This is a genomic window from Kocuria kalidii, assembly GCF_044462225.1.
Classification (GTDB): domain Bacteria; phylum Actinomycetota; class Actinomycetes; order Actinomycetales; family Micrococcaceae; genus Kocuria; species Kocuria kalidii.
The window spans coordinates 54,838-100,256 of the sequence record NZ_JBISWJ010000078.1; the positions used below are offsets into that span (position 1 = coordinate 54,838).

General features: G+C 74.4%; 48 protein-coding genes (1 of these 48 running past the window's edge). 19 read left to right on the forward strand and 29 right to left on the reverse strand.

Features of this window, described 5'->3' with window-relative positions; translation table 11 throughout:
* From ACH9D3_RS11780 to ACH9D3_RS11790, 3 genes are all read left to right on the forward strand, one after another.
* Positions 1-706, forward strand: the 3' portion of a protein-coding gene (locus ACH9D3_RS11780) for an alpha/beta hydrolase (RefSeq protein ID WP_396399433.1). It extends 206 nt beyond the left edge of the window; 706 of the gene's 912 nt are visible here — the last part of the coding sequence; its start codon lies off the left edge, out of view; it ends in the stop codon at positions 704-706.
* 58 nt (positions 707-764) lie between these two features.
* Positions 765-1,889 carry an NAD(P)-binding domain-containing protein gene (locus ACH9D3_RS11785; RefSeq protein ID WP_396411059.1) on the forward strand — a complete coding sequence of 375 codons (1,125 nt, stop codon included), beginning with the start codon at positions 765-767 and terminating at the stop codon, positions 1,887-1,889.
* A gap of 118 nt (positions 1,890-2,007) precedes the next feature.
* Entirely contained in the window at positions 2,008-2,148 is a 141-nt protein-coding gene (locus ACH9D3_RS11790; RefSeq protein WP_396399431.1) for a hypothetical protein, read from the forward strand.
* A gap of 185 nt (positions 2,149-2,333) precedes the next feature.
* On the opposite strand, the gene ACH9D3_RS11795 is transcribed toward ACH9D3_RS11790, so the two are convergent.
* From ACH9D3_RS11795 to ACH9D3_RS11805, 3 genes are all read right to left on the reverse strand, one after another.
* The gene (locus ACH9D3_RS11795; protein WP_396399430.1) at positions 2,334-2,564 is read right to left on the reverse strand and encodes a hypothetical protein; all 231 of its coding nucleotides are present in this window, start codon (positions 2,562-2,564) and stop codon (positions 2,334-2,336) included.
* A gap of 133 nt (positions 2,565-2,697) precedes the next feature.
* The gene (locus ACH9D3_RS11800; RefSeq protein WP_396411060.1) at positions 2,698-3,015 is read right to left on the reverse strand and encodes a hypothetical protein; all 318 of its coding nucleotides are present in this window, start codon (positions 3,013-3,015) and stop codon (positions 2,698-2,700) included.
* Between the two features lie 72 nt (positions 3,016-3,087).
* On the reverse strand, positions 3,088-3,585 hold the full coding sequence (locus ACH9D3_RS11805; protein WP_396399428.1) for a hypothetical protein: 498 nt from the start codon (positions 3,583-3,585) through the stop codon (positions 3,088-3,090).
* Between the two features lie 270 nt (positions 3,586-3,855).
* On the opposite strand from ACH9D3_RS11805, the gene ACH9D3_RS11810 reads away from it, so the two are divergent.
* Positions 3,856-4,185: a hypothetical protein gene (locus ACH9D3_RS11810; RefSeq protein WP_396411061.1), complete on the forward strand. Its 330-nt coding sequence runs from the start codon at positions 3,856-3,858 to the stop codon at positions 4,183-4,185.
* A 106-nt stretch (positions 4,186-4,291) separates the two neighbouring features.
* Here ACH9D3_RS11810 and ACH9D3_RS11815 read toward each other — a convergent pair whose 3' ends face one another.
* Complete coding sequence (locus ACH9D3_RS11815; RefSeq protein WP_396399426.1) at positions 4,292-4,888, reverse strand: LysE/ArgO family amino acid transporter; 597 nt, start codon at positions 4,886-4,888, stop codon at positions 4,292-4,294.
* A 70-nt stretch (positions 4,889-4,958) separates the two neighbouring features.
* Between ACH9D3_RS11815 and ACH9D3_RS11820 the strand changes: the two genes are divergently transcribed.
* The gene (locus tag ACH9D3_RS11820; RefSeq protein WP_396411062.1) at positions 4,959-5,885 is read left to right on the forward strand and encodes an ArgP/LysG family DNA-binding transcriptional regulator; all 927 of its coding nucleotides are present in this window, start codon (positions 4,959-4,961) and stop codon (positions 5,883-5,885) included.
* Here ACH9D3_RS11820 and ACH9D3_RS11825 read toward each other — a convergent pair.
* The 8 genes from ACH9D3_RS11825 to ACH9D3_RS11860 all read right to left on the reverse strand — a co-directional run bounded on the left by ACH9D3_RS11825 (position 5,785) and on the right by ACH9D3_RS11860 (position 14,381).
* Complete coding sequence (locus ACH9D3_RS11825) at positions 5,785-6,606, reverse strand: PIG-L family deacetylase (protein ID WP_396411063.1); 822 nt, start codon at positions 6,604-6,606, stop codon at positions 5,785-5,787. The genes ACH9D3_RS11820 and ACH9D3_RS11825 overlap by 101 nt on opposite strands.
* Entirely contained in the window at positions 6,603-7,916 is a 1,314-nt protein-coding gene (locus tag ACH9D3_RS11830) for a glycosyltransferase (RefSeq protein WP_396411064.1), read from the reverse strand. The genes ACH9D3_RS11825 and ACH9D3_RS11830 overlap by 4 nt, the downstream gene beginning before the upstream one ends.
* Positions 7,913-9,490, reverse strand: coding sequence for a YcaO-like family protein (locus ACH9D3_RS11835; RefSeq protein ID WP_396411065.1), 1,578 nt, complete (start codon positions 9,488-9,490; stop codon positions 7,913-7,915). The genes ACH9D3_RS11830 and ACH9D3_RS11835 overlap by 4 nt, the downstream gene beginning before the upstream one ends.
* Positions 9,487-10,422, reverse strand: a complete 936-nt coding sequence (locus ACH9D3_RS11840; RefSeq protein WP_396411066.1) for an MBL fold metallo-hydrolase — start codon at positions 10,420-10,422, stop codon at positions 9,487-9,489. Before ACH9D3_RS11840 ends, ACH9D3_RS11835 begins: the two co-directional genes overlap by 4 nt.
* On the reverse strand, positions 10,419-11,474 hold the full coding sequence (locus ACH9D3_RS11845; protein ID WP_396411067.1) for a Gfo/Idh/MocA family protein: 1,056 nt from the start codon (positions 11,472-11,474) through the stop codon (positions 10,419-10,421). The genes ACH9D3_RS11840 and ACH9D3_RS11845 overlap by 4 nt, the downstream gene beginning before the upstream one ends.
* Positions 11,471-12,388, reverse strand: coding sequence for an HD domain-containing protein (locus tag ACH9D3_RS11850; protein WP_396399472.1), 918 nt, complete (start codon positions 12,386-12,388; stop codon positions 11,471-11,473). Before ACH9D3_RS11850 ends, ACH9D3_RS11845 begins: the two co-directional genes overlap by 4 nt.
* A 5-nt stretch (positions 12,389-12,393) precedes the next feature.
* Entirely contained in the window at positions 12,394-13,305 is a 912-nt protein-coding gene (locus tag ACH9D3_RS11855; RefSeq protein WP_396411068.1) for a TIM barrel protein, read from the reverse strand.
* A 206-nt stretch (positions 13,306-13,511) separates the two neighbouring features.
* Positions 13,512-14,381: a GmrSD restriction endonuclease domain-containing protein gene (locus ACH9D3_RS11860; RefSeq protein ID WP_396411069.1), complete on the reverse strand. Its 870-nt coding sequence runs from the start codon at positions 14,379-14,381 to the stop codon at positions 13,512-13,514.
* 94 nt (positions 14,382-14,475) lie between these two features.
* Here ACH9D3_RS11860 and ACH9D3_RS11865 point away from each other — a divergent pair, with 94 nt between their 5' ends.
* The gene (locus tag ACH9D3_RS11865; protein ID WP_396411070.1) at positions 14,476-15,183 is read left to right on the forward strand and encodes a Pr6Pr family membrane protein; all 708 of its coding nucleotides are present in this window, start codon (positions 14,476-14,478) and stop codon (positions 15,181-15,183) included.
* A 73-nt stretch (positions 15,184-15,256) separates the two neighbouring features.
* On the opposite strand, the gene ACH9D3_RS11870 is transcribed toward ACH9D3_RS11865, so the two are convergent.
* Positions 15,257-17,512 (reverse strand): esterase-like activity of phytase family protein, encoded by a 2,256-nt coding sequence (locus tag ACH9D3_RS11870; RefSeq protein ID WP_396411071.1) that lies wholly within the window; start codon positions 17,510-17,512, stop codon positions 15,257-15,259.
* Between the two features lie 174 nt (positions 17,513-17,686).
* Positions 17,687-18,436 (reverse strand): peptidase, encoded by a 750-nt coding sequence (locus tag ACH9D3_RS11875; protein WP_396411072.1) that lies wholly within the window; start codon positions 18,434-18,436, stop codon positions 17,687-17,689.
* A gap of 254 nt (positions 18,437-18,690) precedes the next feature.
* Here ACH9D3_RS11875 and ACH9D3_RS11880 point away from each other — a divergent pair, with 254 nt between their 5' ends.
* Both ACH9D3_RS11880 and ACH9D3_RS11885 read left to right on the forward strand, forming a co-directional pair.
* Complete coding sequence (locus ACH9D3_RS11880; protein ID WP_396411073.1) at positions 18,691-19,386, forward strand: dienelactone hydrolase family protein; 696 nt, start codon at positions 18,691-18,693, stop codon at positions 19,384-19,386.
* Positions 19,387-19,649: 263 nt separating this feature from the next.
* Entirely contained in the window at positions 19,650-20,279 is a 630-nt protein-coding gene (locus ACH9D3_RS11885; RefSeq protein WP_396411074.1) for a maleylpyruvate isomerase family mycothiol-dependent enzyme, read from the forward strand.
* A gap of 54 nt (positions 20,280-20,333) precedes the next feature.
* Here ACH9D3_RS11885 and ACH9D3_RS11890 read toward each other — a convergent pair whose 3' ends face one another.
* Entirely contained in the window at positions 20,334-20,498 is a 165-nt protein-coding gene (locus tag ACH9D3_RS11890) for a hypothetical protein (protein WP_396399412.1), read from the reverse strand.
* Between the two features lie 291 nt (positions 20,499-20,789).
* Positions 20,790-21,620: a hypothetical protein gene (locus tag ACH9D3_RS11895; RefSeq protein WP_396411075.1), complete on the reverse strand. Its 831-nt coding sequence runs from the start codon at positions 21,618-21,620 to the stop codon at positions 20,790-20,792.
* 423 nt (positions 21,621-22,043) lie between these two features.
* Between ACH9D3_RS11895 and rox the strand changes: the two genes are divergently transcribed.
* The gene (gene rox, locus ACH9D3_RS11900) at positions 22,044-23,471 is read left to right on the forward strand and encodes a rifampin monooxygenase (protein ID WP_396411076.1); all 1,428 of its coding nucleotides are present in this window, start codon (positions 22,044-22,046) and stop codon (positions 23,469-23,471) included.
* 42 nt (positions 23,472-23,513) lie between these two features.
* Here the strand turns inward: rox and ACH9D3_RS11905 are convergent, their stop codons facing one another.
* Entirely contained in the window at positions 23,514-24,104 is a 591-nt protein-coding gene (locus tag ACH9D3_RS11905; RefSeq protein WP_396411077.1) for a GNAT family N-acetyltransferase, read from the reverse strand.
* Between the two features lie 307 nt (positions 24,105-24,411).
* Here ACH9D3_RS11905 and ACH9D3_RS11910 point away from each other — a divergent pair, with 307 nt between their 5' ends.
* The 4 genes from ACH9D3_RS11910 (at position 24,412) to ACH9D3_RS11925 (ending at position 28,092) form a co-directional block, all read left to right on the forward strand.
* Positions 24,412-25,029: a TetR family transcriptional regulator gene (locus ACH9D3_RS11910; RefSeq protein WP_396411078.1), complete on the forward strand. Its 618-nt coding sequence runs from the start codon at positions 24,412-24,414 to the stop codon at positions 25,027-25,029.
* Positions 25,030-25,054: 25 nt separating this feature from the next.
* Positions 25,055-25,783 carry a VC0807 family protein gene (locus ACH9D3_RS11915; protein ID WP_396411079.1) on the forward strand — a complete coding sequence of 243 codons (729 nt, stop codon included), beginning with the start codon at positions 25,055-25,057 and terminating at the stop codon, positions 25,781-25,783.
* A gap of 114 nt (positions 25,784-25,897) precedes the next feature.
* Positions 25,898-26,935 carry a DUF2332 domain-containing protein gene (locus tag ACH9D3_RS11920; RefSeq protein ID WP_396411080.1) on the forward strand — a complete coding sequence of 346 codons (1,038 nt, stop codon included), beginning with the start codon at positions 25,898-25,900 and terminating at the stop codon, positions 26,933-26,935.
* 125 nt (positions 26,936-27,060) lie between these two features.
* Positions 27,061-28,092, forward strand: a complete 1,032-nt coding sequence (locus ACH9D3_RS11925) for an FAD-dependent oxidoreductase (RefSeq protein ID WP_396411081.1) — start codon at positions 27,061-27,063, stop codon at positions 28,090-28,092.
* A gap of 89 nt (positions 28,093-28,181) precedes the next feature.
* On the opposite strand, the gene ACH9D3_RS11930 is transcribed toward ACH9D3_RS11925, so the two are convergent.
* The 7 genes from ACH9D3_RS11930 to ACH9D3_RS11960 form a co-directional block, all read right to left on the reverse strand.
* A complete protein-coding gene (locus tag ACH9D3_RS11930) occupies positions 28,182-29,279 on the reverse strand; it encodes a VIT1/CCC1 transporter family protein (protein ID WP_396411082.1) in 1,098 nt (365 codons plus the stop codon).
* 285 nt (positions 29,280-29,564) lie between these two features.
* Positions 29,565-30,071 carry an SRPBCC family protein gene (locus ACH9D3_RS11935; protein ID WP_396411083.1) on the reverse strand — a complete coding sequence of 169 codons (507 nt, stop codon included), beginning with the start codon at positions 30,069-30,071 and terminating at the stop codon, positions 29,565-29,567.
* Positions 30,072-30,297: 226 nt separating this feature from the next.
* Entirely contained in the window at positions 30,298-30,726 is a 429-nt protein-coding gene (locus tag ACH9D3_RS11940) for a DUF1801 domain-containing protein (RefSeq protein ID WP_396399402.1), read from the reverse strand.
* Between the two features lie 180 nt (positions 30,727-30,906).
* Positions 30,907-32,586, reverse strand: a complete 1,680-nt coding sequence (locus ACH9D3_RS11945; RefSeq protein ID WP_396411084.1) for a sensor histidine kinase — start codon at positions 32,584-32,586, stop codon at positions 30,907-30,909.
* Entirely contained in the window at positions 32,583-34,028 is a 1,446-nt protein-coding gene (locus ACH9D3_RS11950; protein ID WP_396399400.1) for a glycosyltransferase family 2 protein, read from the reverse strand. The genes ACH9D3_RS11945 and ACH9D3_RS11950 overlap by 4 nt, the downstream gene beginning before the upstream one ends.
* A complete protein-coding gene (locus tag ACH9D3_RS11955; RefSeq protein ID WP_396411085.1) occupies positions 34,028-35,107 on the reverse strand; it encodes a HEAT repeat domain-containing protein in 1,080 nt (359 codons plus the stop codon). The genes ACH9D3_RS11950 and ACH9D3_RS11955 overlap by 1 nt, the downstream gene beginning before the upstream one ends.
* A 13-nt stretch (positions 35,108-35,120) precedes the next feature.
* Positions 35,121-35,504, reverse strand: coding sequence for a response regulator transcription factor (locus tag ACH9D3_RS11960; protein WP_396399398.1), 384 nt, complete (start codon positions 35,502-35,504; stop codon positions 35,121-35,123).
* A 179-nt stretch (positions 35,505-35,683) separates the two neighbouring features.
* Here ACH9D3_RS11960 and ACH9D3_RS11965 point away from each other — a divergent pair, with 179 nt between their 5' ends.
* Positions 35,684-35,839 carry a hypothetical protein gene (locus ACH9D3_RS11965; protein ID WP_396411086.1) on the forward strand — a complete coding sequence of 52 codons (156 nt, stop codon included), beginning with the start codon at positions 35,684-35,686 and terminating at the stop codon, positions 35,837-35,839.
* A gap of 95 nt (positions 35,840-35,934) precedes the next feature.
* Positions 35,935-36,456 carry a hypothetical protein gene (locus ACH9D3_RS11970; protein ID WP_396411087.1) on the forward strand — a complete coding sequence of 174 codons (522 nt, stop codon included), beginning with the start codon at positions 35,935-35,937 and terminating at the stop codon, positions 36,454-36,456.
* A 13-nt stretch (positions 36,457-36,469) separates the two neighbouring features.
* On the opposite strand, the gene ACH9D3_RS11975 is transcribed toward ACH9D3_RS11970, so the two are convergent.
* Positions 36,470-37,645, reverse strand: coding sequence for a thermonuclease family protein (locus ACH9D3_RS11975; protein ID WP_396411088.1), 1,176 nt, complete (start codon positions 37,643-37,645; stop codon positions 36,470-36,472).
* A 235-nt stretch (positions 37,646-37,880) separates the two neighbouring features.
* Between ACH9D3_RS11975 and ACH9D3_RS11980 the strand changes: the two genes are divergently transcribed.
* Positions 37,881-38,789: an NERD domain-containing protein gene (locus tag ACH9D3_RS11980; protein ID WP_396411089.1), complete on the forward strand. Its 909-nt coding sequence runs from the start codon at positions 37,881-37,883 to the stop codon at positions 38,787-38,789.
* A gap of 84 nt (positions 38,790-38,873) precedes the next feature.
* Here the strand turns inward: ACH9D3_RS11980 and ACH9D3_RS11985 are convergent, their stop codons facing one another.
* Both ACH9D3_RS11985 and ACH9D3_RS11990 read right to left on the reverse strand, forming a co-directional pair.
* Positions 38,874-39,908, reverse strand: coding sequence for a CNNM domain-containing protein (locus ACH9D3_RS11985; protein WP_396399393.1), 1,035 nt, complete (start codon positions 39,906-39,908; stop codon positions 38,874-38,876).
* The gene (locus ACH9D3_RS11990; protein WP_396411090.1) at positions 39,905-41,335 is read right to left on the reverse strand and encodes a CNNM domain-containing protein; all 1,431 of its coding nucleotides are present in this window, start codon (positions 41,333-41,335) and stop codon (positions 39,905-39,907) included. The genes ACH9D3_RS11985 and ACH9D3_RS11990 overlap by 4 nt, the downstream gene beginning before the upstream one ends.
* 479 nt (positions 41,336-41,814) lie before the next feature.
* On the opposite strand from ACH9D3_RS11990, the gene ACH9D3_RS11995 reads away from it, so the two are divergent.
* Positions 41,815-42,300 (forward strand): GNAT family N-acetyltransferase, encoded by a 486-nt coding sequence (locus ACH9D3_RS11995; RefSeq protein ID WP_396411091.1) that lies wholly within the window; start codon positions 41,815-41,817, stop codon positions 42,298-42,300.
* 88 nt (positions 42,301-42,388) lie between these two features.
* On the opposite strand, the gene ACH9D3_RS12000 is transcribed toward ACH9D3_RS11995, so the two are convergent.
* On the reverse strand, positions 42,389-42,625 hold the full coding sequence (locus ACH9D3_RS12000; RefSeq protein ID WP_396411092.1) for a hypothetical protein: 237 nt from the start codon (positions 42,623-42,625) through the stop codon (positions 42,389-42,391).
* A 318-nt stretch (positions 42,626-42,943) separates the two neighbouring features.
* Positions 42,944-43,894, reverse strand: coding sequence for a helix-turn-helix domain-containing protein (locus tag ACH9D3_RS12005; RefSeq protein ID WP_396411093.1), 951 nt, complete (start codon positions 43,892-43,894; stop codon positions 42,944-42,946).
* A gap of 133 nt (positions 43,895-44,027) precedes the next feature.
* Between ACH9D3_RS12005 and ACH9D3_RS12010 the strand changes: the two genes are divergently transcribed.
* Both ACH9D3_RS12010 and ACH9D3_RS12015 read left to right on the forward strand, forming a co-directional pair.
* Positions 44,028-44,810: an NAD(P)H-binding protein gene (locus ACH9D3_RS12010; RefSeq protein ID WP_396411094.1), complete on the forward strand. Its 783-nt coding sequence runs from the start codon at positions 44,028-44,030 to the stop codon at positions 44,808-44,810.
* Between the two features lie 279 nt (positions 44,811-45,089).
* Positions 45,090-45,308: a toxin gene (locus ACH9D3_RS12015; RefSeq protein ID WP_396411095.1), complete on the forward strand. Its 219-nt coding sequence runs from the start codon at positions 45,090-45,092 to the stop codon at positions 45,306-45,308.
* The last annotated feature ends 111 nt before the right edge of the window (positions 45,309-45,419 follow it).

Here is a 45,419-nt window from a genome sequence, read left to right on the forward strand (position 1 = left end):
ATCCCACCTGATCTACCTGCACGGCGGGGCCTTCGTGAACCCGCTGCTGCCCGCGCACTGGTGGATCGTCCGGGAGCTCGTCAAGGACACCGGGACCACGGTCACGGTCCCGCTGTACCGGCTGGCCCCGGAGGGCCACGTGGACGAGGGCTACGCGTTCCTCGCCGCGGCCTGGGCCGACCTCGTGGCCCGGCCCGCCGCGGAGCGGATCGTGGTCGCGGGGGACTCCGCCGGCGGGTGCCTGGCGATCGGGCTGGCCATGCGCCTGCGGGACGCCGGGCAGCGGATGCCCGACCACGTGGTGGGCTTCTCCCCGGCGGTGGACGTCTCCGCCACGCACCCGGCCGTGCGGGAGATCGACCCGCACGACCCCATGCTGAGCACCGACGAGGTGGTGCCCATGGCCGCGGCCTGGGCGCGGGACCGCGAGCTCACCGACCCGCTGGTCAGCCCGCTCTACGGGGACGTGGCCGGGCTCCCGCCCGTGCACGTGGTCCAGGGCGGCAAGGACATCCTGGCCGCCGACGCCCTGGCCTTCGCCCGGGACCTGGCGCGGGCGGGCAACGCGGGGAGGCTGCTCTACGAGCCCGGCGCCTTCCACGTCTACGTGGGCGCCTGGTGGACGCCGGAGGCCCAGCGGGCCGTCCGGCACGTGCGCTCCCTGCTCCGGGCGGGCGTCCCCGCGGCGGAACGGGCCCCGGAATAGTCCTGCCCCCACCGCAGTTCCATCATTGGTGATACATCAACCAATGGAGGGTGCCGGCATGGAGGTCGTGGTCGTCGGGGCGGGACAGGCGGGACTGTCCGCGGCTCACCACCTGCGGCGCCGGGGACTGGTCCCCGAGGAGGACTTCGTGGTCCTCGACGCCAATCCCGGTCCCGGGGGAGCGTGGCGGCACCGCTGGCCCTCGCTCACCCTCGGGGGCGCCCACGGGATCCACGACCTGCCCGGGCTGCCCCTGGGAGCGCCGGATCCGGCCGAGCCGGCCTCCGCCGTCGTGTCCCGCTACTACGGCGAGTACGAGCGCCGCTTCCAGCTGCCGGTGCACCGTCCCGTGGCGGTGCGCCGGGTGGAGGCGGAGTCCGACGACGGTCCGCTCGAGGTGGTCACGGACACCGGCACCTGGCGGACGCAGCTGGTGATCAACGGCACCGGCACCTGGGACCGCCCGTACTGGCCGTACTACCCCGGGCGTGAGTCCTTCCGGGGGCGGCAGCTGCACACCCACGACTTCCGGTCCGCGTCGGTCTTCCGCGGCCGGCACGTGGTGGTCGTGGGCGGCGGCACCTCCGCCGTGCAGTTCCTGCTCCAGCTCGCCGAGGCCGGGGCCGGCACCACGTGGGTCACCCGCCGGCCCCCGCAGTTCACGGACCGGGAGTTCGATCCGGACTGGGGGCGGGACGTGGAGCGCCGGGTCGGCGAGCGGACCCGGGCGGGGCTGCCGCCGGCCAGCGTCGTCTCGGCCACCGGCCTGCCCCTGACCGCGCAGTACCGGGCCGGGATCGAGGCCGGGATCCTCGTCTCGGCCGGCCCGCTGCGGGCGGTGACGCCCGAGGGCGTCGTGCTCGCCGACGGCCGGGACGTCCGGGCGGACGCGATCCTCTGGGCCACCGGGTTCCGGCCCGCCCTGGACCACCTGGCCCCCCTGGGGCTGCGCGAACCGGGCGGCGGCATCCGGACGGACGGGGTGCGGGTGCTCCGGGAGCCGCGGGTGCTGCTGGTCGGCTACGGCGCCTCGGCCTCGACCCTCGGCGCCACCCGCGCGGGGCGGGCGGCCGCCCGCGAGGCCGTGCGGCTGCTCTCCACCGGGCACCGGCAGCGCGCCGACGGCGGACGCGGGCGGGGCACCGCCCTCACCGCACCGCAGGCCACGGCGGCCGGTGGCTGAGCGCGTCGTCGTCCCGCCGTAGTCTGGGGGCAGCACGCCATCGCGGCCCATGCCGCTCCCACGCACGCCGTTCCCACGCACGCCATCCCCACGCACACCATCTCCGAAGGAGCACTCCATGAGCGAGCAGCCGACATCCAGCCCCGACCCCATCGAGGACGCCGCCTCCAACGAGGACGCCGACATGACCACCGAGATGACCCCGGTCCCGCACGAGCACGGGGACCCCAAGAACGAGGACTCCGACCCGCAGGACTGAGCTCCTCCCGGCCACCGTCCCGCCGGGGCCCAGCGGGCGTCGGCCGCGGCGGGGCCGTGCCGGCCCAGGAGCTGCCGTCCGACCACGTCGGTGCGCGCACGAGCCCCGGCGCACCGGTGCGCCGGGGCTCGTGCGCGGGAGACGGCAGTTCCGCTCCGCGACCGGTGCCGGGGTGGACGGCCCGGTCAGCCGGCCTCCCGCTGCAGGCGCTCGGCGAGCATCTTCTTGCCCTGCTCACCTGCCTTGCGGTTGTTCTTCTGGATCTTGCGGAACCACTGCGCCAGCTCGTCGTCGCCGGCGGCCTCGGCATCCTGGATGTACGTCTCCATCTTCCAGACGTTGTGCAGGGACGCTTCGAGGGCCCACACCAGGTTGTAGTTGGGATCCTTCACGGGGCTCTGGGGCTCGTCGGCCATGGTGACCTGCCTTCCTCGTCGTCGTCGGAGCTGCTGTGACCCGTGACGCGCCGCAGCAGCATGGCCCTCTCCACGCTAGGACCGCTCCCGGGGCAGGACAACGGGTGCGCGGTTCATGACACGGGCGGCCGGGTCAGGCGGCTGTTCCGAGGGGCGACGCGCGCAGCCTGGCCAGGGCCGGCGCGTGCTCGGTCAGCTCCTGGAGGTAGCCCAGGTCGTCGAGGTCGTCCAGCGCGGCGTCGAGCTCCTCCCGGGTCAGCTGGGCGTTCTCGGCGACGGCCTCGAGCGCGGGAGCCTCCTCGGCGGTGACGTGCTCGGCCAGGGCGTCGAGCACGACCACGGCGTCGACGCCGACGTGCTCGTCGTGGATGGCTTCGGCGAGCAGCCGCTCGGCGGCGTAGACGGCGGCGGCGGACATGCGGGGCACCAGGGTGTGCAGCGTGGACATCACGGGCGGAACGCTACCCGGGGTCCATAAGAATCCGCTGAGACCGGGCGCACGGCGTCCGCCTCCCCGGGCCGGTCACCGGGAGATCGGCAGCGTCTCGTCACGGCGCTCGCCGCGGGCCCGGCGCCGCGCGCGGACACTGCGGCCGAGCACGACCAGCAGCACGCCGACGACGACGGGCGCGACCGCCCACGGCTGCTCCAGCCACGCCCAGACCACGGCCATGCCCACGGTGCCGTAGACGACGCCCCAGATGAGGGTGCCCACGAGCATCGCGGGGATCCAGCGGCGCAGGGGCATGCCCGTGACGGCGGTGGTGAGGATGACGGCGGTCTGCAGGCCCACGGTCAGGAAGCAGGCCGGGACGGCCAGGACGCCCCAGCGGTTCACCAGCCTCTGGGCCCGCCGGTAGACGGCGGTGCCCATGAGCCCGCGGACCCGGTCGGAGCGCCGGCTCCCGGTGGTCGTGGCGGCGCGGCCCAGGCCGAAGACGAGCGTGGTCCGCACGATGGCCACGGCCCAGAAGAACAGAATCCCGGCACCGAGGGGGAGGGTCTCCAGCCAGGCCTGCACCCGTCCAGTCTAGGGACGGGTCCTGACATGCACTGACGACAGGTTGTCACCGTGCGCCGGTCCGGGTACGTCCCCGCCGTGGTGCGCCGTCGAGGGACCGAGCCCGGGCGGGGGATCTGCGCCGGTCCTGCTGCCCCACCGTCCTGCTGCCCCACCGTCCTGCTGCCCCACCGTCCTGCTGTCCCGCCGCCCCGCTGACCTGCGGCGCCCGGGGTACTCTCGCCGTACGCCCGGTCTCCCCCCAGCCCGGGCCCCGACCGAGGAGGACGCATGAGCGTGGAGATCGACGAGTGCGGGACCGTGACCGCCGGCGGGCGCCCCGTGGACTACGCGACCGCCTACGCCTGGTGCGTGGACTCGCCCGAGACGATCACCGAGCTGGTCCAGGACACGAAGGCCTTCGCCACGGTCATCGCCGCGGCCGAGCACGCCGGCCCCGAGGAGCAGGCCGAGGCCGTCCGGCAGGCCTTCGCCGCAGGGGTGCCCCGGCGGCCGGGAGCCACCTGGACCGGGGCGGCGCCGCCGGAGCCGGGGGTCGGGGAGCGGGTCCCGCCGGACGGCGACCCCGGTGCGGCGGGGTCCGGCCCGGAGCGCTGCTAGGAACGTCGGTGCGGACGCGGCCCGGCCGCGGCCCGGCCGGGTCCTCGCCGCCTGGCCCGCAGAGATCCCCGGGGCGGGCACCGGGACGCCGCGTCCGGCGGTGGGATCAGCCCAGGACCAGCTTGAGGGCCAGGGCGAGCATCACCACGCCGATCACCAGGTCCACCGCCCGCCAGGTGCGCGGGCTGTCCAGGACCCCGGAGAGGACCCGGGCGCCGTAGCCCAGGGCCGAGAACCACACGACGCTGCCCAGCACGGCCCCCGCGGCGAAGACCCACCGGGTGTCCGGGCCGTGCTGGTTGGCGAGGCTGCCCAGCAGCACCACGGTGTCGAGGTAGACGTGGGGATTCAGGAAGGTCAGCGCGAGGGTGGTGGCGATCACCGACCCCCGTGAGCGCGGGGCCTCGGCGGCCAGGGACGACGGTCTCAGCGCCGACGCGAAGGACCGGACGGCCCACCACGCCAGATAGGCGGCACCGCCCCACCGCAGCACGTCCAGGGCCCCCGGGAACCGGGACACCAGTGCCCCGATCCCGGCGGTGCCACCGAGGATCAGCACCGCGTCGCTGACCGTGCACAGGGCCACGACCACGCCCACGTGCTCCCGGCGGATGCCCTGGCGCAGCACGAACGCGTTCTGCGCCCCGATGGCGATGATCAGTGCCAGGCCGCTGACCAGGCCGGTGCCCCAGATGCTCCACATGGGCTCGACGCTAGCCAGCTCGAGGGATGCAGACAAACGAATGATCTGCCGGGTGCATTAGGTTTGCTTCATGAACTTCGAGCACCTGCGCGCCCTGACCGCGATCGTCGACGAGGGCACCTTCGAGGCCGCGGCGGATGCGCTGGGGATCAGCCCCTCGGCCGTCAGCCAGCGGATCAAGGCCCTGGAAACCTCCGTGGGGCAGGTCGTGGTGCGCCGCGGCGCACCGTGCACGCCGACCGCGGCCGGGGCCGTGCTGCTGCGCACGGCCCGCCAGGTGCAGCTTCTCGAGACGGAGGCCCGGCACTCCCTGGGCGGCGGCGCCTCGACCCGCACGGTGACACCGGTGGCCGTCAACGCGGACTCCCTGGCCACCTGGTTCGTGCCCGTCCTGCGCGAGGCCGCCGAATGGGCGGACACCACCCTGGACCTGCACGTGGAGGACCAGGACCACAGCAGCCGGCTCCTGCGCCACGGCGACGTCCTGGGCGCCGTGACCGCCGACCCGGCACCCGTCAACGGGTGCCGGGTCGAGCGGCTGGGCTCCATGCGCTACCTCCCCGTGGCCGCCCCCGGGCTGCGCCGCCGCTTCAGCACCGGTGCCGGCGTCGACTGGGCGGGCATGCCCGTGCTCCGGTTCAACGCCAAGGACGACCTGCAGCACCAGGCCCTGCGCGCCCGCGGGGTGGAGCGGTTCCCGCCCACGCACACGATCCCGTCCGCCGAGGGCTTCCTCGCCGCCGTGCGCGCCGGCCTCGGCTGGGGCATGCTCCCGGAGCTGCAGCTGGGGACGGACCTCCTCGACGGCTCCCTGGACCTGCTCGAGGACCACGCGCACCACGACGTCGCGCTGTACTGGCAGACCTGGACGCTGGACTCGGAGCGGCTGCACCGCATCACCGGGTGCCTCCGCCGGGCCGGCCGGCAGCACCTGCGCGACGCACCACCGGAGGGCCGGGCCGCCGCGCCGGCACCGTCCGCTCCGGATCGCCGCTGAACCGTTCGGACCTCGACCGCAGGGCGGCCGCCATGGCCGTCACGTCCCCGAACTGGAAGCCGAGCTGGCTCGGGTAGGACGCGCAGGCGGCGAGCTTGGCCCGCGTCTCCGCGGCGGTCGCCGGGCGCTCGTGGGCACCCCCGGCGCCGGAGGGCAGGCGCAGCGCGTAGGGGAGGTCGTCCCAGCGCAACACGGGCGGCCCGTGCCGGCGCGAGACCAGCTCGAGGGCGTCCCGGACGTGCCGGTGGTCCACGTGGTCCCCCAGCCCGGCGGGGCCGAGCACGAGGTCCGGCGCCGGTGTCCCCGGACCCGCCAGCTCCTGCGCCAGGGCGGCGGCCACGGACTCCGGGGTGCCCTCGTCACCGGCCACCACGGGACCGAACAGCGCCGCGGCGTCGGCGTACCCGCGGTGCGGGGCCTCCGCGAGACCCAGGTGCACGGCCCGCACCCCGAGGGCCGCCATCGCCGCCTCGTCCTCGGCCCGGCGCAGGGCCATGTAGTCGACGTCGGGGCCGAACCCCTTGTCGGTCTGGCAGGCCAGGGCGAACCCCTCGGGCCCGGGCACGCTCGCGGTGAAGACGGTGGCCACCCGCACCTGCGCGCCCCGCGCCGCCAGACCGGCCAGGAGGGCCCCGGCCGAGAAGGCGGCGTCGTCCAGGTGCGGGGAGACGGCCAGCACCACGGGGGGCCCGGCGTCCCGTGCCGTCCCGGGCCCGCTCACAGCAGGTGCGGGGCGGCCAGGTAGGGGCAGTCCGCCCGCTCGGCCGGCTCCACCCCCCGGCCGCCCGAGGTCGGTCGCTCCGCGGTGGGCAGCCGGGTCCAGGAGGAGTCCCCGGGCGCTCCCACGACCCGGTCGTACACGTCCTCGATCCGCTCGGTCAGGGCGGGCCAGGACCACTTCTCGCGGACCTCGGCGAGGGCCTGGGCGGCCAGCGCACGGGCCAGGGCCGGGTCGTCGAGCACCCGGCGCAGCGTCGCCGCCAGGCCGTCGACGTCCCCCACCTCGTGCAGCAGGCCGTTCTGCCCGTCCCGCACGCAGTCGACCACGCCCACCGTGCGCGTGGTGACCACGGGCAGCCCGGCGGCCATCGCCTCCAGGATGGTGTTGGAGAACCCCTCGGACTGGGTGGGCGAGACGAACACGTCGCCCCGGCGGTAGACCTCCGGGGCCCCGGCGTAGGGGGTGTAGCCCGTCTGCTCCACCGCGTCCTGCAGTCCCAGCTGCCCGACCAGTTCCGAGACGGCGTCCACGTCGGGGCCGATGCCCGAGACCAGCAGCCGCACGGCGCGCCCCTCCCGGCGGAGCACGGCCAGGGCGTGCAGCAGGTCCAGCACGCCCTTGCGCCGGTCCACCCGGCCGTGGAACAGCAGGGTCGTGACCCCGTCGCCGTCCCGGTCGAGCGCGCCCGCGAGCCGGTCGTCCGAGCCGGGGGTGAACGCGCGGGTGTCGGTGGCCCCGCCGATGAGGGTGCACCGCTCCGGCAGCGTCCCGTGGTGCTCGGTGACCTCCTGCGCGAAGGTCTCCGAGCCGATCAGCACGGCGTCGGCGCGGTCCAGCACGGTGCGGATGCCCACGGAGTGCTCGGCGCAGCACAGCCCCACCCAGTGCCCGTCCCCGCCCTGCACGCTGATGACGCAGGGCAGGCCCAGCAGGGTCGCGGCCTGCAGGGCCGCCATGCCGGTGGGCCAGGCGTACTGGGCGTGCACGACGTCGAACGGCTCCTCCGCGTGCAGCCGCAGCACGGCGTCGCGCATGGCGGCGATGTCCTGCTCGAAGTCCGCGGGCAGACCGTCGGCGACCCGCTGCTCGCCCAGCGACTCGAGACCCACGACCTGCACCCCCGCCGGCACGCGCTCCGCCGGGGGCGGGCCGCCGCCGTAGACCGCGCTGCCGGCGGCGTCGCCGCGGTACTGCGAGACCAGTGCCACCTCGTGGCCGTCGGCGCGCAGCTGCGCGATGAGGTTCTCCGCGTACACGCTCATCCCGGACACCGCCGGCCAGTAGCGCCGGCTCAGGAAGCAGATCCTCACGCGGACCACCCCTTCGCCCGGGCGACGGCCGCCGCGTGCAGCGCGGGCTCGCGGTAGAGCGGGTACAGGTCCTCGCCCACCACCCGGTCGATGGCGGCCCGGTCCAGCCAGGCCGGTCCGCCCAGGCGCTCCTGCGCCTCGGCGGTGAGGTGCACGGGCACGGCCGTGCCCGGCACGCCCGGCTCCCCGGCCGCCCCGAGCCCCACGATGCCGTGCAGCCCGGTCCGGCCGTCGCCGCGGGCCAGCAGGTCCGCGACGCCGCGCTCGCCCACGCGCCCGTAGCTCATGATCTCGACCTCGAGGCCCGGGACGATGACGCGCACGGCGGCCACCTCCGCGCCGGGCTCGGAGCAGTCCAGCACGAGGACCTCCAGGCCCTCCGCCGCCAGGGCGTCCACGAGGTGGGCGCGCAGCGCCGCCTGCTCGTCGGTCCCCGCCGGCGCCTGCCAGGTCGGCAGGTCGGTGAACGGGACGCCGGAGCGGCGGGCCAGGACGGTCGGCCCGAGCAGACCGCGCAGCTCGTCGCTGCCCATCTCGAGCCAGCGCAGCATGCCCCGCAGCGCCCGGGGCTCCTCGCGGGCCGGGTCGGCCGCGTAGCGCTCCAGGTAGCCGTCCGGGGTGATGGCGCGCACCGCCTCGAGGGAGCCGTGCGTGAAGGCCTTGCGCGAGCGGGCGGCCACGAACTCCAGTAGGGCCTTGCGCAGCGCGACCTCGCGGTCGGGGTGGGCGGCCTCGCCGGCGGCCGTGACCATCACGGGCTGCAGCGGGTTCTCGTCGGTGCCCACCACGAACAGCCCGACGACGCCGAGGCCGACGTCGGCGAGCTTCACCATGACGTCCACCCCCTCCGCGCGCAGCGCCGCGAGCGTCCGGCGGGTGACCGGGTCGGCGACGTCGCGGTCGTCCGGGCCGAGGTCCACGACCACGCCGGTGTCCATGGCGCGGAACCGGGTGCCGTTGCCGTTGCGCTGCAGCAGCTCGCCGAGACCGTGGGCGATCGCCCGGTCCAGGGTGTCCCCGGCCCCCATGCCGTTGCCCATCCGGGTGACCAGCCGCTCCTCGGGCGGGTCGTCGACCATCCCCGGGGGAACCAGGTGCCGGTCCCGCAGCACCATGTCCGCAGGCACCCACACCGTGCCTCCGGTGGACAGCCGCTGCACGGGCATCCAGTTCAGCGGGGTCTCGGGGGAGTAGCGGCTGCCGGCGTCCAGGCAGAGCGTGGGCGGGTCGACGACCGCGTCCGCGCCCTCGGCCGCCCGCAGGCCCGCGTAGGAGTCGCGGCGGAAGGGCAGCCCGACGACGTGCCGGGAGTGCAGCCCGATCTCGGCCGCCTCCCCCCAGCTGGAGCGGCGGGCGTCGGCGTCCGTGCCGCCGTAGCCGTGGCCGCCCGCGAGCCCGGCGCCGTGGGAGGCGAGCGTCCACCAGGAGGGCACGCCGATCGTGTCCATGCGGTGGGTCGGGAACTCGACGGTCGCGCCGTCCCCGGCGGCGCGCCGGTAGTCGTCCGTCACGCGGTGGTCGTCCCCGGTGCTGACCGGGTGCTCGACGACGAGCGGGTGTGCGGCGGCCCTCATGCGAGCACCGTCGTGGCGGGCCGCAGCTCGTCCATGGGCACCGGGGCCGCCGAGGGCGGCCGGGACAGCATGTGGTCGATCAGGGCGACCACGTGCGCGGTGGTCACCCCGGCGGCGAACTCGAAGGGGCTGAAGACGGTGTCGAAGGACAGCGCCCCGACGATCTCGCGCATGTGGCTCAGCTCCCGCCGGGACAGCGGGATCTGGGCGTGGAACGCCTTGTGGGCGCTCAGCGCCCGCGCGCTGCCGTCGGGGTGCAGGTCGATCTTCAGGGAGTCCCCGCAGAAGAGCAGGCCGCGCCCGGCGTCGTGCAGCACGCTGTGCCCGGGGAAGTGCCCGCCGGTGCGGTGCAGGGTGACGTCCTTGGCCAGCAGCAGCGTCTCGTCGGCCGGGTAGGTCACGCGGAACGCCTTGGTCCAGGGCAGGTCGTCCACCCCGACCGCCAGCACGGGCGGGTCGAGCTCGTCCTGCAGCTGCCACAGCGCGCCAAAGCCGTGCACGTGGCTCGAGGCGAGGGCGGAGAGTCCGCCGCGGCGGCGCAGCTCGGCCAGGGCGTCCTGGCTGTACCAGCCGGTGGCCTCGAAGCCCAGCAGCCCGGAGTCCGTCTCGAGGACCCAGCCGTGGCTGCCGAGGCCGATGTCCGGGTCGGTGTAGAACTCGGTGACGCCCGGCACGGCCTCGCGCCAGGACGTGGTGACCAGCCGGTCCACCTCGGCGGCCGTGCGGAACGTGAAGCCGTCCCGGGGGAGCTCGTTGCGCACGTCGGCGCAGACGGGGCACAGGGGCGGCGGGGTGGCGGCGAACCAGCGCTGCCAGTGGCCGCAGTTGTCGCAGGAGTAGGCCACGTGGGCGGGGTTCGCGCGGGTGGGCAGGACGGCCAGCTCGGCGTCGCGCCGGTCCCGGGCCTCGTGGGCGGAGTGCGGGTCGGTCATCGGAGAAGCTCCTCGAAGTCGTCGGACGTGGTCACGGGCAGGGCGTCGTGCATGAGACCCAGCAGGCGCAGGTCCCGGTCCATGGGGTAGGGCCACGCGGTGCGGCCGGGGTCGGTGAGGGCCGCCTCCACGGCCTGCACCTGGGCGGTGAAGGGCGAGAGCCCGGTGTCGAAGGGCACCGGGGCGGATGTGCCGTCGGCGGCGTCGATCAGCTCGAGCCGCCCGCCGGCGTCCTGGCCCATCGTGTTCGTGGCCACGAGCTGGGCCCGCGTGCCGACGATCTCCAGCCGCCGCCGGGGAAGGGTGTCGGCGGTGTTGTAGGAGTTGTGGATGCTCACGAGCACGCCGGAGGCGGTCGTGCCGACGAGCACGGAGCCGTCGTCCACGGGGTAGTCCTGGACCCGCTGCTGCTGGAGCGTGGTGGCCCGGACGAGGTCCTCCCCGAGCAGGGCGCCGACGAGGTCGATGCCGTGCGGGGCCAGGTCCACGTAGGCGCCGCCGCCGGCCCGGGCGGGGTCGGCACGCCAGTTGTCGTGCCCGGGGTGGTTCTCGGGCACCCAGTCCGGCGGCAGCCAGCACCCGTAGACGATGCGCACGGCCGTCACCGTGCCCAGCGCCCCCGAGGCCACCAGCCGGGCGGCGGTCCGGTGGGCGGGGTGGAACCGCTGGTCGTAGGCCGTGGCGGCGAAGATCCCCGCCGCGGCGCACGCGGCGACGAGCTCCCGGGCGTCGGAGAGCGACGCCGCCAGGGGCTTCTCGCACAGCACCGCCAGCCCGGCGGCCGCGGCGTCCTCCACCACGGGGCGGTGGGCGTGGTTGGGGGTGGCCACGTAGACGACCTGCGCCCCCGGCACCGCGGCCGCCCCGGCCACGTCCCGGCAGGCCCGGGCCCCGGGGAACCGGGCGGCCAGCCGCTCGGCGGCCGCGAGGTCCCGGTCCACGACGGCGACCACCCGGCTGCCGGGCGAGGCCGCGATGGCGGGCGCCATGTGGTCGCTGGCCACCCAGCCGGCCCCGGCGACGACCCAGCCCACGGGCTGCGGCGCGCTCACCGGATCCCCAGTCCCGCGTCGGCGAGCACGCCGAGCTGGTAGGTCTGGACCGTGCCGGGGTGCACGATGTCGAGGTCCTCCAGCGCCTGGGACGCCGTGAACGCCGCGGCCCGCGCGTGGTGGTGCACCTGCAGGACCCGGTCGAGGACGTCGGCGGCGTTGAACACCCGGCCCACCGGGGTCTCCGCCGTCTCGCGCTGCGGCAGCAGGGTGCGCAGCCGCCCGGCGAGCTCCTCGGGGAGCTGCTCCAGCGAGCGCCGCTCCAGGGCGTCCAGGATGCGCAGGTAGTGCTCGCCGAGCAGCACCTCGCCGGCGTACCCGGCGTCGGGCAGGTCCCCGTTGGGCAGGTGGTGGGCCATGGCCACCACGAACGCGTCCCCGCGGGACACGCCGTGGCGGGGGGCGAGCAGGGCGGAGTAGACCGCCGTGACGAAGCAGTGGTCCCCGTGGCTCTCGGGGGGCTCCACGATGATCCGGGGGGTGCTGGGGTGCGTGGCACCCGCCCGCGGCTGGTCCACGAGCGCCAGCACGAACGGCGGCACCCGGTCCCGGTCCGCCGCGGCGTCGTCCTCGGCGTCCACGAGCTGCGGCAGGACGGCGCGCAGGTCGCCGGTGTCGCCGAGCTCCGGGCCGCCGACCGCCAGGGCGGCGTCGAACGCCCGCTCCAGGACCTCCAGGGACTCGGCCCGGTCGAGGCCGGCCCGGCGCAGCACGGAGCCGTCGACGCCGGCGAGCCGGGTGGCGACCAGGGCCCGGGCGGTCTCCTCGAGGGCGATCCGCTCGAACTCCTCGCCCTGCACCAGGCGGCGCCAGCCGCGCACGAAGGCCCGGTCCGCGAGCGAGCCGGGGCCGCGGGCGTCGCGCAGCCGCTTCAGGTCACCGAGCTGGCGCAGCAGCGTGGTCCCCGCGCCCACCCCGCTCAACGGCGGGCCCCCGCGCGGTCGAGACCGCCGAGGGAGGGGAGGTGGTCCAGGAGGAACCGGCGGCTGTCCGGGACGGAGTGCTCGTGCACGTCGTCGTGGTCGTAGAGCTCCACGCTGACCCACCCGGTGAACTCCTCCTCGTGCAGGACCCGGCCGACCGCGCCGAAGTCGATGTCCCCGTCACCGGGGACCAGGTGGGCGTGGACGCGCCCGGCGATGTCCTCGACCTGCAGGTGGCGGGTGACGGGCAGGTGGTGCCGCAGGGACGCCAGCGCGTCCTCCTCGACCACCACGGTGTGCCCGAGGTCCTGGCTCAGCCACAGGGAGTCGGAGCCGGCACGCTCGATGATGCCTGCGACCTGGGCGTTCGTCTCGGCGAGGAAACCGGGTTCGGGCTCGATGCCCAGCACGGTGGAGCCCGGGGCCGCGCCGGCCGCCCGCAGCTCGCGCTCCAGCACGTCCAGGAGCTCGGCCACGGAGCGGTCCAGCACGCGCAGGGCCTCCTCCGGGTCCGCGCCGGGAGTGAGCCGGCCGGTCGAGAAGACCACGATCGGCACGCCGATCCGCACGCCGATGCGCACGGCGCGGCGCAGCAGGTCCATCCGGCGCTCGCGGGCGGCCGGGTCGGCGTCCACGAGGGCGGGCTCGAACGGGCGCTCGCTCAGCAGCAGCGGGTCCCCGGTGGCCAGGCTGCACGCCACCAGGCCGGTCTCGTCCAGCACGGCGCGCAGCTCGGCGGCGTCGGCGTCGGTGAAGCTCCACGGATCCACGTGCTGACGGTTGAGGGACAGCTCGATGCCGGCGTAGCCGGAGTCGGCGAGGAGCCGGACGGCGGCCGGCAGGGACAACGAGCGCAGCCCGTTGGCGTTGTAGGCGAGGCCTGGGCTGTGGGCGGTCGGACGGGACATGGCGGCTCCTGACGGGGTGGCGGACGGCGGACGGACCCGCGGCGGGTTCCGCCCCGCGCGCAGGACGGAGCTGTCCCCCGGGGCGGACGACGGGGTGGTCCATGACGAGCACGGTGCGATCCGTCCGTCAGCTGCCCCCCACGGGGAACCCTAAGCCCCAAGTCGGACAACTGCTTGTGGTGTCCAGCACCGTCGTCGGAGCCCTGCTACCCCTCGCAGGCCAGACCCTCGACCCCACCGCGGTCCAGCGCCGGGCGGTAGCCGGGGTGGTCCGAGCGCAGGGGAGCCGCGCCGGCCGCGCGCACGGCGGCACAGTCCGCGTAGTGGACCCCCGCCGCCGGCGAGCGGTCCGTGCCGGACGGTCCCGCGGTGTCCCGCGCGGGAGGAACGTCGCCGGGCACGCCCTGTCCCGGGCACCCGGCCAGCACGTCCGCCATGGCGTCCCGCTCGGGGGCCGTCACGGAGAGCCCGTAGCGGGCCTTGACCGCGATCTGGGTGGCCACGTACTCGCAGCGGAAGGACTCGTGCGGCGGCAGCCACCCGGCCGCGTCCGAGGCGGACTTCTCCCCGTTGGTCGGCCCGTCCACGGCCCGCAGGTTCAAGGGGTCGTTGGCCAGGGAGGCGCGGTCCTCCCGGCCGAGCCGGTCGGCGCCGGAGTCCCACGCGTTCCGCAGCGCCACCACGTGGTCGATCTGCACGTCGGCGGAGGTCAGCGGTCCGCGCTCGAACGCGACGGTCAGCCCCGTGTAGGGGTCCTCGAGGGTCCCGGAGAGGACCGTGCACCCGTCGCCGGCGACGACGACACCGGTCAGGTCCCGGGCCAGGACGTCGTTGCGGGCGTCGCAGCCGTTGCCGTCCGGATCGGCCCACTCCCCGAACTGCGCGAGCCGGTCGTAGTCCTCGCCGGCGCCGGCGTCCTCGACGGGCAGGTCGGCGAGCGCCCGTGCGGCGGGGGACGCGCCCTCCCGGGCCTGCGGGGTGCACCCGGTCAGGGCGGCCAGGACGACCACGAGCGGGACGAGCACCGCCCGCCGGGCGCCAGCCCGTCGTGCCTGCGGTGCCCCGGTCCTGCGCACGGTGTGGCCTCCGCCCCGGACGGTGGTGGTGGATGGAGGCCTATTCTCGCAGGTCGGCGGGGCAGGGTAGATTGCGGCACCGGAGGAGGCGGACATGAGACGGTTCTTCGCCGCGGCCCGCGTGCTGACGGGACTGGCCCTGGTCGTGGCCGTGGCCGGGCGGCTGCAGGCCTATCTGCGGTTCTGGGTCGAGCGCGGGGACCAGCACCTCGCGGTCGACGTCGCCAACTTCTTCAGCTACTTCACGATCCAGACCTCGCTGTTCCACGCCGTGGTGTTCGCGCTCGGGGCGTGGTTCCTGCTGGCCCGGCGGGGCGCCGAGCCGCGGTGGCTCGGGGTCCTGCGCGCCGCGGCCACGACGTACACGGTCACCACCGGCGTGGTCTACAACGCCCTTCTGCGCGGGCTGCCGCAGGAGGCCGCCCTGGAGCAGCCGTGGGCCAACGAGGTGCTGCACACGATCGTCCCGGTCTACGCGCTGCTGGACTGGCTGCTGGCCCCGGGACGGAGCCCGGTGCGGTGGCGCACGGTCGGGGGGATCGTGGTCTACCCGGTGCTGTGGGCGGCCTGCACGCTGGTACGGGCCCCGTTCGTGCTGGACGAGGGCACCGGCAACCCCTGGTGGTACCCCTATCCGTTCCTGGACCCGCACGAGTCGGCGGGCGGCTACGGGACCGTGGCGGTCTGGGTCGCGGCGATCGCGGTGCTGATCACCGCGATGGCCTCGCTCCTCGTCGGGTTCTCCCGGCGCGGAGCGAGACCTCCCGACGACGACGATGACCTGGGCGGCCCCAGCGACTGACGGGTCCCTGCGGGCAGGACGGCCTGCACGGGCAGCCGGACAGTTCCCCGGACGCCGTCGTCGGGACGTGCCGTCAGGGCAGGTCCGCCACGGCCGCGACCGCGAGATCCGGGTGGTCGGCGAAGAGCCCGTCCATGCCGGCCTCCACGAACACCTCGATCTCGCCGGCCAGGTCGCCGAACGCCCGCGGATCGATGCCCGAGCGGTGCTCCGCCGGCAGGAAGAAGTTCTCCGCCCGGAAGGTCCAGCCGTGGACCTCCAGGCCCGCGGCGTGGGCGTCGGCGATGACGGGCGTCGGCGCGCCGAGGGTGCCGTCGGCCTCCCGCGGGATCATGACGTCCTTGCAGGCGCCGAGGACGTCGGCGTAGGACGCGATCTCCGCCAGGCCCTCGGCCGTCGTGAGGTCGGCGTACGTGCGCGGATCGCCGGCCGCGGCCAGGTCGAAGGGTGCGCCCGAGCAGTTCACGAGCTGGGCCAGGTCCACGTCGGTCATGCCGTCGAGCTCGCGCAGGCCGGCGGTCTCGAAGCTCTGGAGCACGACCGGGTCCTCCGCGTCGCCGTAGCCGTTGGCCTCGAGCACCTCGACGACCTTCTCCTCCAGGGAGAGCCCGATCGAGTCGAAGTACGTGGGGTGCTTGAGCTCGGGCGCGATCCCCACGGGCTCGCCGTCGCACGTGCGCGAGCGCCGGGCGAGGTCCACGACCTCCTCGAAGGTCGGGACCGGGTAGAGGCCGTCGAAGGCGGCGCTGCCCGGCCGCAGCAGCGGGATGCGCTCCTCCGCGCGCAGGGTGCGCAGCTCGGCCAGCGTGAAGTCCTCGGTGAACCAGCCGGTGACCTCGACGCCGTCGACCACCTTCGTGGTGCGCCGCTCGGCGAACTCCGGGCGGTCCTCGACGTCCGTGGTCCCGCCGATCTCGTTCTCGTGCCGGGCCACGAGCTCCCCGTCCTGGGTGGGGACGAGGTCGGGCTCGATGTAGTCCGCGCACTGGGTCACGGCCAGCTGGTAGGAGGCCAGCGTGTGCTCGGGCCGGTAGCCCGAGGCGCCGCGGTGACCGATCACCTCGGTGCCGGTCCCGGCCCCGGGCTCGAGGCGCTCGCGGCCCAGCACGATGAGCTCGGTGTCGTCCGGGGTGCCGGGGAGGCGGGCGTCGTTGCCCGGGTAGTTGTTGTCGTTGCCGACCAGCAGGCGGCCGTCGCGCAGCTGCAGGACCACCTCGACCGACTGCTGGGGGAAGGAGAAGTCCGCGCCCACGCCGTAGGCGTCGGGGGAGGACTCCGTGCCGATGCCGGCCGGGTTGTCGATGGCCCGCAGATCGGCGACCAGCTCCTTCTCGAGGTGCCCCGAGTCGTCCGTGCGGCGCAGGTCGACGGCGTAGACGCGCTTGGTGACCGCCGCGGCGCCGTCGAGGTCGTCGCGCTCGAGGACCAGCAGCCGGTGCTGCTCCGTCAGGAAGGCGTCGCCCACGAGGTTGGCGTCGGTGTCCGTCTCGTAGTCCCACGTGCGGCCGGTGTACTCCCGCTCCTTCGTGTCGAACTCCAGGACCAGCCGGCGGCGCGGGTCGTCGCCGGCGAGGGCGCCCTCCAGGACCGGGTAGAGGTAGCGGCCGTCCTTCGAGCCCGCCAGGGCCTCGAAGCCCTTGCTGGCGCCGACGGCGGGCCGCTCCCCGTCCTCGAGGTAGGGGCTCTGCGGCGACTCGAGCGTGCCCTCGCCGCCCTCGCGGACGTCGGCCAGCGGGACGGGCTCCTCGAGCACCACGCCCTGGGCGTCCACGTGCAGCAGGAAGGGGCCGAACTCCTCGCCGATCCAGAAGGTGCCGTCCGGCTGGCGGACCACGGACTCGACGTCGAAGTCGCTGCCGGTCAGCAGCCGTTCGTCGGTGTCCTCGTGGACCACCGGGAAGGGGATCCGGTGGTGCGGATCGCGCAGCGACACGACGTCCTGGATCTCGATCTCCCCGGCCCCGCCCTCGGCGGTCTCCCACTGCGGGGCGATGCGGTAGAGCCGCAGCAGGAAGTCGGCGGAGTTCTCCCGGGTGCCGAAGCCGTTGTCCGGCATGGCCCAGAAGGTGCCGTCGCCGTGGTCGACCACGGCGGAGAAGCCGGGGATCACCTGGCCGCCGAAGGGGCCGGTGCGGCCGTTCGCCGGTGTCGCGTCCGCTCCGGACGGCGGGCCCTCGGCGAGGTGGTCGGCGGAGAGGGTCGCGCGCTGCTCGAGCACGGGCGCGGTCGCGGGTCCGCGGCCCGGACCGTCGTCGTGGGCCGCCGCCCCCGGGGTCGTCGTGAAGAACATGGCCGCGGCCAGCGCGGCGGCTGCTGGGACTCTGCGCATGCGCCGAGCGTAGGTCCGGGTCGTGGCCGCCCGGTGGCGCCCGGGGAACATGACGGCGAACGACGATGCCCCGGACGTTCACCGATGCCGCTGTGACCTGCGGCTCCGGGCCGCGGCAGAGACTCGGCGGGGCGCTCGCGGGGTGACCGGGGGTGCGCACCGGGCCCGTCCGGATCACAGCCGCGGCACGCACTCCCCGGCGCCCAGCCTGGCCAGACCCGCCCGGTCGCCCGCGGCGAGGACCGTCGTCCCGCCCGCCGGGTGCATCAGCTGCGCGGGGTCGTCCACGTGGGAGAGCCCCACCACGTGCGCCAGTTCGTGGACGACGGTCGCGCGGACGTGGGCCGCTCCGCCCGGGCGATCCAGCACCTGCGCCAGGCCGGGGGCGTCGAGGGCGACCTGGCCGGTGACGTAGACGAACGGCTGACCGGGCGCCTGCCGGGCCGTGCTGCCGCCGAGGCCCACGACGTCCCCGGCCAGCCCCGGCACCTCGGTCTCGTCGGACCACGTGATCAGCACGGGCGCCCACTGCCGGCCGTACCGCTCCGGCTGGTAGGGCGCACGCCGGTCCGCGGGGGCCTCCGTCGTCGTTCCGGCGGGCACGAACTGCAGTCCGGTGGCCGCGGAGATCTCGGCGACCGCCTCCTCGACGAGCTGCCGGCCGCCCGGCGGGGCACCGTCCGGGCGCACGACGTAGCGCACCGTCCGGCACGGGTCGTAGGCGACCATCGGCTGGCCGGGATCGGGGGAGTCCGTGAAGCGGTAGCCGCCCGCGTCCGCGACCTCCGGGGGCGCGCCGAGCGGGGCCGGCGCGGCTCCGACCCCGGGCGGTGGTGCCGACGCGTTCGGCAGATAGGGGCGGACGGCCGGCAGCGCGTGGTCCTGGAGGAGCCCGGGGGCGATCCAGAGCAGGAGCAGCAGCACGGCACCCGCGGCCGGCGTCGCCCGCCACGTCCTGCTGCGCCGTCGGGGAGACGCTCTCCGATGCGGGCCGGCGGCACCGGGCTGGGGCATGGTTCCTGGCTTCTGTGCTGGATCGGGCGGTCCTGCGGACCGTCGAGACGTGTATGAAAGCAAACACAACTGATCACCGATCATCCCCTCTGCGGCGGGGAGCCGCTGTCCACACTCCTGCCTACACTGGCCCGACGCACGCCGAACCGTGGAGGAGCACCGCAGTGGAGACCACCCCGCACCAGAACGTCACCTTCCCCTCGGCCGGGGGACAGGCCCACGGCTACCTGGCGCTGCCGGCCGCCGGCCGCGGCCCCGGGGTGATCGTCGTCCAGGAGTGGTGGGGGCTGACCGACCACATCCGGGACGTGGCCGACCGGCTCGCCGACGCGGGCTTCGTGGCACTGGCCCCGGACCTCTACGGCGGGTCCATCACCCACGACGGCGAGGAGGCCGCGGAGATGATGTCCCGGCTGCCCGAGGACGAGGGCGTCCGCCTGCTCGCCGGGTCCGTCGACGTCCTGCTGGACCACGAGGCGGTCACCAGCTCCACGGTCGGGGCAATCGGCTTCTGCATGGGCGGCGGGTTCGTCCTCGCCCTGGCCGCCGCCCAGGGCGAGCGGGTCGGCGCCGCCGTACCCTTCTACGGGGTGGGCCAGGGCGTCCCGGAGGCCTTCCACGGGGTGCATGCGGCAGTGCAGGGCCACTACGGCCGGGAGGACTCGTCCTATCCGGTGGAGCAGGCCGAGGCCCTCGAGGGGCAGCTCCGCCGCGAGTCCGTCGCGCCGGTGGTGGAGTTCCACTACTACGACGCCCCGCACGCCTTCCACAACGACCAGAACCCGCCGAACCACCGGCCCGACGCCGCGGCCACGGCCTGGGAGCGCGCGGTCGCCTTCCTGCGGGAGCACGTCCGCTAGCCCACGGCGGGCCCCGGCGCAGCTCCGACCGCGGCCGACGTCCTGCCCGAGGAGACGCCCGAGGGGTGGGTGCGGCTCACGCCTCGGCTGCAGATCACGGCGGGCTGATCCGCCGCCGCCGACCACCCGGGCGTTCCCAGGACGCGCTCGGCTGAGTAGCGTTCGAGCATGGCACCGGACCGCGACGCAAGCATTTCCGCCAGCCCTGTCAGCTCCGTCGACCCGGTCGGCTCCGGCGGCGACGTCGGCGAGCGGGGATCAGCATGAGCGAAATCTGGTCCGTGGTCCACGCCGAGCGCCGGGCGCTGATCCGGGACCTCGAGGACCTGCCGGCGCAGCAGTGGGCCACCCCCTCGCTGTGCCCCGGCTGGGACGTCCACGACGTCCTGGCCCACCTCGTCGACGACGCGAGGACCACGCGCCTGGGCTTCCTCGGCCGCCTCGCGGCCTCCGGCTTCGACTTCGACCGCTGCAACGACCGGGGGATCGCGCGGGAGCGCCGGGCGGATCCGGGCGGCACGCTGGCCGCGTTCCGGGCGGTGAGCGGACGCACCACGAGCGCTCCGGCACCGCGGGCCGCCCGGCTGGTGGAGGTCTTCGTGCACGGGGAGGACATCCGGCGCCCGCTCTCCGTCCGCCGCGCCTGTCCGGCCGCCCACGTGGCCGAGGCCCTGCGGTACCAGCTGCGGACCGGTGGAAGACTCGGCGGGGGCAGGGAGCGCGGGGCGGGGCTGCGCCTCGTGGCGACCGATGCCGACCTGGCCGTCGGCACGGGCCCGGAGGTGCACGGCCCCGTCCTCGCGCTCCTGCTGGCGGTCTCCGGGCGCCCGGTGGGCTCCGACGAGCTCACGGGACCCGGTGCCGCGGTCCTCGCTCGCCGCCGGACCGGGTGAGGACTGCGCCGTTCCGCGGGGAAGCCCCATCCGTGGCGCAGGACCGCCGCCGGATCAGTGCTGCCGCAGCGGGCGTGCCACGACCCCGGTGGAGACCGCGAAGTACGCGGCCGCCGCGAACAGCAGCGTGGCCCATCCGTAGGCCTGGGATCCGAGGGCCAGGACCGCGCCGTTGGCGACGAACAGCACGAGGGCCGCGACCGTCAGCCACTGCGCCACCTGATTTCCGTGAACTTCTCGAACCCCTGCCACTGCTGTCCCCTTCGTCGTTCCGCACCCGTCTGCGACCACAGCCGGACGAGCCCCAAGTTAGGTGTCGTGCGGGGCATATGTCTGGGGACTTAAGTCCAGACCTCGGATCGTGCGCGCCGACATCGCCCCTGGTCAGGGCCGGCGGGCGAACATGACGAAAGATTGCTCGGGGTGCACGCACCGCCCGGCGCGGACATGCGACGGGGCGGAGCCGTGGAACCCACGACTCCGCCCCGTCCCGCGGGTGCGTGCTCCCGCCTAGGGTGCGGCGGGGACCGCTCCGGCGTCGGCGCCGGACAGACCCGGCTGGACCGCCGCGCCGGCACCCTGCTGGCCGGTGTCCGTGCCGGTCTGGCCGCTGTCCACCTGCTGACCGCCCGTGTCCGGGAGCTGCTCGCCGGACGTGGTGCCGTCCCCGGTCACCGCCCCGTCCCCGGGAGCGACCTCACCGGGAGCGACCTCACCGGGGAGCACGGCGGTCTCGTCGGCCGTGTCCGTCCCGTCCGCGGGGGCGATCTCACCGGTGTCCGCGGCCGGGTCCTCGGCCGGGGCGGGGGTGGTGGCGCTGCGCTGGGACACCGACTCGCTGCCGGTCACGGTGCGCTGGATCGTGCCCGTGCCGCCGGAGAGCTCGGTGCCGGTCAGTGCCTGGATGCCGAAGATCGCCGCGACCGCCAGGCCGAGGACGGCGCCGGTGCTGACCAGGACGGGCTTGAGGCGGAGCCGCAGGGCGCCCCGGGGGCTGCCCTCGGCCACGGGCGAGCTGCCCTCCGACGCGGAGGCGTCCAGGCCCGGACGCGCGAAGACGCGCTGGGCCACGGTGCTGTGCACCTTCTGCAGGCCGCGGCGGCTCTTCTCGAGCGACGCCGAGTAGAGCACGATGGCGACACCGGAGACGATGCTGGTCAGGGCCGCGCCGAGCACGGTGCCGACCACGCTGAGGTGGCCACCGAGCACGGACATGGTCGCGGCGGTGGCGGCGCCGGCGAGGAGGCCGGGGACGTTCAGGGCCGGGCTCTTCTTCTCGGGCTGCCCGTCGGCCTGGGCCTGGTCGTCGGGTGCCGGGGTCTCGCTGCGTGGTTTTTCCAAGGTCATGCTGTCCTGCTTCGGTTGCGGGGAAGGGGGGGAGCCGATCCCCGCGACGTTGCCCGGGCCAGCCCTCCCCATTATCCGGACGGACCGGGGAATGTGCAGGCCGAGTGGGCACTCTCACACCCCGCGGTCCCGCGCGGCGCAATGCTGCGTCAAGGTGCCGGTCGTCGGCCGACCCGGCTCCGAAGGGGTGGCGTCGCGCGAAGGGCGCGGCGAACGGCTCGGTGCGGGCGAAAGGGGAGCTGCCGTCCCCCTGCCACTTTCACGGTACAGCGCACCGGGGGTCTTGTGGCAAGACCCGGGTCGTGCCGCAGAATTCCCAGCCAGAGCCGAGACCTGCGCAGTCGGGGCGGCGCGACATCGACGGCCCCGAGGCACTTCCTGCCGAGCCGGAGGGCGTCCTGGCCGAAGGGGGATCCCATGATCGACGTGATCGTTGCCGGGGGCGGACCGAGCGGCATGATGCTGGCCGGCGAGCTGCGGCTGCACGGTGTGCACGTGCTGGTGCTGGAGAAGGAGACGACGCCGGCCGAGTACGTCCGCGGGCTCGGCCTGCACGTGCGCAGCGTCGAGGTCCTGGACCAGCGAGGTCTGCTGGGGCGGTTCCTCGCGCACGGCCGGAAGTACCCGCTCGGCGGTGTCTTCGCCGGCATCGACAAGCCCGCCCCCGACCGGCTCGACACCGCGCACCCCTACGTCCTCGGCATACCGCAGACCGTCACCGATCGCCTGCTGGCCGAGCGCGCCGAGGAGCTCGGCGCCGAGCTGCGGCGTGGGTGCGAGCTGGTCGGGCTGGACCAGGACGACCACGGGGTGACCGCCGAGCTGGCCGACGGCACGCGGCTGCGCTCGCGCTACCTCGTCGGGTGCGACGGCGGCCGCAGCACCGTGCGCGGACTGCTCGGCGTCGGCTTCCCCGGGGAGCCCTCCCGGGTCGACACGCTGCTGGGCGAGATGGAGGTGGACGTCCCGCCGGAGACGGTGGCCGCCGTGGTGGCCGACGTCCGCGAGACCCAGAAGCGGTTCGGCGCCGGGCCTCTCGGGGACGGGCGGTACCGCGTCCTCGTGCCCGCCGAGGGGGTGGCCGAGGACCGCACGGTCCCGCCGACCCTCGAGGAGTTCAGGCAGCAGCTGCGGTCGATCGCCGGCACCGACTTCGGCGTGCACTCGCCGCGCTGGCTCTCCCGCTTCGGCGACGCCACCAGGCAGGCCGAGCGCTACCGGACCGGCCGGGTGCTGCTGGCCGGCGACGCGGCGCACATCCATCCGCCGGTCGGTGGGCAGGGCCTCAACCTCGGCATCCAGGACGCGTTCAACCTCGGCTGGAAACTGGCCGCCGAGGTCCGGGGCTGGGCGCCGGAGCCGCTGCTGGACAGCTACCACACCGAACGGCACCCCGTGGCCGCCGACGTGCTGAACAGCACCCGCGCCCAGATGGAGCTGCTGTCCACCGAGCCGGGTCCCCGGTCCGTCCGGCGGCTCCTGTCGGAGCTGATGGACCTCGAGGAGGTGCACCGGTTCCTGATCGAGAAGACCACCGCGATCGGGATCCGCTACGACGTCGGCGAGGGGCACGAGCTGCTCGGCCGACGGCTGCGGGACGTTCGGCTACGGCGGCGGCGCCTCTACGAGCTGATGCACGGCGGCCGTGGGCTGCTGCTCGACCAGACCGGCCGGCTCTCCGTGGAGGGGTGGACGGGCCGGGTCGACCACGTCGTCGACACCAGTGAGGAGCTGGACGTGCCCGCGGCGCTGCTGCGGCCGGACGGCCACGTGACCTGGGTCGGCGAGGACCAGCAGGACCTGCTCCGCCACCTGCCCCGGTGGTTCGGCGCCGCGACCGGCTGAGGACCGGTCGTGGGAGACCGCGTCGCCGTGGAGACGGCCCGATCAGGGCAGGGTCCGCCGCATGAGGACGCGCGGGAACCGGTTGAGCGTCGAGGCGGTGTCGGCGGCCCAGATGAAGCCGGCCCGGTCGAACATGGCGCGGGTGCCGACGTAGGCCATCGTGGTGTCGACCTTCCGGTCCCCGTTGTCGACGGGGTAGCCCTCGATCGCCGGTGCGCCGTGGCTGCGGGCGTGCTCGACGGCGCCCTCGAGCAGGGCCCGGGCCACGCCGCGGCCCCGGTGGCCGCCGCGGACCCGGAAGCACCACACGCTCCAGACCGGGAGGTCGTCGACGTGGGGGATCGTTCTCCCGTGGGTGAAGGCGTGCAGCTCGGCGCGCGGGGCGACGCCGCACCAGCCGACCACGGTCTCGTCGTCGTAGGCGAGGACGCCCGGCGGGATCGGCCCGGCGCAGAGCTCCTGGACCACCCGGGGCCTCTCCCGGGCGGTGAGCGCGCGGTGCTCCTTGGACGGGAGCCGGTAGGTGAGGCACCAGCAGACCGCCGAGTCGGGGTTCCGGGGTCCCAGGACCGTGGCGACGTCGTCGAACCGCTCGCTCGTCGCCGGCCGGATCGTGAACGGAGTGCGCGTCATGGTCGTCCCTCGGTGTCGGCCGGCGCGGTGCCGGCCGTGCCTCTCACCCTAGGGAGATCCCGCCGTGCCGACCACCCTCCTGCCGGAGCGGTCGACGGCCCGGCCCGCACGGGAGAGCTGCCCGACGCCACGGGCGCGCACGGGCCCGAGGACCGCTCCGTCGCCGAGGTCGCCCGGATCGTGGGGCCGGCGATCGAGCGCCCGCCGTCCGCCGTCCAGCCGGCCGGGACCGCGGACACCGCCGTCGTTGCCCGATCGAGACCGATGAGGTCTGGCGCCGATTGACCGCTCGGACGAGAATTTGACCATGCGGTCAACCAGGGAGCCGGACGGGGCGGGGACGTTCACGGAGCGGGCCCGCCGGGAGCAGATCCTGGCGTGCGCCGTCGAGGCGATCGCGGAACTGGGCTACGGCCGGGCGTCGCTGGCGGAGATCGCCCGCCGGGCGGGGGTCAGCAAGGGCGTGGTCTCCTACTACTTCCCCGGCAAGGACCGCCTGCTGGAGCAGGTCGTGGCCGACGTCTACGCCCGCGCCGGTGCGGCCGTCGCCGAGGCGACAACCGGGCGCACCGGGACCGCGGCCCTGCGGGGGTACCTCGAGGCCAACCTGGGCTTCCTGGCCGGCCACCCGGCCGGCATCCGGGCCGTCACCGAGATCGTGATGAACCTGCGCGGCTCCGACGGCGCCCCGCGGTTCACCCCGACGGAGGCGGACCCGGTGCTCGCCCACCTGGAGCAGCTGCTGCGGGACGGCCAGCGGGCCGGGGAGTTCCGCGACTTCGACGCGCGCAGCATGGCCGTGCTGCTGCGCGGGGCGATCGACACCGCCTCCGGGCGGCTCGTCACCGACCCGGGGTTCGACCTGGCCGCCTACACCCGCGAGCTCGTCGGCACGGCCGAGCTCGCCACCCGGAGAACGCCCTGAGGGCACCGTCGCCGAGGAGGACGCCATGAGCACTGCACGACCCCCGACTCCCGACGGCGGGACCGACGGCGCCACCGCGACCCGGTGCGGCGGCGTGGCCGGGTGGCTGGGCGTGGACCTGGTGCTGCCGTTCGTCCTCTACTACGGCTCCCGCCTGGCCGGGGCGGACGCGTGGACGGCCCTGATGCTCGGGGCGGCCGGGCCCCTGGTGCGCGTGGTGGTCACGGCCGTGCGGGCCCGGCGGCTGGAGCGGCTGGGCCTGTTCACGCTCACCGTGCTGGGAGCGGGCACCGTCGTCGGACTCCTCAGCCCCGACCCGCGCCTGCTGCTGGCGCGGGAGAGCTGGCTGACGGCCCTGGTCGGTGCGTGGATCCTGGCGTCCCTGCTGGGGGAGAAGCCGGTGCTCTACGAGGCCACGATGCGCCTGATGCCCCCGGCCGCCGCCGCGGGCTGGCGCCGCGACTGGGAGACCAGCCCGGGCTTCCGCCGCCTGCTGCGCCGGATGACCGCCGCCTTCGGCGCGGCGTTCCTGCTCGACGCCGCGGCCCGGGTGGTGATGGCCTGGACGCTGCCCGTCGACGTGGTGCCCGGAGCCAGCGTCGGGCTGCTCGTGCTGCTGCTCGTGCTCGTCGTCCAGGTGTCCAAGGCGTGGGGCCGCCGCCACCTGGGTCCCCCGCCGGCCGGCTCCGGGGAAGCAGCAGCACCTCCGGAACCGGCCACCCGGCCAGGGTCCGAGCCGTCCCCGGACACCTGACCCGCCCGACCCCGAGCGGTCGAGCGCTTCCTCCTCTCGACTAAGATCACAGCGATGCCAGGACCGACCGCAGGAGGCGCCGGACCCACAGGAAGGGCCCGCACACTCGCCGAGGTGTACAGACGCTTCGGCGAGGTCGACGCCGCCGGACACTCGCCCCTGTACGAGCGCGTCGCCGTCGCCCTGAGCGAGTCCGACGAGGCCCTGCGTGCCATCGCGACGGCACCGGCGCACCAGCGGCACCCCGCGGTGGTCCTCGCCGCGCTGCACGACCTCGCCCTCGCCGGACGCGCCCCGGAGCTCGCCGCGGCCTGTGCCGCAGCGGACGGTCACGCTGCCGCCGGCGCGGCGATCGACACGCTGCTGCGGATGCCCGACGCGGTCGCGGCCGTCGCCGGGCGCCGGCGGCCACGGACCGACGAGACCGGACGCGGCGCCGTGCTGTACCCGGCTCTCGCCGAGGCGGCGCACCGGACGGGCGCGGATGCGGTGGGGCTGATCGACGTGGCCTGTCCGGCCGGGTTCAACCTCACCGTCGACCGTGTGGGCATCACGTACAGCAACGGACAGTTCCTGGGCGATCCGTCCTCTCCCGTGCAGGTGGCGTCGTCGCTCGTGGGAGACCGGCCGGTCCCGGGGCGGAGGGTGCCCGAGGTCGTCGCCCGCGTCGGCGTCGACCGCGAGCCGCTCGACGTCACCGACGCGGACGACGCCCGCTGGCTGCGCGCCTGCCTCTGGCCGGACCGGCCGGAGCGGGCCGCACGGCTCGACGCCGAGATCGCGCTGGCGGCGACGGCCCGTCCGGTGCTGCTCCAGGGCGACGCCGTCGAGGTGCTGCCCGAGGCCGTCGCGCACGTGCCCGAAGGGGCACTGCCCGTCGTCACCACGACGTGGGCGCTGTCGCGCCTCCCGCTCGAGGGCCGCCTGCGCTTCCTGCACCGCCTCGACGAAGCGGCGGCCAGCCGGCCCGTGGCGTGGGTGTCGGTGGAGGGGGTCGGCGTCGCGCCCGCGGTCCCGACGCTCGGTGATCGCCGCGCCTCCGGCCACAGCATCATCGGGCTGGCGGTGTTCGACGGGGCGTCCCTGCACGCCGAGGCCCTGGGCCGCTGCTGGTCGCGGGGCCGCCTGCTGGCGTGGCTGGCAGATCCCTGATGTCCTGCCGGACGGATCCGTCGACCGAGGTCTCCGGAAGCCGGCCGAGAAGCAACGACAGCCGCAGCGGCCGTCCGTCCCGGGCGCGGGTCCGGGACGGGGAACCGCCGACCGAAGGAGGCGCCGTGCGTGGAACGGCCGTCGTCGTCGGGGCCGGCATCGCCGGTCTCGCCACCGCCCGTGGCCTGCTCCGCACCGGGTGGACCGTCCACGTGCTCGAGCGCTCGCCGGACCTGCCGAGCACCGGGACCGCACTGGGCATGTGGCCCGAGGCGATGCGCGCCCTGGACCGGCTGGGTGCGGGCGAGCACGTCCGTGCCGCCTCGGTCGAGCAGCGGGGAGGGCGGCTCCTCCGGCCGGACGGCACCGAGATCGCCCGCATCGGCCCGGGGCGCACCGCCAGGCTGGTCCCACGGCCCGCGCTCCTGGCGGCGCTCGCCGAGGGCCTTCCGCCGGACGTCGTCGCGTGGAGCCACCCGGTCACCGACCGCCGCACCCTGTCCGGGGCCGACCTCGTCGTCGCCGCCGACGGCGTCCACAGCCCCACCCGTGCCGCGCTCTTCGGCGTCGGTCCGCGGCCGCTGGGCACCGTCGCCCTCCGCGGCACCGTCCCGGGGCCGGCGGCCGGGGTCACGGAGACGTGGGGGCCGGGACGGCTCTTCGGCATCACCCCGCACGACGCCGAGCACACCAACTGGTTCGCGAGCGTCCGCGCCGACGTGCTCGACGCGGCGGCGTCCGGAGGCGGCGGCGACCCCCAGATCCTCCGCCGGCTCTACGGGGACTGGCACCCGGCCGTGCGGCGCGTCCTGGACGCCCTCGGGGACAGCCCGGTCGACCGGCGCATCCTGCTCGACGTGCCCCCGCTGCCCTCCTACGTCCGGGGACGGACCGTGCTCCTCGGCGACGCCGCGCACGGCATGGCACCCAATCTCGGCCGGGGCGCCTGCGACGCCCTCCTCGACGCCACGGCCCTCGTCGGCGCACTGACCGCGGCCCCCGACGTGCCCGCCGCCCTGCACCGGTACGACGCCGCCCGCCGCCGGCCGACCGTCCGCACGGTGCGCGCGGCACGCCTGGCGAACAGCGTGAGCACCGCGCGGCACCTGCTGCCCGTGCGCAACGCGGTCGTCGCCGCGGCCGCACGTCTGAGCTGACCGGGACGCGAGCGGCCGCCGCCGCTCCGGAGCCCACGGCGCACCGTGGTCCCGCGGGCGGGCCGCGGCGGCCGCGCCCCGGCGGGGGCTCACGCGATGCCGGTGCCGAAGAGCAGACCCAGGGCGTAGGTGGCCCCCGCGGCGCCGTAGCCGATGGCCAGCTGCCGCAGCGCCATCCGCAGCGGGGACCCGCCGGAGAGCAGCGCGACCACGGCTCCGGTGGACAGCAGCGCCAGACCGACGACGGCGGCCGAGACGACCACGGCGAGCGTCCCGCCCAGTCCGAGGAGGTAGGGCAGCACGGGGAGGATCGCCCCGGAGGCGAAGAAGCAGAAGCTGGCCGCGGCCGCGCCCAGACCGGTGCCGACGGCCTCGTGCTCGTCGCCCTCGGCCACCGGCACCGGGCCGGTGTCCTCGGCACGGGGAGTGCGCAGGACGCGGGCGGCCTTGGCCTCGGCCGCGTCGGGGTCCATGCCGCGGGCGCGGTAGAACAGGGCCAGTTCGTTGGCCTCGGCATCGAGCATCGGCACCTTCTGGTGGGTGTCCGCGCTGGGGGTGGAGGCCTCCAGCAGCTCACGCTGGGAGCGGACCGAGACGTACTCGCCGGCGCCCATGGACAGCGCCCCGGCGAGCAGGCCGGAGATGCCCGTGAGCAGCACCATGGGGTTCGAGACCCCGCTGGCGCTGATGCCCATCACCAGGGCCAGGTTGGAGACCAGTCCGTCGTTGGCCCCGAACACGGCGGCCCGGAAGCTGCCGGCCATCCGGTTGCGCCCCCGGGTGGCCAGGGCCCGGACGACCTCCTCGTGGATCTGCTCGTCGGCGGCCATCGCATCGGTGGCGTGGAGGTCGGCCTCGTACGGGGAACGGGACTCCGCCCGCTGCATGAGGGCCAGGACGAACACGGACCCGAAGTGGCGGGCGAGGAAGCCCAGGAGGCGGGATCGCAGGGATCCTCGGCGCGGATGCCCCACATGGTGGCCGAGAAGGGCGATCCAGTGCTGCTCGTGGCGGGCCTCGGCCTCGGCGAGTCCCAGCAGGATCTCGCGTTCCTCACCGGTGCGCCGGGCGGCGAGGTCGCGGTAGACGGCGGCCTCGGCGCGTTCGTCGGCCAGATAGCGGCGCCAACGGCGGACCTCGGCTGCGGTGGGCGAGGGAGCTGCGGGGGTGTGGGAAGGAGTGGTCATCGTCGTCCTGGAGGCAGGGCTCCCGCCGGAGCGCCCCGGGAGCAGGGAGACTTCGGCCGGAGCGGTGTCCGGCCGAAGGTCTCGTTCGCTCGCGCACTCAGGTGCTCGAGTGGCGCACCGGGTCTCCCGTCCGGGGGGACCAGCATGTCGACGCGCCTCTGCATCCACCCGGGAGGTGGCGGGAACTACTCCCCTTCGACCCGTTCACCGTACCCAGGTTCCTCGATCGGCCGGTTTCGGTGCACCGAAACGGTGGTGCACCGAGGAGGCGCATCGCGTCGCCCGTCACGGGGCGGAGGGCGACGACGACGCGGCGTCGGCCTCGGCGACGCGCCGGAGCCGCTGCAGGCTCTCGTGCAGTGCCTCGCGCATGGTGGTCATCCGGTCCGGATCCCGGAGCAGGGTGCCGATGACGAACCAGCCGATGCGGCCGACCGGGCGGGCGACCTCCCAGGACTCCGTCACCCGGGTGCCGGTGCCCTCGGGCTCGAAGCGGTAGCGCCACACGATCGTGCCGAAGAACGCCTCGGTCCGGGCGAAGGCGAACTCCCGGCCGGGCTCGGCGGCCATGACGATCGGCGTGTTGTGCCAGGAGAACCGGGAGTCCTCCGGCACGCGGTTGCGGGCCCGGAAGCGTGCGCCGACACGGGGTCCGCCGTCGTCGAGCCAGACGACCTCGTCGACCTCGGGACTGTACTCGGGGGTGCGGGTGACGTCGGCGACGAGGTCGTAGACCGTCCGCGGCGGCGCCTCGACGTGGACGGACTCCTCGGCGCGGCCCAGGGTCTGCATGACGGTCCTCCGTGCGGTGTCCGAGTAGCGCGGGCCCGGGCACCACGGGGGCGCGACCGGGTCGGGTGCCTCCACGGTAGGACCCCGGTGCGCCGGTCCGTCCGGGTGAGACCGGATCGTTGCTCGGCGCGGCTGCGTGTCGCCGGATCCGGGCGGGTCGCGGGGCGCCGGTGCGTGATCCGGTCGGCCCGATCGCGTGCCGGGCCCGATCGCGTGCCGGGCCCGGTCAGCCCGGAGCGCCGTCGCGGGCGCGGTCCGTCCACGGGCCGTCGCCGAGCTTGGCGTAGGACGCGGCGACGATGTCCGCGAGGACGTCCAGGTCCACGGCGTCGAGGTCCTTGACGTAGATGCAGCCCACCCCGGTGGTGTGCGGGCCCAGCCGTGCCAGCTGCTCCTGGTGGGCGTCGACGCCGTCGTACACGTAGATCGTCGTCGCGGCCTTCCGGGCGGCGAAGCCGGCCGCGGGGGCGTCGCCCTCGTGGCCGCTCGCGTACCGGTAGTGGTACTGGCCGAAGCCGACGATCGTGCCCCACATCTCGGCCGGCTGCCCGGTGACCCGGGCGAACAGCGGGACGAGGCGCTCGGCGTCGGCCTTCCGCTTCCTGGGGGTGACCCCGGCGAGGTGCTCCTCGACCGGCTGTCCTGTCTTCTCCATCTGGGGTCCTCCTCCGTCATGGCCGGGCTCGCGGATCGTTCCGCCCGGAACGCCGCGCCCGGATCGCTCCGCTCGGATCGCCCTGCCCGGGCCGTCGCTTCCGGACCGTCGCGACCGGACCGGCCGTGGCGGCGTCCGGCGCCACCGTGCGGTCCAGCGTAGTGCCGGTCCGTCGCGTGCTCACCCGGTGGCCGGTGTGCTCCCGACCGTTTCACCCCCGGCCTGTTCACCGCTGGCCTGTGCACCCCCGTCCTGTTCACCGCTGGCCTGTGCACCCCCGGCCTGTGCCCTCTCGGCCAGGGGCAGCTCGAGCACCACGTGGGTGCCTTCGCCCTCGACGGAGTCCAGGTGCACGTGCCCGCCGTGCTGCTCGACGATGGTCCGCACGATGACCAGGCCGAGGCCGGTGCCCGGTACCTGCTGGGCGGTGGCGTTGGACGCGCGGGTGAAGCTGGTGAACAGCTTGTCGAGGTCCTGCGCGGGGATGCCCATGCCGGTGTCGGTGCAGTGCAGCTGCACGACGGAGCCCTCGTCGGCGGTGCTCCAGGTGAGCTCGACCGCCCCACCGGGCGGGGTGAACTTGACGGCGTTGCTGACCACGTTGGTGATCGCCCGTTCCAGGCGCTCCTGGTCGCCCTCGACCGGCCAGGGCCCGCCGGGGCCGGCGCCGAGCCGGACCTGGCCCCGGGCGGCCTGGGGCGCGAGGTTCACCAGGACGGCGTCCAGGCACTCGGCCAGGTCCACGCGCTCGCACCGCTGCCGCTGGGGGCCCTGGTCCATCCGGTTGATCAGCAGGACGTCCTCGATCAGCAGCTGCAGGCGCAGGGTGTTTCGCTGGGCGATCCCCACGGCGTGACGCTGCTCGGCGCCGAGCTCGCCGAAGTCGCCGTCCTCGAGCATCTCCAGGTAGCCGCTGATCGAGGTCAGGGGGGTGCGCAGCTCGTGGTTGGTGGTGGAGAGGAACTCCGACTTCTGGCGGTCGAGCTCCTGGAGCTGGTCGAGCGCCTGCTGGCGCTGCTCGGCCAGCTCCCGCACCGCGGCGGAGTGCTCGTTGAAGGACCGGGCGACGTCGATCAGCCTCGTGCGGGCCTCGTCGGTGAACTCGTTGAAGGAGCGGGCCAGGTCGACGACCTCCACCGCGCCGACGGACGTGCTGGCGCGGGCCGAGGAGTCGCCCTCGCGCTGGCGGACCACGGTCTGCTGCAGCCGGAGCAGGGGGAGGGCCAGCAGCCGGTCCACGCGCCGCAGGGCCAGCAGGACCGCTCCCACGGACAGGGCGGTGACGACCAGCACGGCCAGCGCGGCGGCGTTCAACGACCAGCGCAGGTCGGCCCGGCCCTGCTCGCGCAGGTCCGAGACGTCCCGGTCGAGCCGGCCGAGGGCGTCGAGGCCCCGGTTCATCGACTCGGCCGAGTTCTCGAGGTCGAGGGAGGCCGGGGAGGCGGTCACCGCGACCGGGCGGGTGTCGCCGAGCCAGTCGTCGATCGCGGTGTTCAGCGGTCCCAGCTGGTCCAGCCGGCCGTCGGCCAGGGAGGTCAGCCGGGTCCGTGCGTTGAGCAGGTCCGCGGCGGCGCGCTGGTACTCCTGGGCGAAGGAGGGGTCCTCGGTCAGGACGTAGCCGCGCACGGCGGCCTGGGCGCGCAGCAGGGTCGAGCGCACCTCGTGGCTGGTGTCGACCAGCGGGGTGATCGTGGTGCGGGTGGTCGTGACGTCGTCGCGGATCGTCTGGATGCCGAGGAGCGCGGTGGCGCCCGTGACCGTCAGGGCCACGCAGAGCAGCAGCAGCAGCTTCATCAGGATCGCCCGGACCCGGTGCCGGTTCGCGCCCCGGGTCGCCCGGACCGCTGTGGCGGGACTCATGCCTTGACCTGGCCGAACCCGGACCGGGTCATGGTGCCCCAGACCTGCTGGCGGCCGGTCAGTGCCGCGGCCCACCCCTCCAGGCGCCACCACGCGGTGGCCTGGCGGTAGCCGGCGTTCTCCAGCACGGCCGCGACCAGGGTGGTCCCCAGGTCCCGCCAGCGGGGGTACTTGTGGTAGCTGAGCTCCTCGACCGTCACCGCGGCGAGGGTCACGAGGATGGCGTAGGCGTAGGCCACGAGCATGAACAGGAGGAAGTACTGGACCGACACCACGCCGAGGGTGAAGCCGAGCAGCATGAGGACCAGCCCGCCCAGTTCCAGCAGCGGGGCGAAGAGCTCGAAGGCCCAGTAGTAGGGCACCGCGACCAGGCCCAGACGCCCGTAGCGGGGGTTGAACAGCATGCCCCGGTAGGCCCACAGGGTCTCCCACAGTCCCCGGTGCCAGCGCGAGCGCTGCCGGCGCAGCACGGAGACGGTGCTGGGCACCTCGGTCCAGCAGATCGGCTCGGTGAGGAAGGTGACCCGGTAGGGCGTGCGGCGGCGGCGCAGGTGGCGGTGCAGGCGCATGACCAGCTCGAAGTCCTCGCCGATGCTGGTCGGGTCCAGTCCGCCGATCTCCACGAGCACGTCGCGGCGGAAGACGCCGAAGGCGCCGCTGATCAGGATCAGGGCGTTGAGCCGGGACCAGCCGGCCCGGCCGAGGTGGAAGGCGCGCAGGTACTCCACGACCTGGATGTCGGCCAGGGGCCGGCCCGGCATCCGGACGTCGATCACGCGTCCGTCGCGGACCCGGCAGCCGTTGGCGGCCCGGATCACCCCGCCGGCCGCCACGGTGCGCACGGGGTCGTCCACGAAGGGCCGGCAGACGCTCAGCAGGGCGTCGGGGTCCAGCAGGGAGTCGGAGTCCACGAACACGACCAGCTCCTCCCGGGCCAGGTTCACGCCGACGTTGATCGAGTCCGAGCGCCCCGAGTTGGCCTTGCGCACCACGGTCAGGCGCGTCCGGCCGTCCCGGGGGACGTGGATGCTGGTGGGCCGCCGGCGCACCGGCAGGTCGCCGGGCATCTCGCGCCCGACCGGGACCAGGTCGAAGGCGGCGCGCAGCACCTCGAACCCGCCGTCCGAGCTGCCGTCGTCGACCACGACGACCTCGTGCTGCGGGTGGTTCAGGGAGAGGAAGGACTCCACCGCGGTGCGGATGCCCACCTCCTCGTTGTGCATCGCGGTGACCACGCTGATCCCGGGCATCGTCCGGGAGCGGACCAGCTCCTCGCGTCCGGCGAAGGGCGCCCGGCGCTGGTGGGCCACGAAGTCCACGGCGGCCAGCACGATCATCAGCAGGTAGGAGCTGTTGATGAGCAGGAAATAGATCAGCACCGGGAGCGCCACGATCTCCAGGGTCGCGGTCACGATGCCCCGCAGCGGGTCGAGCCAGTCCATCACCGGCCTCCTCGCAGGCCGGCCAGCTGCAGGGCGTAGCGGGACGGGCCGGCGGACGGCCCGTCCAGGGCGGCCGCCGCCTGCAGGTGGGTGCGCCCGCCCGGTCCCAGCTCGGCCAGGGCCGTGGCGGCCCGCTCGGCGACCCGGGGGCGCGGATCGGCCAGCAGGGGGCACAGCGCCTCGACCGCGGCCGAGGACCCCAGGCGCTCCAGGGCGCCCACGGCGGCGAGACCGACCTGTTCGTCCTCGTGCTCGGTGAACCGGCAGAGCAGGGGCAGGTCGTCCACGGAGCCGACGCGCCCCAGCGCCCCGAGCATCGCGGTCAGCGTCCGGGTGTCCTGCTCCTCGGGCAGCCGGGCCCGCACGGCGGGCCCGGCCTGGGGCACCGGGCGGGCGTCGACGACCGTGGCGGCCACGTGGCGCACGGCCGGGTGCGGGTGCTGGAGGGCCTCGACGACGACGCTGCCCACGGGCTCCCCGAAGGCGCACAGCGACTCGACCGCCGCCCAGCTCGGGAGCCCCTGCGGTCGCCGGCGCGGGGCCACCGCGCGCACCACGGCCCGCGCCGCGCCCCCGTCGCCGATCAGCGTCAGGGCGCGGGCGGCGGTGACCACCACGTCCGCCGAGCGGTCCTGCAGCAGCGGGGTGATCTGGGGCCCGGCGTCGATCTCCCGCATCAGGCCCAGGGTCCACGCGGAGTGCGCCCGGCGGACCGCCGAGGCCGAGGTCAGGCCGCGGCGGGCCCACTGCGCCCGGCCGTGGGTGCGCAGCACCTGGGCCAGCGCCCGTGCCGGGTCGCCCCGGACCTTCGAGAGCAGCACCGACACGGTCCGGTCCACCAGGGCGACGTGGCGCGGGGCCACGGCCGTCAGGCGCGCCAGGGCGGAGGAGTCGTCGTCCTCCCCGGAGGCGACCTCCAGCAGGGCCGGGCGCAGCGGCGTCAGGACCGCCTGCTCCCGCCGGACCCGCCAGGCCCGCCCGCAGCGGGAGCCGACCACGATCGCCAGCAGCACCGCCGCGGCGAAGACCATCGCCCACAGCACCCACCACAGCAGCTGGGCGGAGACGTGCGACTCCACGAGTGCCGTCACCTCAGCGGCCCCGGCCCAGCAGCGTGTTCACCCGGTGCATCAGCTCCCGCGGGCTGAACGGCTTGGTCACGTACTCGTCGGCGCCGCTGGTGTAGCCGTCGTCCACGTCGACGTCCCGGGCCCGGGCGGTCAGCAGCACGACCTTGAGCGACCGGAGCTGCTCGTCCGCCCGGATGCGGCGCAGCACGTCCAGCCCGCTCAGGCCCGGCATCATGACGTCCAGCAGCACCAGGTCGGGGCGGAACCCGGTCAGGGCCTCCAGGGCGGCGTTGCCGTCGCCGACGGCCACGACCTCCATGCCGGCCTGCTGCAGCTTGAACACCACGAGGTCGCGGATGTCGGCGTCGTCGTCGGCCACGAGCACCGACGGGCGGGAAGAAGCCAAGGGGAGCTCCTCGAACGGGGGGACGGGGGGAACGCGGGAACGGCCCGGAACAGCGGGGAAGGACCACCTGCATCTGTTTGCGATCATAACGCCCGGGAGCGGGGAACCGGCCGAGGACACCGGCCCCCGCTCACGGGTCGTGCCCGGGCGGCCCCGGAGCTCCGCCGCGGGGGCCGCCCGTGCCGGACGCCTCCTGCTGGGTGACGCTGCCGGCGTCGTCGTTCGCCGAGCTCGCGATGGTCTCTCCGGTCGTCGCGGACGAGGTGCTCTCTGCGCTCGTCGTGATCGCCGCCGTCGTCCCGGAGCCCCGACGCGACGGCCCAAGGGCTCGTTGACCTGGGATTCCTCCACCGACCCGTAGCCTGAGGGCGGCGTGCAGGACGATCCGTCGTGCACGTCCGGAATCGGTGAACAACTGGGGGACCCATTGATGAAGAAGCTCTCGACGTGCCTGGGGATCGGAGTCGTCACGGCATCCATGGCCGTGGCGGCGCCGGCGTCGGCGGCCGCGAAGTACGACCCTGCCTCCGGCACCGGGTACGTGAGCAAGGGCGAGGTGCAGTCGGCGCTCGGGTGGAACAACAAGGAGTTCCAGGCGAACGCGGACCGTGTCAGCTTCTCCGTGCAGACCTACCAGTACCTGCGGATGGCGTGGACGTGCACGGAGGACGGGGGAGACGGGACGTTGGAGCGGGAGGGGTTCCGGGACAACTACCGGTACGGCTGGATCGACACCACTCCCCGCGAGCGCGGGCAGGTGGTCGGGTTCGAGCTGTCGGACTACCAGTACATCGTGGGCATCAGCGTCCCCGCGGGCGAATCGGAGACGGGGGTCTGCCCCGAGTCGTGGACGGCGAGCGGCGTCAGACTGGCGGAGGTGGAGGAGGAGGAGATCACCCTCGACCTGCACCTCGACGGCGAGAACACGATCACCGCCACGCTGGAGACCTGAGCCGCTGCCGGGATCAGCAGGGCTTGTAGAACTTGCCGCCCGGGGCGTAGCAGCGCGGCCCCGTGTAGCCGGGGATCTCAGCGGAGTATCCAGGAGGGGCCTGGTCGACGATGTTGGCCCCCGGGTTCGGGGCGGGCTTCGGTGCGGGTGCGGGTGCGGGTGCGGGTGCCGGCGCGGGCACGGCGGCCCGGTTCGCGGCGTCGACCGCCGCTTGCCGTGCCGCTTCGGTCTGCCGTGCCACCTCGGCCTGTCGGACGGCCTCCGCCTGACGCGCTGCTTCGGCCTGCCGTGCCGCTTCGGCCTGGCGCGCTGCTTCAGCCTCCGCCTCGCGGCGCTGTTCCTCCTCGGCCTCCGCCTGACGCGCGGCTTCGGCCTCTGCCGCGCGGCGCTGCGCCGCGGCGCGCTCTTGAAGGGCGGTGATGTCTCCCCGGACGCCCGCGATCCGGCCCTCGAGCGACGGCAGTCCGACCAGGTGGCGCACGTGCGGATGCGCGTCGCCGTCGACAGCGTCCAGGGCAGCCAGGAACGCCACGGCGGCCGCGACCTCACCGGTTGCATCGTCCAGGTTCGCCGGCGCGGCGTCGGCGAGCGCGGTCGTCGCCTGCTGGACCCGTGCCGGGATCGTGCAGCCGTGGGCGGGGTCGAGCAGGCCGGCCTGCTGCTGCTCGGCCTCGGCGAAGGCCTCCTCGACGGGCGGCAGGAACCGGTCGTTCGGGGCGATGTAGAGCGGGGTGCCCAGACCCTGACGGGCGATCTCGGCGTTGACCAGGGTCCCGTCCTGCAGGAACACCCCGGCGAGGGTGCGGCCGTAGGAGTCGGTGCGCTCCTGGTCGTACTCGAGGCCCACCACGGTGCCCGGCGGCAGGAGCTCCTCCAGCAGCGCGGTCGCCTCCGGACCGAGACACTCGACGATCTCGTTCGGGTCCTTGGTCTCCGGGGTGTCGATGTTGAGCAGCCGCACGCGCACCACCTCGCCGCCGAGCCGGACGTCGACGGTGTCGCCGTCGATCACCCGCTCCACCACGGCCCGCTCGCCGCGCAGCTCCGCAGCGGCCGAGGTCTCGGCGGCCTGTGAGGAGTTCGACGACGGCGTCGCGTTGCTGGAGGCCGCTGTTCCGCCGCAGGCGGTCAGGAGCGAGAGGACGAGCGCGGAGGCGCCCAGGCGGAGGAAGGCCGGGGAAGGCGTCATGGGGGGTCCTGTCAGAAGAGCATCGGGTCCTCATCAGCCTATGGATGCGGATGCAATCACCCGGGGAGGTCGATGTCCCCAGTTCGGGGGTGCACCGGTTGGTGCGCTACGAGTCGAGGCCGGGGTTTGCTGACCCGGACCACGTCACAATGCGGAACAGGGCGGCGCCCACTGGACGTTTTCTAATGCAAAAGCATGAGATGCAGGGAGACACTCTCGTTCCGTTCGAAAGCTGATGACCATGACGCCCTTCGCCGACCCTGCGCTCCCGCCCTCGGCACCCATCCGCACCACGGGGTTCGCCGCCTTCCGGCTGCTCGGTCCACCGGCGGAGGTCCGTGAACCGCAGCCGGCGCCGTCCCTGGCCGACCGCAGGGCGGGTCAGGCGGTCATCGCCGAGACGCTGCGGATCCAGGACGGGCAGCCGCCCCGGTCGTGGTGGCAGCGCCTGCGTGGTGCCAGCCCGCTCAGCGCGCAGAGCCGCCCGTGGTTCACAGGTGCTGAGGGGGAGATCGCGGTCGGGCGCATCCTGGACCGCCTGGGCCCGGAGTGGACGGTGCTGCACGCCGTGCCGGTCGGGGCCGGGGCCTCCGACATCGACCACGTGCTGATCGGCCCGGCCGGGGTGTTCACGCTCAACACGAAGAACCACTCGAGCACGGACGTCTGGGTCGGAGAGCGCGCGATCCTGGTGGGCGGGCACAAGCAGCACTACTTGACCCACGCCCGGCACGAGGCGGCTCGCGCGTCGAAGCGGCTGAGCGCCGCGGCGGGGGAGGTGGTGTCCGTGACTCCCGTGCTGGTGCTGATCCAGCCGAAGCAGCTGTCGATCAAACAGCATCCCGTCGACGTCAAGGTCGTCACCGAGCGTGCGCTGCTGCGCTGGCTGACGCGCCGTCGCCCTGTCCTGGATCCCGAGCGGGTCGCCCGGATCGTGGCCGCCGCCGTGGTCCCGGGCACCTGGCACCACAGCCCCGCACCGGCCGAGGATCCGGTGGTGCTGCAGGAGCGCTTCGCCGAGCTCCGGGCGTCGGTGCGCAGCGCACGAATCCGGCGCGACCTGTGGCGGCTCGGATACCCTGCCGCCGCGCTCGTCCTGTTGTTCGGGTCGGGCCCGCTCCGTGCGGTGCTGGACGGACTGTGAACCGGAACCGGTTCAAGACCGCGCCCACCGGTGCGGTCAGGACGACCGCGCCGGTGGGCGCGTGCGGGACGGGGACCGGCCCGCTCACCTGCCGGGCTGCTCCTCCGGCGTGAGCTCCCGGGGCAGCACCCGCCGCAGGACGTCGGAGAGCGTGATCACCCCGACGAAACGGCCCTGGTGCATGACGGCGGCGAGCTGCTCACCGGCCGCCCGGATCTGGGCCAGGGCCTCGTAGACAGGGGCCTCGGCGTCGAGCACGAACGCGGGGCGCACCAGGTCCTGGACGGGCCGCTCCAGCGGCTCGAGCAGCGTGTCGCGGACGTGGACCACTCCGGGCGTCCCGCCGTCGGGATCCGCCACGAGGACGCGCAGGTGCCCCGACCGCGCGGCGGCCTCCTGCACGTGGGCGGCCGTGGCCCCGGACGGCACCGTGGTCGGTGCGCGGTCCGGCGCGATCAGCGCCTCGACCGTGAGGTTCTCGAGCTCGAGGACGCCGGAGAGCTGCCGGCGGAAGGACGAGTCCAGAGCGCCCACGGACGCGGAGTGCTCCACGAGGTGCCGGATCGTGTCCACGTCCTGGCCGCCGACGGCCGCGCGGTTCACCGGGGTGACGCCGCTGGCCGAGACCAGCCGGTTGGCGATCGAGTTGACCCAGCTCAGCAGCGGCCGCACCAGCCAGATGAAGCCGCGCGAGGGCACGCCGATGAGCTTGGCCGAGGTCTCCGGGTAGGCGATCGCCCAGGACTTCGGCGCCATCTCGCCCACCACGAGGTGGAGGAAGGTCACGAACAGCAGCGACAGGCCGAAGGCGGTGCCGTCGGCCAGTCCCTCGGGGGCGCCCCAGGAGGCGAACACGGGGCTCAGCCACGCGTCGACCGCCGGTTTGGTGACGGCACCGAGGGCGAAGGTGCACGCGGTGATGCCCAGCTGCGCGCCGGCGAGCATGATGGTCAGCTCGTTGATGCCGCGCAGCGCGGCGCGGGCGGAGCGGTTTGTCGCGGCCTCCGCCTCGAGCCGGTGGCGGCGCGCGCCCAGCAGCGAGAACTCGACGACGACGAAGAACGCGCTGAGCACGATGAGCAGCGCGGTCACGGCGACGACGATCAGCGGATCACTCATCGGTCCCCCTCGCTCTCGGTCTCGGTCCTGGTGTCCGGGCGGCCGGCGGTGCCGTCGGCCGGGTCGTCGTCCTCGGCGGTGGTCTCCACGAGGCGCACGAGCAGTTCGCTGGGGACGTGGCGGGAGAGCTCCAGCACCTCGACGTCGAGCACCCGGTGGACGGGGTGGTCGAGGACGAGGTCGCGGGGGTCGTCGGGCAGCTCGACCCGCACCACCTCCCCGGAGGCCGGGAGCTCGCCGAGGTGGGAGATGAGCAGACCCGAGATGGTCTCGTAGTCGCCCTCGGGCAGCTCGTAGCCCACCGCCCGCTCGACCTCGTCGACGTGGATGTCACCGGTCATCCGCCAGGTGTCCCCGTGCTCGGGGGTGATGGTGGCGGGCGGTTCGTCGTCGTGCTCGTCGGTGATCTCCCCGACCAGCTCCTCGGCCAGGTCCTCGACCGTCAGGACGCCGGCGAAGCCGCCGTACTCGTCGATGATGCAGGCGATCCGGTTGCGCGAGCGCGTCAGCTGCGTCAGCGCGTCGGGCAGCGACATGAGCGTCGGCAGCACGAGCGGGGGCGCCATGATGGTCGAGACCGGCGCGTCCTCGGGGGCGCTGCCGCGGAGCAGGTCGGTCAGCTGGACGACGCCGAGGGGCTCCTCGGTCTCGGAGATCACCGGGTAGCGGGTGTGCTCGTGGGCCATGAGGACGCGCAGCTCGCCCACGGTGGTGTCCGGGGTGACGGTGCCGACGTGCGAGCGGGGGATCATGGCGTGCTCGACGTCCCGGTCCGGGAAGTCGATGATGCGGTCGATCAGCACGGACAGCTCCTCGGGCAGGTCGCCGCTCTCCCGGGAGTCGGCGACGATGCGCTCGAGGTCCTCCACCGTGGCGGTCGAGTCGACGTCGTGCACCGGCTCCACGCGCACCAGGCGCAGCAGGGCGTTGGCGGCGTGGTCGAACACGGTGATCAGCCAGCCGAAGAGCGCGAGGTAGATCGTCGTGGAGCGGGCGAGCGCGCGGGCCATGGGCTCGGCGTTGGCGATCGCCAGGTTCTTCGGGTACAGCTCACCGAAGATCATCTGCACGACGGCGGCCACGACCAGGGCGACCACCGTGCCGACGGTGATGCTCAGCGCGGCCGGCACCCCGGCGCCGCCGAGCAGCTCGCCCAGGGACTCGCCCACCATGGGCTCCGCCACGTAGCCGATGAGCAGGCCGGTGACGGTGATGCCCAACTGGGCGCCCGAGAGCATGAAGGACGTGCGGCGGGTGACCTTGAGGGCGCGCTGCGCGGCCCGGTCGCCCTCCGCGGCGCGCGCGCCGAGCTTGGCGCGGTCCACCGACATGTAGGCGAACTCCTGGGCCACGAAGTACCCGTTGGCGGCGATGATCGCGAGGATCACCACGATCCCGAGGAGGAGGGTGAGGATCGCCCCGATCATCGGGAGCTCAACCCCGGGCGGGGTGAGCCGGGCCGGAGCCTGCGGCGGTGGTCAGTTGCGGTGGGGGAAGGACAACTGTCTCCCGGGTCGTCGGACGACCCGGGGCTGGCAGGCGATAGGCCCATGCTGCTGGTTCACACTCTTCGTCGATCGGGGGTTCTGGGGCGTCCCACAGTCTATGGCCGGACGCGGCACCGGCAGGTGCCGGCGCGTCATCTTCCGGGCCAATGCCCAGGTGCGGGGTGTCGTCAGGCCCGTGCTCCGTCCGTCACCGCGGCCTGCACCGACGACGACGGACGTCCCCGCCGCAGCACGGGGCAGCCGTGGTGCGGCAGGCCTGGCTATGGTGGAGAGGTGATGTGTTCCGCCGCTGCGCGCACCCGCTCCTGAGCTCGCCGAGGCCCTGCTGCCTCGGCCACGAGCCCTCCCCGTGGCCTGCCTCCAGGTCGCGGGCTTCCCCACGTTCCAGGAGACGGACCATGCTGCTGCGCACCTTTCGCACCGACGACCTCGAAGCCCTCATCGACCTCACCGTCCGCGCCTTCGAGCCCATCCAGGACGGCATCCGGCACCAGCTGGGGGACGAGCTGTTCGCCCGGCAGAACGGGCAGTGGCGGCAGGACTACCGCGACACCCTCGCGGAACTGACCGGTTCGGAGAACCAGGAGCGGTTCCTCGTCGCCGACGTCGACGGCGCCCCCGCCGGCTACGCCGCCTGGAGCACCCACCCCGGCCCCGTCGGGCTCCAGGGGGAGATCACGCTGCTCGCCGTCGATCCCAGGCACCAGGGGGCCGGTCTCGGCCGCGCCCTGATCGACGGGGCCTGCGAGGCGATGCGCGCTGCCGGCTGCGTCGTGGCCTGGGCGAGCACCGGTGGGGACGAGGCCCACACCTCCGCCCGTGCTGCCTACGCCGCTGGAGGATTCACCCCGCTGCCCACGGTGTTCTTCAGCCGTCTGCTGTAGTTCCTGACGGAGGGCGGCCCGTCCGCAGGGCTCCGGAAAAGGGTTCCCCCCGGGTCGTCGCCCGACCCGGGGGGAACCGACACCGTCGTTACAGGACTCGCTGCATCGTCACGGCTTCTCTGCCGTCCTCATCCGGAACGGGACTCCGTCCGGGGGCGCCGTCGCCCAGGAAGGCCAGGCCGCGCCGCAGCGTCAGCAACCAGCCGTCCCCGCCGAGCTCGCGCCACGGCACCCGGTCCTCCGGGGGATCGGCCAGGCGACCGATCACCGTGTACACCGACAGCACGGCGGCGGTGGCCACCATCAGGAACAGGAACGAGATCATGGTGAACTCCTTGCTGGACGTGTCCCGACCCGTTCCGGCTGGTGCGCGAACCGACGCAGAACTGCCGGGATCGGGACCGATGTGTGGGGTTTCTTTCTCCCACATCGACAAGCATGGATGGATCGTGTTCTCGGTACGAGTGGCAGAAATGACGACTGCCGGTCATTTTCTGCCAACTTGCTCGGGCCTCGTCGCGGAGCCGGTTCCGGGCCCGTCGAACGTGCACGCGGGTGGCGGAATCGGCGATCCGGTGGGCTGGTCCTGTCCCTGTGCCGCGGCCGAAGCAGCGCTCAGGAGGCGGTGCTCAGGAGATGGTGCTCAGGAGGTGGTCGCGAAGCGGCGGCGGTACTGCTGCGGGCTGAGCCGCCGGATCCGGGTGAAGTGGTGGCGCAGCGTGGCGGCGTTGCCGAAGCCCACGTCCGTGGCGATGCGTTCGACGGGCAGGTCGGTCTCCTCGAGGAGCTGCTCGGCCCGGTGCAGGCGCCGCGCGGTGATCCAGGCGTGCGGCGTGGTGCCCGTCTCGTCGCGGAACCGGCGGGCGAAGGTGCGCGGGGACATGGCGGCGCGCCGGGCCAGGGCGTCGACGTCGAGCGGCTCGTCGAGGTGCCCCACGATCCAGGTGAGCAGCGGATCCAGCGTCTCGGCCCGGTGCTCGGGGACCGGGTCCTTGATGAACTGGGCCTGTCCGCCCTGGCGTTGCGGAGGCACGACCATGCGCCGCGCCACGGTGTTGGCGGCGGCCGAGCCGAACTCCGTGCGCCACAGGTGGAGGCTGGCGTCGAGGCCCGCCGCGGTGCCGGCGCTGGTGAGGATGGTGCCGTCCTCGACGTAGAGGACCTCGGGCACCACCTGCGCGGCGGGGAACCGCTCGGCCAGTTCTCCGGTGTGCATCCAGTGGGTGGTGCAGCGGCGGCCGTCGAGCAGGCCGGCGGCCCCCAGCACGAAGGCGCCCGAGCAGATGGACATGAGCCGGGCGCCACGGTGATGGGCCGTGCGCAGCGCGTCGAGCACGTCCGCCGGGACGGGGGCGTGGCGGGACATCGCCGGGAGGACGACGAGGTCCGCCTCGGCCACCCGCTCGAGACCGTGGTGGACCGCCACGTCGAAGCCGGCGATCGTGCGGACCGGTTGCCCGTCGGGGCTGCACACGGCGAAGTCCATGACCGGCAGGCCGTCGGTGGAGCGGTCGATCGCCCAGGCCTCGCAGGCCACGCCGAGCTCGAACGGGGAGACCTCGTCGAACACGACGACGGCCACGTTGCTGATCATGGGTCCATGTTCCCAGCAGCGCGGCAGGAAGTCGACGACAGCCAGAAAAGAGACAGTCGCGGCAGGATTGGTGCGCGAGGAGAATCGATGCCAAGAGCATCGGGGCACGGGCGGACGGAATGGGCGGTGGACGATGGAAAGCACGGGTGAGGGCGAGCGCCGGAAGGTGGCCGTCCTGGGGGCGACCGGACAGCTGGGCGCACGGGTGGTGACACAGCTGCGTCAGCGAGGGGTCGACGTCGTCGAGGTCTCGCGCGGGCAGGGCACTGACGTCTACTCCGGTCAGGGCCTGGACGCCGCGTTCGACGGGGTCTCCACCGTGGTGGACTGCCTCAACCTGGAGACGCTGTCCCGTCGACGTGCCGTCGACTTCTTCACCACCGCCGCACGCAACGTGGTGGCGGCGGCGCAGCGGACGGGGGTGTCCCGGATCGTGTGCGTCACGATCATCAACGCCCGGGACCCCGAGGTGCACCGGTGGATGGGCTACTACGCGGGCAAGGCCGCCCAGGAGCGGACCTACCGTGCCGGGGCGGTCCCGGTCATGTTCGTGGCCTCGGCACAGTGGTACGAACTGGCCGAGACCCTGCTGTCACAGATGCGCATCGGCCCGCTCTCCGCGGTGCCCGGGATGCGCTCCCGGCCGCTGGCCGCCGACGAGGCCGCGGCGTTCGTCGTCGACCGTGTCCTGGAGGCCGGTGGCACCGCGACATCCGACGACGCCGTCATCGCCGGGCCCGAGGTCCGCGATCTGGCGGAGCTGGCCCGTGCGATCGATCAGCGCCGAGGCGGACGCCGGAAGGTGGTCCGGGTTCCGGTGTCCGTCACCGCTCTCGGGAACGGCGGTCTCCTGCCCCGGGGGGACTTCACGACCGCACCGACCCGGTTCGAGGACTGGCTCCGCGGCACCTCCTGAGGAGGGTGGTTGCTGACGCCTGCCGGTTCGAGATGGCATCAGCCCACGTCACTGGGCCTCCACATGCATCGACGCCAGGCGGGTGTGGCGCACGCGGAGGCTCTTCGGTCATTGCACAGGAGTCGCCTGTCCTGTGCTCAAGGACCCGGTGCGCAGCGAGTGCGGGTAGGCGGGGTGTGCAGTGATCGTTCGTCCGGCGCGCAGCTGTGACGTCCCGCGTCCTGTGCCACCTCGACGGCGGGCGGGTCCGTGGAATCCGTTTCGTATTGCAATTGACACGTGGAGATCCACCGCTCCGCCCGGAAGCACGGCATCGACGACGCCGACGTCAGGCAGGCCGCCGACGGATTCCTGGTCGCCGACCCGATCGGCGACGACGCGCCGGCGCGGGAACTGTGCCTCGGTGTCGACACTCGCGGGCGGCTGCTCGAGACCGTCGTCCCGTTCCTCGACAACGGCGTCGAGCTCATCGTCCACGCCTGGCTCAAGAGCGCCTGACGCACAGGTCGCACGACGCGACCTCGTGGCCTGGTGGGGAAGCTGGTCCTCGTGGACATGGGCCGGTTCGTCTCTGTGTCCAGGGGTGTCGCTCAAGGGGATCCGGGTGTG

Coding starts and splice junctions, on each gene's coding strand:
- ACH9D3_RS11785 (WP_396411059.1), top strand. CDS start 765: ATGGAGGTCGTGGTCGTCGGGGCGGGACAGGCGGGACTGTCCGCGGCT.
- ACH9D3_RS11790 (WP_396399431.1), top strand. CDS start 2,008: ATGAGCGAGCAGCCGACATCCAGCCCCGACCCCATCGAGGACGCCGCC.
- ACH9D3_RS11795 (WP_396399430.1), bottom strand. CDS start 2,564: ATGGCCGACGAGCCCCAGAGCCCCGTGAAGGATCCCAACTACAACCTG.
- ACH9D3_RS11810 (WP_396411061.1), top strand. CDS start 3,856: ATGAGCGTGGAGATCGACGAGTGCGGGACCGTGACCGCCGGCGGGCGC.
- ACH9D3_RS11815 (WP_396399426.1), bottom strand. CDS start 4,888: ATGTGGAGCATCTGGGGCACCGGCCTGGTCAGCGGCCTGGCACTGATC.
- ACH9D3_RS11820 (WP_396411062.1), top strand. CDS start 4,959: ATGAACTTCGAGCACCTGCGCGCCCTGACCGCGATCGTCGACGAGGGC.
- ACH9D3_RS11835 (WP_396411065.1), bottom strand. CDS start 9,490: ATGAGGGCCGCCGCACACCCGCTCGTCGTCGAGCACCCGGTCAGCACC.
- ACH9D3_RS11840 (WP_396411066.1), bottom strand. CDS start 10,422: ATGACCGACCCGCACTCCGCCCACGAGGCCCGGGACCGGCGCGACGCC.
- ACH9D3_RS11855 (WP_396411068.1), bottom strand. CDS start 13,305: ATGTCCCGTCCGACCGCCCACAGCCCAGGCCTCGCCTACAACGCCAAC.
- ACH9D3_RS11865 (WP_396411070.1), top strand. CDS start 14,476: ATGAGACGGTTCTTCGCCGCGGCCCGCGTGCTGACGGGACTGGCCCTG.
- ACH9D3_RS11870 (WP_396411071.1), bottom strand. CDS start 17,512: ATGCGCAGAGTCCCAGCAGCCGCCGCGCTGGCCGCGGCCATGTTCTTC.
- ACH9D3_RS11885 (WP_396411074.1), top strand. CDS start 19,650: ATGAGCGAAATCTGGTCCGTGGTCCACGCCGAGCGCCGGGCGCTGATC.
- rox (WP_396411076.1), top strand. CDS start 22,044: ATGATCGACGTGATCGTTGCCGGGGGCGGACCGAGCGGCATGATGCTG.
- ACH9D3_RS11905 (WP_396411077.1), bottom strand. CDS start 24,104: ATGACGCGCACTCCGTTCACGATCCGGCCGGCGACGAGCGAGCGGTTC.
- ACH9D3_RS11910 (WP_396411078.1), top strand. CDS start 24,412: ATGCGGTCAACCAGGGAGCCGGACGGGGCGGGGACGTTCACGGAGCGG.
- ACH9D3_RS11915 (WP_396411079.1), top strand. CDS start 25,055: ATGAGCACTGCACGACCCCCGACTCCCGACGGCGGGACCGACGGCGCC.
- ACH9D3_RS11930 (WP_396411082.1), bottom strand. CDS start 29,279: ATGACCACTCCTTCCCACACCCCCGCAGCTCCCTCGCCCACCGCAGCC.
- ACH9D3_RS11935 (WP_396411083.1), bottom strand. CDS start 30,071: ATGCAGACCCTGGGCCGCGCCGAGGAGTCCGTCCACGTCGAGGCGCCG.
- ACH9D3_RS11940 (WP_396399402.1), bottom strand. CDS start 30,726: ATGGAGAAGACAGGACAGCCGGTCGAGGAGCACCTCGCCGGGGTCACC.
- ACH9D3_RS11945 (WP_396411084.1), bottom strand. CDS start 32,586: ATGAGTCCCGCCACAGCGGTCCGGGCGACCCGGGGCGCGAACCGGCAC.
- ACH9D3_RS11950 (WP_396399400.1), bottom strand. CDS start 34,028: ATGGACTGGCTCGACCCGCTGCGGGGCATCGTGACCGCGACCCTGGAG.
- ACH9D3_RS11970 (WP_396411087.1), top strand. CDS start 35,935: ATGAAGAAGCTCTCGACGTGCCTGGGGATCGGAGTCGTCACGGCATCC.
- ACH9D3_RS11975 (WP_396411088.1), bottom strand. CDS start 37,645: ATGACGCCTTCCCCGGCCTTCCTCCGCCTGGGCGCCTCCGCGCTCGTC.
- ACH9D3_RS11980 (WP_396411089.1), top strand. CDS start 37,881: ATGACCATGACGCCCTTCGCCGACCCTGCGCTCCCGCCCTCGGCACCC.
- ACH9D3_RS11985 (WP_396399393.1), bottom strand. CDS start 39,908: ATGAGTGATCCGCTGATCGTCGTCGCCGTGACCGCGCTGCTCATCGTG.
- ACH9D3_RS11990 (WP_396411090.1), bottom strand. CDS start 41,335: ATGATCGGGGCGATCCTCACCCTCCTCCTCGGGATCGTGGTGATCCTC.
- ACH9D3_RS11995 (WP_396411091.1), top strand. CDS start 41,815: ATGCTGCTGCGCACCTTTCGCACCGACGACCTCGAAGCCCTCATCGAC.
- ACH9D3_RS12000 (WP_396411092.1), bottom strand. CDS start 42,625: ATGATCTCGTTCCTGTTCCTGATGGTGGCCACCGCCGCCGTGCTGTCG.
- ACH9D3_RS12005 (WP_396411093.1), bottom strand. CDS start 43,894: ATGATCAGCAACGTGGCCGTCGTCGTGTTCGACGAGGTCTCCCCGTTC.
- ACH9D3_RS12010 (WP_396411094.1), top strand. CDS start 44,028: ATGGAAAGCACGGGTGAGGGCGAGCGCCGGAAGGTGGCCGTCCTGGGG.